Origin of the sequence: Streptomyces tibetensis, from assembly GCF_007655005.1 — a bacterium.
Taxonomy (GTDB): Bacteria; Actinomycetota; Actinomycetes; order Streptomycetales; family Streptomycetaceae; genus Streptomyces; species Streptomyces tibetensis.
This window is the reverse complement of record NZ_SZVW01000015.1, coordinates 170129-224211: the sequence shown is the minus strand read 5'-3', so window position 1 is coordinate 224211 and position 54083 is coordinate 170129. Positions and strand designations below refer to the sequence as shown.

Genomic DNA, 54083 nt, shown 5'->3' with positions numbered 1-54083 from the left:
GTTGTGCCGGATATCGTCAGCGACACCGGCGCTGAGCTGCGCAGAGTCGTCTGACTCCATCTCGCGCCACACCCTTGCCCCAGAGAACCCGCTGTGCCAGTGGTGCATGGCGCCGGCCATGGAGAAGTGGGGCCCGGGCGTGCGGTACATCAACACGCGCTCCTGACGCTCCCCGTGTGTCCACGGGTCGTGAAGCGCGTTGGCCGTGTGGCTCATCGCTGTCCTGGTCTCACCTATGGACTGGTCGGGGCCAGGCGGCTGCCAGGATGAGCCCATTCGGCAGGGGAGAGCCCGCCACGCGGATCAGGTCACAGTCCACTGGCCGATGTTGCGGGCGAAGCCGCCAGCCAGCGTGAACTGAATCCTGTTGATCTTTGAAGCGGTCGGCACCTCGAAGACGATGAATCCGAGTGCTGTGTCGCCGGGGGTGAGAATGACGCTGCCTCCGAAGTCCGGGCCGGCGGCTGTGCCGGTGATCGTGGTGTTGAACTACACCGGCTGTGTGCTGGGCTGCGCCTACTGCTTCGCCAGCTTCGCCGGGCGCCAGTTCGGCCGGTCCGTCAAGGAGTGGGGCGACTACCTGTACGTGAAGAAGAACGCGGTCGAACTCGCCCGCAAGGAGCTGGCGAAGATGCCGCAGGACAAACGGCGGGGCACGATGCTGCTCAGCTCGGTCACCGAGCCCTACCAGGGGCACGAGACGAAGTACCGGCTCACCCGCGGCATCCTGCGCGAACTGCGAACGGTCGAGTACCCGGGCCTGGTGCGCATCCTGACCAAGTCACCCGTCGTGAACCGCGACATCGACCTGCTCACCAGTCTGCCGCGCGCCGAGGTCGGCATGACCGTGACCACCACCGACGACAACGTCAGCCGCCGGCTGGAGGTCCGCGCCCCGCTCGCCTCCCGCCGCCTGCGCACCCTGGCCGAGCTGAAAGAGGCCGGCATCCCCACCTACGCCTTCGTCGGCCCGCTCCTGCCCCACTTCTCCACCCGGCCCGAGCTTCTGGACGACCTTTTCGGGCAGCTCGTCGAGGCAGGAATCGGGGAGGTGTTCATGGAGCACATCAACCTCGAGCGGTACATCCGCGAGCGCATGGACCAGGTGCTCGCCGACGAGCCCGAAGACGTCCGCGAGGCGTACCTCCAGGCGCGGACGAAGGAGCACCGCGAACAACTCGACACGATCGTGGCGGAGTTGCTGGACAAGCACGGGCTGCGGCTGCGCTTCGAGGAGGTCGTCCACCACGACGACAACGACGCCCTGCGGGAGAGGCTCGCATCCTCGGCATGACTGTGACCGTGTCCGGGGCGCCGGACCAGGCATAGTCAGGCGGTGATGCCGGACTCGGGATCCGGCACCCCCGTGGCCCACGTCCCCATGGCCTCCAGGACCTCGCGCAGCCCCTCGCCCAAAGGGGTCAGCGCGTATTCGACGCGCGGCGGGATCTCCGCATACGTCGTGCGGGTGACGATGCCGTGCTCCTGTCAGCGTCGCACCCTCGGCATCCCCAGCCCGATCCACGAGATGATCTCGCGCTGGATCTCGTTGTTGCCGCCGCCGAAGGTGAAGATGACCGCCGAGCGGTACCCGCGTTCGAGTTCGCCGTGCAGGACCGCGCCGGCCGAGCCCTCCTTCAGGGCACCGGGGGCCGCGACGATCTCCATGAGCCAGGCGTAGGCGTCGCGCCGCGCCTCCGAGCCGTAGACCTTGACCGCGGAGGCGTCCTGCGGGGTGAGGGTGCCGTCCTGGACGGCGCCGACCATCTGCCGGTTGAGCAGCCTGAGGGCCTCCAGCCGGACGTGGGTGCGGGCCAGGAGGCGGCGTACCCAGGGCAGGTCGGCGACGCGGCGGCCGTCGGCGAGCTTGGTCTCCGTCGCCCAGCGCCGCACGTCGCGCAGGGCGCGGATCGCCATGGTGCCGTGGGCGGCCAGGGTCACGCGTTCGTGGTTGAGCTGGTTGGTGATCAGCCGCCAGCCCTGGTTCTCGGCGCCGACCCGGCGCGAGACGGGGACGCGGACGTTCTCGTAGTAGCTGGCGGTGGTGTCGTGCGAGGCGAGGGTGTTGATCAGGGTGCAGGAGTAGCCGGGGTCGGAGGTCGGTACCAGGAGCATGGTGATGCCCTTGTGCGGCGGTGCGTCCGGGTCGGTGCGCACGGCCAGCCACACCCAGTCGGCCGTGTCGCCGTTGGTCGTCCAGATCTTCTGGCCGTCGACGACGTACTCGTCGCCTTCCCGTACGGCCCTGGTGCGCAGGGACGCGAGGTCGGTGCCGGCGCCGGGCTCGCTGTAGCCGATGGCGAAGTCGATCTCGCCGGAGAGGATCTTCGGCAGGAAGTACGCCTTCTGTTCGGCGGTGCCGTACTGCATGATCGTCGGGCCGACGGTGTTCAGTGCCATGAGCGGCAGCGGGACCCCGGCCTGGGCGGCCTCGTCGAAGAAGATGAACTGCTCCATGGCCGTCAGGCCGCGCCCGCCGTATTCCTCCGGCCAGCCCACGCCGAGCCAGCCGTCCGTACCGAGCCGCCGGATGGTCTCGCGGTAGAACCGCTTCTGGGCGGCCGGGTCACCGTGCCGCGCGTACGCCTGGTCCGGGACCAGTTCGGCGAAGTAGGACCGCAGTTCGGTGCGCAGCCGCTGCTGCTCGGGCGTGTATTCGAGGTCCACGGCGCCTCCAGGCTCCCAAGGCCGGTCCTGTCGGCGCACACCGTAGAACGTGTTTCAGAAATTGGGAATGGCGTTGTCAGTTCAAGGTGGCGAGGAAGTCCGTGCACGCCCGCGCGCAGGCGCGGCAGGCCGCCGCCGACTCCTCCGCTCCCGGTTGCCGGTCGAAGACGTGGGCGGCCTCCAGGCACACGGTCCGGCACCACTCCACCTGGACTCGGATGGCGCTCTCGTCCACCTGGTTCTGCTCGGACAGCACACGGCAGGTCGCGTCGCAGACCTCCGCGCACATGATGCCCTTGCGTCGTACGAGTTCCTGGTTCTCGGTGCCGTCGGGATCCACGAGGCTCGCGCGCAGCGCGCACGCCCGTGCGCATTCGGTACACGCCTGCGCACAGGCGAAACGGTCCTCCAGGAACCGGAACAGCTCCTGCTGGGATGTCGTCGAAGTCACACAGCGCGGGTAGCCCCGGTCGACGCCGGTCAAACCCGGTGTTCCCAAGGGCTCCGTCCGGTGCGGCCGTCATCCGTGCTCAGCAGGTTCACGCAGGGGACCACGGGTACCCGCGTGCCATGAATAGCGCATGGATGGAGATGGCCGCGGGCCGTGGCGCCGTCGGCATCGGGCTGATCGTGGCGGGTGTGGTGGTCGTGGCCCTGCTGCTGGGGGCCTTCGTCCTCGGCGTTCGCGTCAAGCGCAGGGAGCTGCCCACACCGCGGCCGGACGAGCAGCCGAAGCTGCCCGAGGGAGGCCCGGTCCGCGAGACGAGTGAGCGCCGGGAGCCCGAGGAGGTCCCCAGGAGCGAGGAGCGCCTGACCCCGCACCAGCTCAAGGGCCACGGCAATCAGAGCGACCGGACCAGCGCCTCACAGGAACGCCCGCGCTGGAACGAAGGCAGCAGCGGCGGCTTCGGCAGCGGCGGCCCGGGCGCCAGCTGACCCCACCGCCCGGCCACGCCTGACCGGAAAAGGGGCCCGTGCATGTGCACGGGCCCCTTTTCCGTGCCCGGATCCTGCACCCATCGAGGTGAGGTGGATCACAGGCCTCGAGTGCATCGTGGAGTGGGGGCCGGCGTCTTTTGAGAGGTGTAGGGGGCCACTGAGACGCAGGACGGTGAGGATGGAGCAGTTTCGGGCGGACGGCTTCGACGAGTTCGCGGCCGCCCGTTGGTCGGCGCTGCTCCATGTCGCGCGTCTGCTCACGGGGGGCGACCGGCAGCGGGCCGAGGATCTGGTGCAGGAGGCCTTGGTCAAGCTGTGGTTCGCCTGGCCGAAGGTGGCCGAGCAGGCTCCCGAGGCGTACGTCCGTACGGTGCTGGTGCGGCTGGCGGCCCGCTCGGCGCGGCGGCGCTGGTGGGGTGAGCGACCGGTGGAGCACCTGCCCGACCGGGCCGACCCGGGCGACGTGTCGTCCGCCGTCGCGGAACGTTCGCGGCTGGAGGCGGCACTGGCCCAGCTGTCACCGAAGCAGCGCGCCGCGGTCGTGCTGCGCTATTACGAGGACCTTCCCGAGGCCCAGGTCGCCCAGGCCCTTGGCTGCCCGGTGGGCACCGCCCGGTCCCATGCGTCACGCGGAGTCGCACGGCTCCGCCAGATTCTGTCCGACACCGTCAGGCCCGTGGGGTGAAAGGAGTACCGATGGACGACTTCGAGCGGGACCTGTCGCGGCTGATGCACGACACCCGGCAGCACACCCCCTACGAGCCCGCGCACCGGCAGCGGCTGCACGCGGGCATCCGGGCCCGCCGCCGGGCGCGGTTGCTGTGGAAGGCGGGCGGCTCCGCCGTGGCGGTGGCCGGGCTCAGCGTCGGACTGGCGCTGCTGCCCAGCATGTTCACCCGCGCCCAGCCCGCAGACCATCGGCCGCGGCCCGTGATGAGCCCGACGGCCTCACCGGACAGCACCCCGACGAGCCCGGCGCCGACGCCCAGCACGACCCCGACCGAGCAGCCCGAGACGACCCTGCCCGCGACCACCACGACCACCACCGGCGGCATCACCCCGTCCGGGACGACGAGCGAGCCGGCCGGCCCCGCACCGACCACCACGCCCCCCGAAGGCCGAGCCACCTCGGAACCGCCCGCGCCCCCTCCCTCCTCCGCACCGACGACCGCCCCGGCGTCGGCTCCGCACTCCGAACAGCCCTCCGCAACGGTCTACCCCGAGTAGCCGCCTGAGCGGCCCCTCCCGCCAGGGGCACCATCGCCCCGGATTTCTCGACGCCCCACCCGTCACGGGCGCCTTCGGCATGCCCGCAACCGGCGCCCGGGCATGCCCCCACGCCAGAAAGAGACCGTGAGACAGCCATGCGAACCGTATTGCGGTCGGTCCCGATCGACCGCCCGACAACCGAACCGTCCGCGTTGCCCCGCCGGGCGCCCCTGCCGGCACACCACCCGGAGCCCGTCCTGGACGTGGTCGTCCCGGTGTACAACGAGGAGAACGACCTCGAACCCTGCGTCCGGCGCCTGCACGCACACCTCCGCGAGACCTTCCCCTACGCCTTCCGCATCACCATCGCCGACAACGCGAGCACCGACGCGACCCCGCGGATCGCCGCCCGGCTGGCCGCGGAACTGCCCGGCACGGACTGGATCCGGCTGGCGGAACGAGGCCGGGGCCGTGCACTGCACACCGCGTGGTCGCGCTCCCGTGCCCCGGTGCTGGCCTATCTGGACGTGGACCTGTCCACCGACCTCGCCGCGCTGCTGCCGCTGGTCGCGCCGCTGATCTCGGGCCACTCCGACATCGCCATCGGCACCCGGCTGGCCCGCGGCTCCCGGGTGGTGCGCGGACCGAAACGGGAGATCATCTCCCGCTGCTACAACGGCTTGCTGCGCGGCACGCTCGCGGTGGGCTTCTCCGATGCGCAGTGCGGATTCAAGGCGGTGCGGCGGGACGTCGCCGAGCGGCTGCTGCCGCTGGTGGAGGACCGCGCGTGGTTCTTCGACACCGAGTTACTGGTGATCGCCGAGCGGGCGGGCCTGCGGATCCACGAGGTGCCGGTGGACTGGGTGGACGACCCCGACAGCCGGGTCCGCATCCTCTCCACTGCGCTGGCCGATCTGCGTGGCATGGCCAGGATCGGCAAAGCCCTGGCCTGCGGCGGGCTGCCGCTGTCCGCGCTGCGCCGCAGCGGCGGCGACCTGGCCGGGGAGCTGCCCGCGGGTCTGGCCCGGCAGGTGGCGCGCTTCGCCGCCGTCGGTGCCGCCAGCACCCTCTGCTATCTGCTGCTGTACACCGTGCTCAGACCGGGGACAGGGGCGCAGGCCGCCAACGCGCTGGCCCTGCTCGCCAGCGCGATCGCCAACACGGCGGCCAACCGGCGGGTCACCTTCGGTGTGCGGGGCCGTGGCGGCGCACTGCGCCAGCACCTCAAGGGCCTCGCCGCCTTCCTGATCGGACTGGCCCTGACGAGCGGTTCGCTCGCCCTGCTCCACCACACCGCGCCCGGGGCCGGCCACCCGGTCGAGCTCATGACTCTGGTCGTCGCCAACCTGGCCGCCACGCTGCTGCGTTTCCTCCTCTTGCGGGCCTGGGTGTTCCCGGCCCGCCGCACGACAGGACCCTCCGCCACATGAGCACCGTCCAGCTGCGCCGCCCGCCCGTCGGTACCGAAAGGCCCGAAGTCCCGCACGGCGCGCGGACGTCCCGGACGCGGCTGCGTGCCGTCGCCGAGCGCTACGGGCCCGTGCTGCTGATGTACGGCGTGCTGAAGCTGGCCGGCTTCGCCGTCTTCATGTTCCTGCTGGACTCCGCGGGCGACTTCCGGAAGAAGAACCCGCGCTTCGGCGGCGGCGAGCACGCCTGGGACGTCCTGGCCAGCTGGGACGGCTGGTGGTACCAGCAGATCGCCGCGCACGGCTACGACCCTGCCCTGAAGCCGGTCCCGGGCGCGACGGGCCGCCTGATCACGCTGGAGGGCAACTCGGCGGCGTTCTTCCCGCTGTACCCGACGCTGATGCGGCTGGTCTCGGAGTGCACCGGACTCGGCCTGTACGGCGCCGGCATGACGGTCTCCGTCATCGCCTCGTTCGCCGCCGCGCTCGGCATCTACACCGTGACGAAACACCTCGGCGGCCACCGGGCCGGTCTGGTCGCGGCCGGGGTGTGGGCGGTCTGGCCCGGATCGGGCACGGAATGGTCGGGCTACTCGGAGTCCCTCTACACGGCCCTCGCCGCATGGGCCTGCTACGCGGTCATGACCCGACGTTGGCTCACGGCCGGCCTGCTGACCTGCGCGGCCGGGCTGTGCCGGCCCACCGCCGTCGCGCTCGTCGCCGCCCTCGCCGTCGCAGCGGTGCTGTCCCTGCGCCGACGCGAGGACGGGGTCCGCCGCCCCCTGGCCGCTGTGGCGATCGCGCCCCTCGGCCTGTTCGGCTACCTCGGCTGGGTCAACTACCGCATGGGCGACATCAACGGCTACTCAAAGCTCCAGGACGGCGCCTGGGCCCACAAGTTCGACTGGGGGGTCCACACGTTCAACGTGCTGACGTCCATCCCGGTCGGCCACTTCGACTACCGCTTCGCGATGCCCTTCGAGGACCTGATCGGTGTCTGCGTGGTGCTGATGGTGCCGGTGCTGACCGTGCTGCTGACGCGCCTGCGACCGCCTGTCGTGCTCGTCGTCTACACGGTCCTGTCCTACCTCATGGTGATGACCACGCAGCAGTATTTCGGCAACGTCTCGCGCTATCTGCTCCCGCTCTTCCCGCTGTTCGTCCCCCTCGCTCTCGCGATGCGCCGGCTCCGGTGGCCGTCCCTGGCCGCGGTCCTCGGCACGGCCGCGCTGGCCTCCGGGTCGTACGCGGGATACGTGCTGTTCGTGCTGGGAGTGCCGTAGGAGCGGCCGGACCGTCGGCGCCCGGTGAGATGCTCCGAAACATTCCCTTCACCCAGGAAGTATTTAGGGGTAACGACCACTGCCTACCGTGCCTGCCTTGTCAGCACCCAACCCGCAGCAAGGAGGCGTGGCATGAGTACCGAGCCACGACTGGCCGAGGTCGCCGAGCCGGAACCCGCACAGCAGGCAGCGCCGGGCACGGATCAGGCCGTCAAGGAGACTCTCGAGGACTACACGCTCCGCTTCGCACCGCGCAGTTACCGGCGCTGGACCCCGATGGTGGTGGCGACGACAGCGCTGGGCGGCATCGCCTACATGGCCGACTTCTCCATCGGGGCCGGCATCGGACTGGCCCACGGCACCGGCAACGCGCTGCTCGCGATCGCCGTCGCCGCCGTCGTCATCTTCGTGACCGGATTCCCGCTGGCCTACTACGGGGCCCGTTACAACATCGACCTGGACCTGATCACCCGCGGCTCGGGCTTCGGCTACTTCGGCTCGGTCCTCACCAGCGTCATCTTCGCCAGCTTCACCTTCATCTTCTTCGCCCTGGAAGGCTCGATCATGGCCCAGGGCCTGAAGCTGGGCCTCGGACTGCCGCTCTGGCTGGGCTACCTGGTCTCCACGCTGATGGTGATCCCCCTGGTGATCTACGGCATGAAGGCGCTGAGCAAGCTCCAGGTGTGGACGACGCCGATCTGGCTTCTCCTGATGGTCGGCCCGCTGGTCTACCTCGTCGCCAACGACCCCGGCACCGTGGACCGCTTCCTCGCCTACGCGGGCACCGACGGGGACGGTGGCATCAACACCGCGTCCGTGCTGCTCGGTGCGGGCGTGTGCCTGTCGCTGATCGCGCAGATCGGCGAGCAGATCGACTACCTGCGCTTCATGCCGCCCAAGACCGAGGCGAACAAGCGCAGTTGGTGGACGGCCGTGGTGATGGCCGGTCCGGGATGGGTCGTGCTGGGCGCGCTGAAGCAGGCCATCGGCGTGTTCCTCGCGGTGTACATCATCGCCGAGGTCGGCGCCTCCGCCGCACCCGAGCCGATCCAGCAGTTCAAGGGCGCCTTCGACGCGATGATGCCGTCCTGGCTCGTCGTCCCCCTGGCCGTGGTGCTGGTCGTCATCAGCCAGATCAAGATCAACGTGACGAACGCGTACTCCGGCTCCCTGGCGTGGACCAACTCCTTCACCCGGGTCACCCGGCGCTACCCGGGCCGGATGGTCTTCGTCCTGGTCAACCTGGGCTTCGCACTCGCGCTGATGGAGGCCGACATGTTCAGCTTCCTCAACAGCATCCTGGGCTTCTACTCGAACTGCGCGATCGCCTGGGTGGTCACCGTGGCCACCGACATCGGCATCAACAAGTACGTGCTGAAGCTGTCCCCGCACGCCCCCGAGTTCCGCCGCGGCATGCTCTACGCCGTCAACCCCGTCGGGGTCGTGGCCTTCGTCGCCGCCTCGGGGCTGTCCATCGCCATGTACTTCCACGCCCTCGGCGACACGCTCCAGCCGTACTCCCCCGTCGCCGCGGCCGTCATCGCCTTCGTCCTCACTCCGCTGATGGCCGTGGTCACCAAGGGCCGGTACTACCTGCGCCGTACCGACGACGGCATCGCCGAGCCGCTGCTGGACGAGGACGGCAACCCCAGCGCCGTCGCCTACGAGTGCCATGTGTGCCGGCAGCAGTTCGAGCGGCCGGACGTGGCCGCCTGCCGGACGCACGACGCGGTCGTCTGTTCGCTGTGCCTGAGCACCGACACGGTCGGCGACCACGTCCTGCCGGCCACGGTCTAAGGGGCCCTTGCACTATGAGCGTCCGATGAGGTCGCGTGGTCTGGTGCCGTGCATCGCACTGCCTCGATGCCGCCGCTGTGGAAGCGGCGGTGACTCCGCGGACCGCGGCCGTGGCGCCGGAGAGCCCTCGTAGCGGAGCTGCCAGGGCTTTTCGGCAGCGCGGCGAGGTGCGGTGCCAGGCCGCGCGACCCGGGCGCTCATAGTGCAAGGACCCCTAAACGGTGCGGCGGGAGTGCGGCCGGGCCCTCCCGCCCAAGGCACGTTCCAAGTCGGTCTCGGACGCGCTGTCCGCGACCGAAAGGGGGGCTGCTCCGATGCCCGGGCGGCATACTGATCTTGCGCTGCGCAGTGATCGGGCGATGGCCGGAGAGGGGATGACGGGACGTGACCACCGAAGAGCCGGACAGGCGGAGAACTCCCCATGAGCCCCCCGGCGTTCGTCCGGTCCCGGACGACGTGTGGCTGAGGTTCCTGACCGACAGTGAGTCCGCCATACGCGTCTCGGCTCCCAGGGAACCCTCGGCCACGGAGCGGGCGGCGGGGCGGCAGCTCCAGCCCCCGCACACCGTCGGCGATCTGTGGCAGCCGGAGGACCTCTGGGTCCGCGTGGCGTGGCGGGACCTGGACCGCCGTGCCAAGGTCCGGCGCGCGGGCCGGGTGGCCGCCACCGCTGCCGCCGTCGCACTGGCCCTCGGGGCCTGGTCCCAGCTGTCCACCGGCGCGGGCACGGGCCACCGGCCCGCCGAGAGCACGGTGCGGCAGGTCGAGGGTGCGACCGCGCGACTGCCCACGGCCACACCCGCCCCGTCTGCGGCCTCCCTCCGGCAGCCGTCGCGATAGCTCGCGCAGGACCGGGGGACGGCCCCACCGCCAGGTCCTCGGGTGCCGCAGGCAAGCCGAAGCCAAGTACCGGGAGCCGCGGGCACGCCGGAGCCGGGTCGGTGGCCGCAGGTGCGCCGGCGAGGCGCACGGCGCGGTTTCTCCGGGACCGTGCGGGCCCGCCCGCCGGGGTCAGCCCGTCTTCCAGCCCCTCCGTGTGTCGATCCGCTCCCACTCCGCGTCCCACTGGGACATGCGGCGGCGGTCGAGACCCAGGCGGGTCAGCCACGTGGCTCCCAGCACCGTGGCGCCGGTGAAGATCCCTGCGAGCGCGCCGCCCATGGCGGTGTGCAGCCAGGCCTCGCCGCCGGACACGGGCGGGGTCGTGAGGTCACCGCTCCGGTTGACCCACACGGAGAGGGTGCTTCCGGCGGGTGCCCTCGCCGGTACCCGGGCCTCCTCCCGGTGGGTCGAGCCGTCGGGCGCGGTCCACCGCACCTTGCCCCACACCCGGTGGTCGCTCGCCTCGCGGGCCGGCGACGGGCCGGGCGCGTCCTCGACCACCGTCGCCTGAACCTGGCGGCTCTGGGCCCGCTGCTGCTCGACGGCCCGCTCGACCGTGCCCGCCGCGAGCAGTCCCGCGACCAGCCCGCCCAGCAGGGCGAGCACCCAGCCGGCGAGCAGGATCCAGGCTTCGACGACGTCGACGCGCCGTTTGAGCGCGTTACGCCGCCACCGCCACCACCGCACGGTCACACGTTCTGACGCATTCATCGGCCGACACCCCCTCGTGAGCACCGGCAGCACCCTTCCAGTGTGCGCCTGTCCGCCGGGAACGCCCGCCGATCAAAGCCACAAAAGCGCATTCCGAGCGGCGCGAGTCCCGGTTCAGCCGGCCGCGATCCGTACCCGGTCGCTCTCGTCGCCGGAGAGGAAGGAGGCCATCGCACGCCCTTCCTCGGCGACGCCCGTGCGGTCGCTCCGTGAGAAGGGGCGCAGCGGGGTGACGAGCACCGTGCCCGCCTCGACGGTCCAGGTGGCGGCGACCCTTCCGTCGACCAGGACGACTCGGGCGCCGGCGACGGACAGGTGACGGTGCGCGTCGTCGATGATCCGGCTGCGGTCGTGATAACCGAGAATCGCGTTGTCGAACGCCGGCAGGAACCTCACCGGCGCCGGGGTGCCGGGATCGGGGCGGGGCGCGTCGGGGAGGTCGAGCAGTTCGCGGCCGCGTTCGTCGCGAAAGGCGACGAGTTCCTCGCGGAGGGCGGAGACCGCGGCGGGCAGTCCGGCGAGACCGCACCAGGCGCGCAGGTCGGCTGAGGCGGCGGGGCCGAACGCGGCCAGGTAGCGCCGTACCAGCGTCTGGCCCACGGGGTCGGAGGCGTCCGGGGAGGGCGGGTCGATGTCGCGGCCGAGCCAGGAGGAGACGAGCGCGTAGCGCGCTCCCCCTGTGGTGCGCCACAGGCCGCGCGGCGGCACCTGGACCGTCGCCAGGAGGGCCGCGACCAGCATCTCGCCCAGGGGCCGCGGCTGCGTCCCGGGCCGGCGGTCGGCGACGGCTCGCGCGAGGTCGGGCATGGAGCGGGGTTCGCCGTCGGCCATGATCTCGCGGCCCGCCGCCTCCAGTTCGCCGGGATCGATCCCGGCGAGTTCGCGCCGGTACACGCCGAGGACCCGTTGGCGGAGCATGGCGTCGTGGCGGGACCGCCAGGCCACGACGTCGTCGGCGGTGACGAGATGGACGGTGCGGCGCATGAGGTGGGTGCGCACGACACGGCGCCCGGTCAGCAGGTTCGACAGCTCCGCCGGGTCGAAGGCCCGCAGCCGCGACCAGAGCCCGGGGAACGGCTCCTGCGGTTCCTGCGCCTGGAGACCGCACAGGTGCGCGACCGCGTCGAGGACCGGCGAATCGGCGCGGTCGAGGAGCAACTGCCGGGCCAGGGTGGCCCGGTTGAGCGCCCGGGCGTCGAGAACGGTCATCGGAGCACCTCGGCCATCGCGTCGTGTGCCGGCCCGCGGTCCAGGTGTCCGGGCGGCTTGCGCGCTCACGGTCGCACGGGATGCGGTCAGGTCGTGACCGCATCCGGCGTCGGGGTGGCTGGCCGGTCTCGCGCGGGGGGCCGACGTCGAACTCGCCGCTCGAGCGCGCGACGCGCAGTCCGCGGCACGACACCCCTGCGGGTCGGCCCGGCGGTGGCCGGGAGCACGCACGGCGCCACCACCCCGCACAGCGGGCGTGCGTCACCTGCGTTGCCACTCCTCCGCGAGGAGCCGGTACGAGCGCACCCGGTCGGCGTGGCCGTGGGTGATGGTCGTGATGATGAGCTCGTCGGCGCCGGTGGCCTCCTGCAGTTGTTCGAGCTGGTCCGCGACGCGTCCGGGTGACCCGACGAACTGGGTGTCGACGCGGTCGGCGACCAGCGCCCGGTCCTGCTCGCTCCAGGGGTGGGCGCGGGCCTCTTCGGGGGTGGGGAAGGGGATCACGCCCTCGGCGGTGCGGATGCTGCGGACCCACGGGCCGTATCCGGTGGCCAGTTCGCGGGCGGTCGCGTCGTCCTCGGCGACGACGACGTCGGCGGAGACACTGACGTAGGGCTTGTCGAGGTGCTCGGACGGCAGGAACGCGGCCCGGTAGCCCTCGGCCGCCTCCAGGACGGTGGCCGGGCTGACATGGTAGTTGGCGGCGAAGCGCAGGCCGTTGCGGCCGGCGACGTCGGCGCTCTCCCCACCGCTGCTGCCGAGGATCCACACCTGCACGTCGGCGCCCTCACCTGGGACCGCGTGCGCTTCGAGGCCGTCCGCCGAGCGGTAGTCACCGCGCAGCAGCGCGAGGACGTCGTCGATCTGCTCGCCGTAGTCCTGGTGCCGGGCGCCCGGCTGCTGCAACAGCTGCTGCTGGAGCCGGAGGCGTGGTGAGCCCCGCAGGTGCTCGTAGGAGAACCGGGGCGGGATCCGCAGGCCGCCCGGAGTACGGCCGTCGACGACGGGGGTCGTGGTCGGCCGGGGCTTCGCCGTCTGCCCGGGGGGACGTCCGCCCGAGCGGCCGAGGCCCAGGTCGAGGCGCCCGGGGTGCAGGGCGTCGATCAGGCCGAACTCCTCGACGGTGGACAGGGCGGTGCGATGGCCGAGTTGTACGGCGCCCGAGCCGATCCTGATCGTGGAGGTCGCGGAGGCGGTCAGGGCCAGTACGACAGCGGGAGAGGCCCCGGCGACGCCCGGGTTGAGGTGGTGTTCGGCGAACCAGTAGCGGCTGTAGCCGAACTCTTCGGTCTGCCGCGCGAGGTCCAGGGTGTTGCGCAGGGCGTCGGCGGCGGTGGCGCCGGACGGGACCGGGACGAGGTCGAGGACTCCGAGGGGGATGCCGGACATGGTCGGTGCTCCTCAGCGTGGGGCGGCGGAAGGGGACTGGGGGGCGGCCGGCTGGCTGCCGGTCTTCGGCAAGCCGGGCGGGTTGATCTGCGACTTCCGTACGGCCTCGCCGGACAGGCCCCAGCGCTTGAGGACCTTCGCGTACGTCCCGTTCTCGATGACGTGGTCGAGGGCGTCGGCGAGCGGCTTCGCCAGGCCGTTGTCCTTCTTGGTGGTGGCCGCGATCAGGCCCTGAAGACCGGCGCCCGCGCCGGAGTAGGTGCCGACGACCTCGGTCTTCCCGGTGGTGGCCGCGTGGTAGGCGGCGGTCGGGTTGGGGCCGAGGTAGAGGTCGATGCGGCCGGACTGGAGGGCGAGGTAGGTGTCGCTGTCGTTCTGGTAGTACTTGATGTCCACCGGCTTGCGGCCGGCCTTCTCGTTCTCCTTGGACCACTCGATCAGCAGCTTCTCCTGGTTGGTGCCGCTGCCGACGGCCACGGTCCTGCCCGCCACGTCCTCGGGCCCGTCGATCTTCAGGCCGCTGCCCTTCTTCGCCTCGAAGGCCAGGTTGTCCTCGCGGTAGGTGGCGAAGTCGTACTTCTCCTTGCGTTCCTCGGTGACGGTGATGTTGCTGAGTCCGACGTCGTACTTGCCGCTGTCCAGGCCGACGAAGATGTTCTCCCAGGACACCGTGTTGAGGTGCGGCTTCAGGCCGAGGACGTCTGCGACCAGGTAGGCGATGTCGGGCTCCACGCCGATGACGGTCCTGTTGTCCGTGGCGTGGAAGGTCAGGGGTGCCGCGGAGCCGGAGGAGTCGACGATCTCCAGCGTGCCTCTCCTGCGGATCTTCTCGGGGACCTCGGCGGCTATGGAGTCGACCTTGCCGGTGGTGACGCGGTTCTGGTCGGGGCTGATGTTGATCCTCGTCTTGTCGCCGGAGGTGGCCGCGACCTCGGTGGTGCCGCCGTCGGTGGGGTTGGCGCAGCCGGCGAGGGCGAGAGCGCCGGCGAGTTGGAACGCCGCTGCGGCGGTGGAACGGCGGGTGACGAAGGTGGTGGCCACGGTGGTGCTCCTTGCGTGAGGGACGGGAGGGTGGTCAGAGGACCTTGGAGAGGAAGGCGCGGGTGCGCTCGTGCCGCGGTGCGTCGAGCACGGCCGAGGGCGGGCCCTGCTCCACGACGACTCCGGCGTCCATGAACACCACGGTGTCGGCGACCTCGCGGGCGAAGCCGATCTCGTGCGTCACGACGATCATGGTGGTGCCGGTGCGGGCCAGGTCCTTGATGACGTCGAGGACCTCGCCGACCAGCTCCGGGTCGAGTGCCGAGGTGGGCTCGTCGAACAGCAGCACCTTGGGTTCGAGGGCGAGTGCCCGGGCGATGGCGACGCGCTGCTGCTGACCGCCGGACAGCTGCCGCGGATAGGCGTCGGCCTTGTCGGCGAGACCGACCCGGTCGAGAAGCCGGCGGGCGGTCTCCTCGGCCTCCTTGCGCGGGCGGCGCCGAGCGGAGACCGGGGCCTCGACGAGGTTGTGCAGGACGGTCAGGTGCGGGAAGAGGTTGAAGTTCTGGAAGACGAACCCGATGTTCGTCCGCTGCTTCAGGATTTCCCGCTCCCGCAGCTCGTGCAGCTTGTTCCCCGACCGGCGGTAGCCGATGAGTTCACCGTCGATGCTGACCCAGCCGCGGCTGACCTTCTCCAGGTGGTTGATGGTGCGAAGCAGCGTGGACTTCCCGGCGCCCGACGGGCCGAGGACCACGGTGACCTCGCCGGCCCGCACCTGCAGGTCGACGCCGCGCAGCACCTCCAGGGGACCGAAGCTCTTGTGGACGCCGTGGACGTCGACCATGACGGCACTCATGCGCTCTCCTTCGTGAGGGACGTGACGAACCGGCGCGCGCGCTGGAGCGGGGTGGGTGGCGGGGTGCGGTCGGCGCCGCGGGCGTAGCGGCGCTCCACGTAGTACTGGGCGACCGACAGCAGCGAGGTGAGGACGACGTACCAGGCGGTGGCGACCAGCAGCAGCGGGATCACCCGGCCGTTGCGGCCGTAGATCACCTGCGCCTGGTAGAACAGCTCGCCGATGGACATGACGTAGACCACCGAGGTGCCCTTGAGCAGGCCGATGATCTCGTTGCCGGCGGTGGGCAGGATGGCGCGCATGGCCTGCGGGAGGACGATCCGGCGGATCTGCCGGAGCCGGGGGATGCCGAGGGCCGCCGCCGCCTCCAGCTGTCCCTGGTCGACGGCGATGACACCGCCGCGGACGATCTCGGCGGCGTAGGCGGCCTGGTGCAGGGTCAGCCCGATGACGGCGGCGCCGATGGTGCCGATGAGGGTGTTGCTGTCGACGGACCAGAACACCGGCCCGAAGGGGATGCCGACGCCCAACTCCTTGTACAGGGCGCTGAGATTGAACCAGAACACCAGCTGGACGATCATCGGGATGGACCGGAACACCCAGATGTAGGTCCAGGCGACGGTCGAGAGCACCGGGCTGCGCGACAGGCGCATGAAGGCGAGCACCGTGCCCAGCAGGAAGCCGAGGACGGTGGCGTACGCGGTGAGCTGGAGGGTCACCCACACCGCCTGGACGATCGTCTCGGAGAGGACGTAGTCGCTGAAGACACCCCACTCCCAGACGGGGTTGGTGACCAGGCCGTGGGCGAACTGCGCGACCAGGACGACCACGGCGGCGCCGGCGGCCCAGCGGGCGTAGTGGCGGGTGGGTACGACCTTCAGTTCTTCGGCATGCCCGGCCGTTCGGGTGGCCGGTTCTGTGATCGTGTCGCTGCTCATGGGGTCACCTGTGCTCGGGCGGATTGATCCGCGACGCGTCGATCGCGGAGGCGGAGGTGCCCCACTTCTTGAGAATGCGGGCGTACGTACCGTCCTTGATCAGCTCGTCGACGGCGGCCCGGAACGCCTTGGTGAGCGGGGAGCCCTTCTTGAAGGCGAAGCCGACGTCGAGGCGGTGGTACTCGCCGAGGAACGTGGTCTGCGCCGCGGGCTGGGCGGCCTGGTAGCGCAGGCCGTTGATGGTCGACATGATCACGTCGATGCGGCCCTGCTGGAGCGCGGTGAGCGTCGCTCCGTTCTCGGAGTAGACCTTCACCTCGTAGGGCTTCTTGCCTGCCTTGGCGCAGATGTCCTTCTGCGCGGCGAGGGTCGACTCGAAGGTGGTTCCGGCGCCGGTGCCGATGGTCAGGCCGCACAACTGGGTCAGGTCGGTGACCTTCTTCCTGACGGCGGTGCTGCCCTTCTTCACGGCGAAGCCCTGGCCGTCGTCGATGTAGGTGACGAAGTCGACGGTCTTCAGGCGCTGGGTGGTGACGCCGAAGTTGCCGGTGCCCACGTCGTACTTGCCGCTGCCGAGGGCGGGCAGGATCGTCTCGAAGGAGGCGTCCTGCCGGTCGAGCTTCACGCCGAGGACCTTGGCGACGGCGTCGGCGATGTCGATGTCCTGGCCCGCGGGCGCTTTGCCGGGCCCGTTCGGGTAGTAGGCGCCGGGCGGGAAGCCGACGGAGCTGCCGATGCGCAGCTTTCCCGAGGTGCGGACGTCGGCGGGCAGCAGGGCGGCGACGGAGTCCACCGTGCGGACGGCGGCGACCGGGTCGTCGGTGGGCGCCGGGGAGGCCTGGGCGCCCGCCGGTGCGGCGCCGGGGGTGGCGCCGGAGCCGCAGGCGGTGAGGGCCAGGGTGGGCAGCAGCACCAGGGCGGCGGTGCTGCGCAGACGGGTTCTGTTCACTGCTCGGTGACCTCTCGCAGGTGTTTCTCGAACGGCAGCGGGCCGATGGTCTCCGGGTCGGCCTCGGTGTCGAACAGGGCTGTGTAGCCGGTGGCCAGGTACAGGCCGCGGGCTTCGGGCTGGCGTGGGCCGGTGGTGAGGTAGACGCGCCGGTATCCACGGCCCGCCGCCTCGCGTTCCAGCTCGGCGACGACGCGCCGGGCGAGACCGCGGCGGCGGTGGGCGGAGTGGGTCCAGATCCGTTTCAGCTCGGCCGTGGCTGCGTCGTACCGGCGGAAGGCGCCGCCCGCGACGGGTTCGCCGCGTTCCAGCAGCAGCAGGAGCAGACCGCCGTGCGGTGCGGTGAACTCCTCGTCGGGGTAGCGGGAGATCTCGGCGTGCGCATCCTTGCCGTAGCGTCTGGAGTACTCGTCGCCGAGTTCCCGCAGCAACGGCGCGACCCGGGGGTCGGAGACCAGGACCTGAATGACCGTCAGTTCCGGGGCGGAGGTCATCCGTTCACCGTCGCGAGGGGCCGCGGCTCGTGGGCCGTTCGCTCGGCGTCGCGCCCGGCGTCGCGCTTGGCGTCGCGTTCGGCGTCGCGCTTGGCGACCTCCTCGCGGACGATCGGGATCACGTGCCGGCCGAAGTCGATGGCGTCGCCGAGCAGGTCGTAGCCGCGGGCCGAGAGGATGTCCACGCCGAGGTCGTAGTAGTCCAGGAGGGCCTGGGCGACCGTCTCCGGGGTGCCGACCAGGGCGTTGGAGTTGCCCGCGCCGCCGGTCGCGGCGGCGGTGGGCGTCCACAGGGCACGGTCGTAGCGCTCCCCCGCCTCGGCGATGGCGAGCAGTCGCTGGGAGCCGGTGTTCTGCGGCTGCGCGGAGCCGTTGTGGCGCTTGGTGATCGCCTCGCCGCGCTCCCTGCGGGCCTTGATCACACCGACCGTGCGGTGGGCCTTCTCCCAGGCCAGTTCCTCGGTCGGGGCGATGATCGGCCGGAACGCCGCCTGGATGCGCGGCACATCGGTGCGGCCCGCTGCCCGCGCGGCGGCCTTCACCTTCTCGATCTGCTCGGCGGTCTTCTCCAGGGGCTCTCCCCACAGGCAGTAGATGTCGGCCTCGGCGCCGCCGGCGGCGTACGCGGCGGGTGAGGAGCCGCCGAACGACACGTTCGGGCGGGGCTGCTGGACCGGGAAGACGTCGCTGACGAAGTCGTGGAAGCGGTAGTGCTCGCCCTCGTGGTCGAACGGCTCGTGCGTGGTCCAGATCTTCTTGACGATCCGGATGTACTCGCGGGTGCGGGCGTAGCGCTCGTCCTTGGTGAGGGTGTCCCCCTCGCGACCCTGTTCCCGGTCGTTGCCGCCGGTGATGAAGTGCACGGTCAGGCGTCCCTCGCTGATTTGGTCGAGGGTGGCGAAGGTCTTCGCGGCGAAGGTCGGGTACGACACGTTGGGCCGGTGGGCGAGGAGGATCTGGAGCCGGTCCAGCCTGCTCGCGATGTACGCGGCGGCCGGTGCCGGGTCCGGCGATCCGGAGCCGTAGGCGAACAGGACCCGGTCCCAGCCGTGTTCCTCGTGGGCCCGGGCGAGCCGGAGCGTGTAGTCCTTGTCGAAGGCGGCGCCGGAGCGCGGCGTGGTTTCGGATCCGTCGTGGGTGGCGGCGATGCCGAGGAACTCCACGGGCATGGGTTCTGGCCTTTCCTCAAGTCGTCCGGCGCCGTGCCGGAAAAAGCATCTGGGCAGGGCGGGGCGGGCCCGCGGCACGGTCGGGGTGCGACGGCGCTTCAGGGCGTGGCGAAGGGGGCTGTGAAGGGGGTGGAGAAGAGGGTGGAGAAGGGGGGTGATGGCGCCGGGGCCTGGGCCCTGGGCAGGGTGGAGCGGCGGCAGCGCGTGTCAGGAGAGAGACTCGGCCCGCGACGGGGGCACCGAGGGAGGGAAGGGCCGGTCAGACGGCCCGCTGCCGCGTCAGGCGCAACACGCCGCGGACCACACCCGACCGAAGTCGATGTGGCCCCGGGTGACCAGGCGCTGCTCGGCATTCATGCGACTACTTGAGCAGGGCGACTCGCGTCTCGTCAACCGCAGCCCGGATGGCGGACGGGAGTTGGGGCGAGCAGGAACGCGATGTCCGGTGTGGTTGACACCTGTGTGTGTCGGCCCCATACGATCGGCGCACCGCGTTGAGGGACGCGGCGAGCGTGATGACGCCGAAGCCTGGCTCCGGTCCCGTACCCGTGCCCTGCCTCCCTCCCCTGGAGAGCCTTCTGATGGCCTCGCCTTCCGACCTCACCGAATCCGCTCCCGCCCTGTCCGTGGCAGGTCCGAAAACCCCCGGCCGGGCCCCTGGCCCTGAGGCCGGCGACGACGTGCCACGGATCGTGCCGCGCCGCAACATCGGCCGCCTGCTGGCGGCTGCCCTCGCTCTGTCGCTCTTCGCGCTGCTGGCCGACTCCGTCGTCCGCAACCAGGCCTTCCAATGGGACGTGGTCGGCGGGTATTTGACCAGTGCCGCCGTGCTCGACGGGCTGCTGCTCACCCTGTGGCTGACCGGCGTGGTGATGGTGCTCGGCTTTCTGCTCGGCATCCCGCTGGCCGTGATGCGACTGTCCGCCAACCCTGTGCTGAGCACTCTGAGTTGGGGCTATGTGTGGGTCTTCCGGTCCACTCCGCTGCTGGTGCAGCTGCTGCTCTGGTTCAACATCGGAGCCCTCTATCCGACGCTCGGTCTCGGCATCCCGTACGGCCCGCAGTTCGTCACCGTCAAGACGGTGAACCTGCTCGGCCCCGCCCTGACGGCCGTCATCGGCCTGACCCTGCACGAGGCCGCCTACGCCGCCGAGGTGGTGCGCGGCGGCATCCTCTCCGTGGACCCCGTGCAGACGGAGGCCGCGCAGGCGCTCGGGATCGGCAGGGCTCGCGCCCTGCGCAGGATCGTCGTGCCGCAGGCGATGCGCTCCATCGTGCCGACGGCCGGCAACATGCTGATCGGCACGCTGAAGGGCACGAGCATCGTCAGCGTGCTGGCCGTGCACGACCTGCTGTACTCGGTACAACTGGTCTACAACCAGACGTACCAGGTCATTCCGCTGCTGCTGGTCGCCACGCTCTGGTACATCGCCGTCACGACCGTGCTCAGCGTGGGGCAGTTCTACGTGGAGCGGCACTATGCGCGGGGCGCCGCCCGTGCGTTGCCGCCGACGCCCGTACAGCGACTGAGGGCCCGGCTGGCCGCACATCGCCATTCCCTACGTTCCCTATCGAATTACTAGGAAAGTATTGACGGGGCCTTGCGCTCCTGCGCAGGATGATGCGGATGGCCCACACATCTTTCCCGCCCGTGAAGCTCAACACCCCGTTCTGCATACGAACTTGAGGAGATTCCTGCGATGGGCGTTGCCCTGGCGCCGTCCGGCCCCGCCGCGGAGTTCGACCAGTCCGGGACCGGCAGCGCGCACTGGTCCCGCGTGGCACGCGAGACGGCGGAGGACCTGGCCACGGACGCCGTCGCCCGGGACCAGGCGGGCAAGCCTCCCTTCGACGAGGTGTCCCGGCTGCGCGAATCGGGGCTGCTGACCCTCCTCGTGCCCGCCGAGCTCGGGGGCGGCGACGCGGACTGGACCCGGGCGTACGCCGTGGTCCGGGAGATAGCGGCGGCCGACGGCGCCATCGGGCAGCTCCTCGGCTGTCACTACTTCACGTCCTGGAGCGCACGGTTCTTCGCCGATCCCGCCCTCGCCGCGCGGCTGGAGCGGCGGTCCGCGGCGGAGCGGTGGTGCTGGGGCGGCGGCCTGGCCCGCCAGGAACCGGCGCTGACACTCACCCGGGACACGCGCGGGTACGTACTGAACGGGCGGCAGAGCTACGCCGCCGGCGTTCTGGTCGCCGACCGCCTCGCCGTACGTGCGGTGCGGGCCGGAACCGGTGAACCCGTCGCGCTCGTGGTCGATCCCGCCCTCGCGGGTGTGGTCGTCGACGGTGACGCCGACCCCTTCGGCCAGCGGCTGGCGGCGGGCGGCAGCGTGGAGTTCGACGCCGTGCCCATCGCCGCCGACGACGTGCTGGGCTCCCTGTCGGCGGACGAGGACGTCCTGTCGCCGCTGACGGCCCTGGTGTCACCGGTCGGTCGTCTGCTGTCGGCGCAGCTCCGGCTCGGCATGGCGGAGGGCGTACTGGCCGAGGCACGTGAGTACAGCAGGTCCGGCCACTCGCACTGGCACCCGGACTGGCCGGTCGGCTCCCCTCAGGACCCACAGGTGCTGACGGCGTACGGGGAGCTCACCGTGCTCACCCGCTCGGCGTCCGCACTCGCCGATGAGGCACGCCGGGCCGTGCAGGGCGGGCTGGACCATGGCGAGGACCTCACCTACGAGGACTACGCGGAGATCTCCGTCCTGGTGGCCATGGCCGAGGCCGCCGCGTCCAAGGCCGCCCAGGAGTCCACCGCTCGCGCCCTGGACATCATCGGCGCCCGCTCCGCTTCCGCCCGGCTCGGCTTCGACCGGTTCTGGCGCAACGCCCGGACGCACACCCTGTACGAGCCCGTCGCCCACCGGCTCCAGGACGTCGGGGACTACTTCCTCAACGGGGCGCACCCTCCGTTCGTCCTTCCCGTCTGACCGGACGACCCGCCCGAGCACAGGACCCGTCCGGCCCAGGACCCGCCCGAGCACAGGACCCGTCCGGCCCAGGACCCGCCCGAGCACACGACGACGACCGGTGCGCCGGTGATGCCGCCGGCCCCCGGGCGGCCACCTGACTCGGGTCGGCTCCTCGCGGAGTTCAGTCCTTGTCCATCGCCTTGCGGACGGCGTCCTTCGTGCGGTCCACGAGGGCCGCGACGGGGCCGAGGGCGACATTGGCCTTGGCGGACTCGACGCCCGGGTGGGGGCGGGTGGGGGCCATGGCCTCGGCGGCCTTCACAGCTTTGGCCAGGGTGGCGAGGCCGTCGGCGTCGGTGCTGCGGCGGATGTGCGTGAACTCGTAGCGTTCCTCCGCCCGGGCGTGCTCCTGCACGTCCTTGCGCAGCTTCATCAGCTGGAGCATGAACTTCGGGTCGTCGGTGTCCAGTTCGTCCAGGGCGGCCAGGGTCTCCTTGGCCGCCCGCTCCTCGGCGAGCCGGTCCTCCACGACCTGCTCGCCACCGGGCAGAGCGCGCCGTGCGAAGGGGTGGACGACCTCCTCCTCAGCGGTCTCGTGCACGGCCAGCAGCCGCACCAGGCGGCGGAAGGCGTCACGGCGTTCCTCGCCCCGGCTCTGCTCGACCTCGTCGAAGAGGTTGCGGATGTCGCCGTGCTGGCGCATGAGGAGCGCGACCACGTCGTTGTCCGCGGCGCGGTCGTCGCCGGCCTGGGGAGTGTGTGTCTCGGGCATGGTCGGCCGCCTCACTTCTCGCGCATCGCGGGGTCGGGGTGCTCTCCCTCGGTCTGGACGCGGTACTCGCGGCCGAACATCTCATCGTGCTGGACCATCACGCGCTCGCTGGGCGGCTGTTCACCGCCGTGGATCTGCTCCTGCATCTTCTCGAACCGCTCGTGTGCCTCGCGCACGTATCCGGCGCCCAGCGTGGTCAGGTCCATCTGGGTGTCCAGCAGCTCGCGCAGGTACTGCTTGTTCGGCTCGAAGGTGAGCACGTTCGGCAGCTCCGGGGCGAGGACCTCCTGCGGCTCCCGGCCGTCGTGGCGGCGCATCATGTCGCAGGCGGTGTGCAGGTGCTCCAGCTCCATGTTCAGGTGCAGCTCCCAGATCGCCTTCACCTTGGGGTCGCTCTCCTGCTCCATGAAGGAGTAGTACAGGTAGCACTCGTTGTATTCGTGGTTGACGAGCTGCTCCCACCACGTCTCCCCCGGGTCGACGAGCGACTCGTAGTGGGTGACGTGCTCCTCCTCGATCAGCCCGATCTCCTGGTAGAGCTGCCGGGCGATCGGCTCCATGTAGGTGGGGCCGGTGTTCATGTAGAAGTTCATGGTCTGCTGCTCCGCCGCCATGATCGTCAGGGCGTGCAGCTTGGACAGCGGGTTCGTGCCGCTCTTGTCGTAGGGGTCACGGACGTTGTCGTACGGGTCACGGTGGTGGTATTTCGTCGGGCGGCCCGGCATCACCTCGGTGAGGTCGTCGACGATCGACTCCGCCTTGCGGTGCTCGATCATCTCGTAGAGGTTGGCGTACCGGTACAGGTGGTCGAAGTCCTCCAGCACCCCGAACTGATACGCCTGCTTCAGATAGGGGTCCGGCTCCATGCGCGCCACCCAGGCCGTCAGGTCCACCGCGACCTGCTCGTAGGCGATGGTCGTCTCCAGGACGGAGGACACCCCGGGCAGCAGCCAGTTGACCACCTTCTGCTGCTGCGCCTCGATGTAGCGGGTCCGGGCGAGCTGCCGCTTCACCTCCGGGTCGACGGTGTTGCGGGCGAGCTGGTGACTGAAGAGGATGGCCTCCACCTCGATGCCGTTCATCGCGATGATGCGGCAGCGGGTGTACGGGTCGCAGCGGTCGGGGTCGATGGGCTGCACGTTCAGCTCGCGCCAGCTGCGGAGCTGACGGTCGAGCGGGATGCCCCGCTGTTCCAATGGGTTGAAGCTCATGGGACGGTCTCCTGGGGGTGTAGGGACTCGCGCGCCGACGGAGTGCCCCGCCAGGTCCGAAGGGAACGGATTCGTCTCCCCCACTGTTTCGGCCGGGCCGGTTTCCGGCCACCACACGCCCCCCGAACGGGTGCCCACCGCACGGGCCCTCGGCCGGACCGTGGGGACAGAGCGGGAGCGGCGCCGACCCGGTGTGGCTTCGAACGGCCACCCCCGGGTACTCCACGGCGGAACGACCCGCCGGCGAAGGAAACGGAGGAACGGAGGCCGTGGTGCTGTCCCATTCGCTCGATCACGGAGTCCTCGTCGTCACGGTCCACCAGGACCCCGGCATCGGCGGGCACGCCACGCTCCTCACGAGGATCAGCGACCTCGTCCAGGCCTGCCGGCCAGCACCCGTGGTCATCGTCCTCGACGAGCCGGCCGCTCGGAGCGCGGTGGTCAGCGTGGTCCTCCGGGTCCATCACGTGTGCAGCCGGTGGGGCACGCTGATGTCGGTGGCCACGCACAGTGCGCCCGTCCGCCGCGCGCTCGAGGCGGACGCCGACACCGGCGGCACGCGACTGGTCGTCCACGCCCGCGCGGACACCGCTGTCGCCGCCGCCTACGCCGCGGTGGCCTGAGGAGCCGTTCCGGGCGTCACGGCATCGTGCTCTGGGCGCTGATCAGCTCGGTGACCGCGCGAAGACCGCCGTGCGCGAGGGCGGCGCGCTGCCGGTCCGCTCCGGTGCCGTCCTGCAGCAGCCGGTGGATCAAAGACGTGACCTGCCGGGAGTCGCCGGATGCGTCGAGGGCGGGAGTGACGTGCCGCAGGAACTCGTAGAGGACGTCGCCGGCCCGGTGCGGGACGCCGCCGGGGTCGAGAAGGGTGTCCCCGAGCCCGTGCCGGGCGGCGTGCCACATGGCGGCCTGCAGCAGCTCCGGCGCGGCGTCGGGCAGGGGCGCGTCGGCGGCCGCTTCCGCCAGCGCGGTCTCCGCGAGGGCCCGGATGAGCGCGGCGAGCATGACCGCCTCGTCCGCGCGCAGCTGAACGTCCAGGCACCGCACCTCGATGGTGGGGTACGTGGCCGAGAGGCGGGCTTGCCAGTAGAGCTGACCGACGTCCGAGATCAGTCCCGACTCCAGCAGCCGTTCCACGCGCCGGTCGTAGTCGTCGGCGTCCCGGAAGTGCGGGGGCATGCCGCTGACCGGCCACCGGCTGAAGATCACGGTGCGCCAGCTCGCGAAGCCCGTGTCGTGGCCGTCCCAGAGCGGCGAGTTCGCCGCCATGGCCGTCAGCGTCGGCAGCCGGGAGCGGAGCCGGTTCAGCACCTGCACGCCCGCTTCCCGGTTCGGCACTGCGACGTGCACGTGCGTGCCGTTGACCAGCTGCTCCGCCACCAGCTGGGGGGCCTGGGTGACCATGGCACGGTAGCGGGCCTGGTCGGTGACGGCGATGGGGCGGCCGTGCCGCAGTGGCGGGGTGCCGCAGACCCCGATCCGGCAGCCGTGCTGTTCGGCGGCCACGCCGACGGCGTGCCGCAGCCGCAGAAGGTGACCTCCGACCTCCTCCAGGGTGCTGCAGACCGGGGTGGCCACCTCGACCTGCGCCTGGAGCAGCTCGTACTGCACCTCCTGGTCGGTCACGAGGTGCCCCACGCCCGCCGTGGCGCGCACTTTGTCCGCCTGAGGCACCGGCAGGCCCGTGACCGGGTCGAGCAGCAGGTACTCCTCTTCCACGCCGATCGTCGTCATCGACCACCCTCTGTTCCGCCCGGGGGCCGGGCCGATTTTCCGGCGCGCGTCACGCGCACCTCACGCAGCGAAGTCACCTCTCAGGGGGCACGCTCGTGGATGACCGAGTGCCGCGCTCAGGCCGGAACAAAACATGACACAGATACTGAAACCGCTCGCACAGGAAAGGGGGGCGCCGTCAGGTGCGCCCCGGCGTGCCGGGGTACTCGCGCCACCGGCGGTCGCGCCTGCCGCCACCGGCGCCGGCACCTTCACCGGCCCGCGGAAGGGAGCGGTCCATGGCCAGGACGATGGAAGACCAGACGGTGGAGCAACTGGGCGGTCCGAGCAGCGTCCTCGCGCGGCAGCGGCGTGATCACGCGGAGATGGACCGTCTGATGGACCGGTACGGCACTCTCGCGGACGGCGAGGAACGAGAGCGGGTCCTCGTGGAGGTCGTCCAGCTCGTCTTCAGCCACGCTTTCGCGGAGGAGACCGTGTTGTGGCCGGTCGTGCGGCGCTCGGTGGCGGACGGCGAGGACCTGACCTCGCGTGTCGAGGAGGAACACCAGCAGATCAATGATCTCGTCGCCGACATCGAGCGTCTGAGTCCCGGCAGCCCTGAACGCGAGGAGAAGGTGGAGCGGGTCTTCGCCCTGATCCGCCAGGACATCCGCGACGAGGAGGACCTGCTCCTGCCTCGGCTGCAAGGAGCCCTGGACGCCGTTCGGTTGCGCCGGCTCGGCACCGCTTGGGAGGCGGTACGCAGGAGCGCACCCACGCACCCCCACCCGATCGTCCCGCGACGCCCGCCCGGCAACGCGCTGCTGGCCGTGCCGCTCAGTCTCTACGACCGGATTCGCGACGGGCTGGGTCTCAGTTTCCCCTCGGCGGCGGCGAAGAGGGTTCTGGCCGGACTCGTCGGCCTCCTCGTGTCCGGCGCGGTCGCCGCGATCGTGCGTCAACGGCGTTGAGCCCACCGCCCGGTCGAATGGATCGTTGCGCCATTCGGCTCAGGGACACCCGACGGCAGACAAGGGTGATGAACCGCACCGAATAGGTTCCTCCCGGGCGGATGACCGTCCGCCCCGTTGCTGCCGATCGAGGAACTGATGGCGACACACACCGAACCGGTTTCACCCGTACCCGCGGTCGAGCCCCGCGGCAGAGGGAAGGTGGTGGTCTCCTGGCTGACGACCACCGATCACAAGAAGATCGGGCACCTGTACCTGATCACGTCGTTCGGGTTCTTCCTGGTCGCAGGGGCACTGGCGATGCTCATCCGGGCGGAGCTGGCCCGGCCGGGGCTGCAGATCGTCTCCAGTGAGCAGTACAACCAGGCGTTCACCATGCACGGCACGATCATGCTGCTGCTGTTCGCGACGCCCACGTTCGCCGGTTTCGCCAACGCCGTCATGCCCTTGCAGATCGGCTCACCCGATGTGGCGTTCCCGCGGCTGAACATGTTCTCGTACTGGCTGTTCCTCTTCGGTGGCCTGATCGTGCTCGGCAGCTTCCTCACCCCGCAGGGCTCCGCCGACTTCGGCTGGACCGCGTACACCCCGCTCAGCGGTGGCGAGCGCACCCCTCAGGTCGGCGGAGACCTGTGGATCATGGGGCTGGCGCTTTCGGGGTTCGGCACCATCCTCGGCTCGGTCAACTTCATCACCACCATCATCTGCATGCGCGCCCCTGGCATGACGATGTTCCGGATGCCGATCTTCACCTGGAACGTGCTGCTCACCTCGGTGCTGGTACTGCTGGCCTTCCCGGTCCTGGCAGCCGCGCTGCTGGTACTGGAGGCGGACCGGCGCTTCGGCGCGCAGGTGTTCAACGCGGAGAACGGGGGCGCGGTGCTGTGGCAGCACCTGTTCTGGTTCTTCGGCCATCCCGAGGTGTACATCCTGGCGCTGCCGTTCTTCGGCGTGATCACGGAGATCATCCCCGTCTTCGCCCGCAAGCCGATCTTCGGATACACCGGTCTGATCGGCGCGACCGTCTCCATCGCCGGGCTGTCGGTGACGGTGTGGGCGCACCACATGTTCGCCACCGGCGCGGTGCTGTTGCCGTTCTTCTCCTTCATGACGTATCTGATCGCCGTGCCGACGGGGGTGAAGTTCTTCAACTGGATCGGCACGATGTGGCGGGGCTCGCTGTCGTTCGAGCCCCCCATGCTCTGGGCGCTCGGCTTCCTGGTCACCTTCCTCTTCGGCGGCCTGACCGGCGTCATCCTGGGCTCCCCGCCGCTCGACTGGCACGTCACCGACAGCTACTTCGTGGTCGCCCACTTCCACTACGTGCTGTTCGGAACGATCGTGTTCGCGATGTTCGGCGGATTCAGCTTCTGGTGGCCGAAGATGACCGGCACGATGCTCGACACGCGCCTGGAGAAGATCCACTTCTGGACGCTGTTCGTCGGCTTCCACACCACCTTCCTGGTCCAGCACTGGCTCGGCGCCGAGGGCATGCCCCGCCGCTACGCCGACTACCTGGCCGCCGACGGTTTCACCGCGCTCAACACCGTCTCCTCGATCGGCGCGTTCCTGCTCGGCCTGTCCACCCTGCCCTTCCTGTACAACGTGTACAGGACTGCCCAGAGGGGAGAGAGGGTCGAGGTCGACGACCCCTGGGGCTACGGCCGCTCGCTGGAATGGGCCACCTCCTGCCCGCCGCCCCGCCACAACTTCCTCACCCTGCCCAAGATCCGCTCGGAGTCGCCGGCCTTCGACCTGCGCCACCCGGACGTGGCGAGCCTGGACGAGGCGGAGAACACCGGGCAGCGCGATGTGGTCGACGCCGAGGGGCACAAGGGCGAGCGGCAGTGAGACGGGGCAGGCAGCAGGCGCCCGTGGGCGAACCGCGCAGTGCCCTGGCGGACGAGACCGAGGGCTTCCTGCTCGCCCATGCTCATCGCGACCGGGCACAGCGCGAGGCCGAGGAGCTCTGCGCACGGATGCCGTGGCTGACCACCGCCCAGGCCGAGGAACTCACCGGCCACTACGTCCGCCGGCGTCTCGACGACACCCGGCAGCTGATGCTCGGCACCGTGCGACGCGCCGGTGAGCTGCGGCAGGAGTACGAGAGCCGCTACGCCCACCTCCGACGCGCCCTGCTTCGACGCCATGCGGCCGGTGCCTGTGCGGTTCTGGCCTGTGCCGCGGGGGCGGGGGCGCTGGCGGATGTGCTGGCCCGCTGAGCCGAGGGCGGGGTCAGCGGCCGTAGCCGTCCTCGCGGGGCAGCGGCCCGGCACCGGCACGACGGCCCGGGCGGCGGGCGGCGTGGCGCTCGCCCGGGCCGGGGCCGCCCCGGGCGGCCAGCGCATCGGCCACGGCGCCGGTGACGAAGCCGTAGACCGTCTTGTGCAGGACGTCCACGGCGAGTTCCGTGCGGGGCCAGGTGGCGGGCGGGGCACCGACTCCGGTGGCGTTCTCCAGGATCTGATCATTGGTGAGGCGGACGACCGTGAACTTGGCGGACGCGACCGGCCCGCGCAGCCCGGAATGGGCCATGACCGAGCGGAGCACTCCGAGGAGGGCGGCCTGGCCGAAGTGCATGGCCCAGTTGACCGGCAGCGGCTGGGTGCCGGGGTGTTCGGGCAGGCCGGTGAGACGCTGGAGAACCCGGGCGGGCACATGGGAGTCGGGGCGGCCGGTGACGGACTGCTCGATCTTCTCGCCGAGGGTCATCACCACGCCCCCTGCGGTACCGGCGACCAGCCCCTGCCACAGTGCGCGCCCGATCATGCGGAGCCGGGTACCCCGTCACGCCTGTGTCACCCCCGTCCGGACCGGTGGCCTCAGTGGCCGTAGGGCGGTTCGAAGCAGCCGGTCTCCGGGTACGGGCCGTTGGCCCGCACCTCGAAGTTCGACTTCTGCACGAACCCCGACACGCAGGCGTCGTCGTGCACACGCAGGGCGACCCGGGTCCCCTCGGGCGTGACGTAGCCGTCGTCCTTCCAGCGCGGGGACATCCCCGTGACGGTGAGCGTGCCGCCGAGGCGTCTGCCGTCCTTCGTGACGCGCTCCTCCTCGTAGCCGAGCCGGAGCAGGGCCGTGCGCACGGTCGCGGGGTCCCACTTCCGCCGCTCCCACAGCCGTTCGATCACCGGCCGGATGCGGTCGGCCTCCCGCTGGGCGTCCTTCTCGTGGGCCGGGGCCATGTCGCCCTCACGGCGGTAGGCGTTGTTCTCGTTGTAGTGCGGGGCACCGTCGCCGGCGCCCGGTTCCACGTACGGCGACGCTCCCGGGGCACTGGGCGAGGGTGCGGCCGACGGAGTGGAGGCCGCCCCGGCCCGCGAGTCCGGGGCGTGCAGGTCACCGCAGGCGCCGAGCGTCGCGACGAGGGCGAGGGCCAGGGCGACCGACGCGGCCGGACGGGCGGGCATCGAGGTGGACATGCAGTCGACCCTCTCATCGGCGCGGGGTCTTCGGGGCCGGTTTCCCACGCGAGACGGTCCCTCCGCGTCGGGTCGAGCCGTGGCCGGAGACGGGCATGGCCCTGCGGAGCTGCCAGCCTGCGAGCCGGGCCTTCCAGATCTCCTCGCCGGGCCATGGCCGGGCCCAGTCGGCGGCGACTTCCGGGTGGTCCAGGTGCTGCCGCCAACGCCGAGATCACCTGGGCGGGGAGGGGTTCCTCGCCTGCCGATGCCGGCGCAGTGCACCAACGGGCTGACCGCCGAGGTCGAGTCATGGCCGGGGTTCTCCGCGACCGGGGTCAGGGAGCTCGGGCGGGACTTGCGCCGCTGCGGAGCGAGGCGGCTGTCCGGTCCGGACAGCCGCCTTGCTCTGCGCCAATGCCGTCCGCTCAGCCGCGGACGATGTTCTGCGCCTGCGGCCCCTTCTGCCCCTGGCCGATGTCGAAGGTCACGTGCTCGCCCTCGGTCAGCTCGCGGTACCCGTTGCCCTGGATCTCGGAGTAGTGGGCGAAAACGTCCGGGCCCCCACCGTCCTGCTCGATGAACCCGAAGCCCTTCTCGGAGTTGAACCACTTCACGGTGCCGCTGGCCATACCGTCATTCCTTCGCTCATACCTGGGAACAGCCCTGCGAACGGGACATGCTCCGGCTCCTGCAACCGCACGAGCCTGAAGCCGTTCTACCCACGATCAACCTGCTTATCCGACCGACGACGCACCCAGGCAAGCCCACGCGCACGGATCAGAGCCTTCGCCGGCGCATGCCGGCCTCCGATGCCCTGTCTGTGCCACGTTGGAGCGTGCTGCGCCTGACCGAGACCGGCACGTTGCTGCCCCCCCTCCCCCCAACACCGCACAAGCCGCCTCAATCATGGCCAGGCCGAAGTGGATCCCGGCCTCATACGCCGACAGCTCCGTCGATGCGCTCGCGGAGCAGGTCGGCATGGCCGTTGTGACGGGCGTACTCCTCGATCATGTGAATGAGTACCCAGCGCAGCGACACCGTTCCGCGCCAGGAGTCTTCTCCTGCAACGTCCAGGTCGGGGGCGTCGGTGACGAACCGCTCGGCGAAGGCCACCTCCGTCCGCCACGTCTCCCACGCCTCGGCGACCACCCCGGGGTCGTCCGTAGCGCCGTCGAAGTCCCCGTCGGGGTCCGCAGTCGAGGAGAAGAGGGCCGGCGCGTCCTGCGCGGCCAGGACCCGCCTGAACCAGCGGCGTTCCACATCGGCAAGGTGCCGGACCAGGCCGAGGAGTGAAAGCGTGGATGGTTCCACCGACCGCAGGACCAACTCCGATCCCAGGCCGGAGCACTTCAACTGCAGCGTGGCGCGCTGGACGCGCAGCACGTCGATGAGCATCCGCCGTTCGTCACCGGTCGTCGGACCGGTGAACCGGCGATCACTGTCGGCGCCGTCGAACAGTTCGGCTCTTCTGGTGGGATCGCTCATGTTCGTCCTTTCGTGACTGTCACGTCGCGTACCGCATGGTCAGGCCGCCGCCCATCTCCTCCGGTCGGCGCCGGGCAATGAGTTGTCGGTCGTCGCTGTTGCCGACCGGGGTGAAACGGTCCATGCCGTGCGGCTCGGCCGTGTGATCGCGGTACGTGACGACGAGATGGCCCGTTCTCGGCGTCACCGCACCGCGGCGCCGTGGTTTGTGCCGGTGGGCCCGGAGGTGCCGTTCAGGCGGCGCCGGGCCAGCTCGCTCGCCGCCTGCGCCGGGGTCTGGCCGCAGCGCTGCGCGGTGTCCAGCAGGTCGTCGACGGTGTCCTCGATGGCGCGGACTCGTGCGCGGGCCTCGTCGGCACTGACGCGGTGCAGCTCGGTGCTGATGGCGTTGATGACTCCTCCGGCGCTCGCGACATAGTCCGGTACCCAGATGATGTCGCGCTGGTGCAGCAGGTCTGCGACATCCGGGTTGGCGAGCTGGTTGTTCGCCGGTCCCACCACGGCACGGCAGCGCAGATCCGCCGCGGTCCGGCTGGTCAGCATGGAGCCGAGAGCCGCGGGGACCACGATGTCCACGTCCGCGGCGAGGGTCTCGTCGGGTGATCGCCAGACAGCGCCGAGCTCATCGCTGATCTTCTGTTTGTCCGGGTCGATGTCGGTCACCGTCAGAATGGCTCCCTCGGCGGCGAGCAGGCGGGCGAGGTCGGCGCCGACACGGCCCAGACCGATCACGGCGAAACTGCGGCCGCCCAGACTCGAGGTGCCGTACAACCGTCGGCTGACGGCCCGCAGGGCGGCGAGGGCCCCCTGCGCGGTATGCGGAGAGGAGTCGCCGCTTCCCCCCAGATCTGCCGGCTTGCAGAACACGTGGGGGGTGGTTTCCCCGATGACGGCCATGTCGGCGGGGCTGGTCCCGACATCCGGACCGGTGGCGTAAGCACCGCTCAGTGATGCGATGACGTCGGCCACGTCGCGCAGTACGTCGCGGCGCCGGCCGGTATCGAGTTCCCTCCCCTCCGGCAGGGCTACGACAGCCTTCCCGCCGCCGCTGGGCAGTCCGGCAACGGCGAACTTCGACGTCATCGCAGCCGACAGACGAAGGGCGTCGGTGAGGCCGTCCCGCCAGTCGGGGTAGTGCCAGAGCCGGAGGCCGCCGGCAGCCGGACCGAGAGCAGTCGAGTGAACCGCCACGATCACCGGCAGTCGGGAGCGCCGACCGGCGTGGATCGCGACCTGCTCATGATCGAGCATGAGTGCACAGTCCCCTTCTGTTGTCCGTTTCGATGACGTCATACTGGACGAATGAATCATCGTTCGAGAGATCGACCGAACGTTTGACTGAAAGTGGGGTAGGTAGCCGGCCATGGATGAACTTGATTCGGAGATCGTCCGGCTTCTCCAGACAGATGCGCGGCAGTCCAACCGCGAGCTCGCCCGGCAACTCGGGATTGCCCCCTCGACCTGCCTGGAGCGGGTTCGGGCACTCCACCGCCGAGGCGTCATCCGCGGCTACCACGCCGACATCGATCCCATGGCCCTCAACCGCAGCGTTCAGGCGCTCGTGTCGGTTCAGGTACGCCCTCTCAGCCGCGTCGTCATCGACGCCTTCAAGGTCTTCGCCAGTGGCCTGCCGGAAGTCCTCCACGTCTTCGTGCTCTCCGGAGGCGACGACTTCCTCCTTCACGTCGCCGTTCAGGATCTGGACCACCTCCACGCCTTCCTCACCGACCGGCTCAGCAAGCGCGGCGAAATCACCGGTTTCCGCACCTCGGTCATTTTTCAGCAGGTGAGCAACACGGCCCCCGTGCGCCTTCCCACGCGCAACTGAGCACTTTCCGGGGGCGATCCAGGTCGACGGAGATCATGCGAGTGGCAGGCTTGCGTCATGACCGCATCAGATCCCAAGGCTGATCTTCACTTCTACCTGCAGTCCGCCCGTGATGCCCTGCTGTGGAAGCTCGAAGGGCTCTCGGAGTACGACATCCGCCGCCCGTCGACGCCGACCGGTACCAACCTCCTGGGCTTGGTGAAGCACGCGACCGGCGTGGAGCTGGGCTATCTCGGCGACACCTTCGGACGGCCGTCCGGCGAACCGCTGCCCTGGCTCGAAGACGGCGCTGAGCCCAACGCGGACATGTGGGCCACCGCCGACGAGTCACGCGAGTACATCGTGGAGCGTTACCACCGAGCGTGGGCCCACGCGGACGGGACGATCGACGCGCTGGCGCTGGACACGGTCGGCAAGGTGCCGTGGTGGCCCAGCGGCGGGGACGAGGTGACATTGCATCATGCCGTGGTGCGCGTGATCGCGGATACGCACCGGCACGCCGGCCATGCCGACATCATCCGTGAACTCAAGGACGGTGCCGTGGGGATGAACAAGAGCAACGCCAGCTCGGCGCCGGGCGACTCGGCATGGTGGGAGAACCATCGGAGCCGGCTGGAGCAGGCAGCTCAGGAAGCCGACCGACGCGCAACCTCGGATGAGATCAACTGAGACAGCTCGAGACGGGGCAGCCGGCCGCCCGTCAGGGCGGCTGGCGTCACGTCAGGGCGGCTGGCGTCACGTCAGGTGTTGCGCACCACCGACCTTCCCTCGATCTCCGAACTCGTCGATTCGGCTCAACCCCTGGCGGACCGTCAAGCGCGCCCACCTCACCCCTCTCGTTCGCGCCACAGCCCGCTTCGAAGGCGGCCAGCTCGTAGCCTCGAGCCGACAGCCGCATGACGCTGTGTGCCCATGCATCGTCCGGAGAAGATCGGCATGCGGAGAAGTACGCGCCCATCGAACGGCAGCGGCGGTTCCTTCGGGGCCTCACCGCCATCAGGTCTCGGCCGTCGTCGCGGCCTCACCGACGTAGTGGTGCGTGCTCTGGCACCATCGGATTCATGCCTTCACCGAAGACGCACCTGGATCGAGTGTCGGACGTCGATCCGGCCCCGCCGGTGATCACCGTGGTCGCGGCCGCGATCGTCACCGACCGCCGACTGCTGATCGTCAGCAAAAAGGCCGCTCCAGCCGTGTTCTACCTGCCCGGCGGCAAACCCGAGGAGGGCGAGAGCGATATGCAGGCCCTGGCCCGGGAGTTGGGAGAGGAACTCGGCATCGCACCTGTTCGGACAGAACCGCTCGGCCTGGTAGAGGACGTGGCGGCACTGGAGGGCTTGCCGATGCGGATGACGGTGTTCAGCGCTGACATCGACGGGATTCCCGAGCCCGCCGCCGAACTGGCCGCGTTGGGCTGGACCGATGGGTGCGACGACTACGCGCCGCTGCTGGCCCCCGCGGTCCGCAACCACGTCATCCCCATGTTGCAGCGAACCGGCAGGCTACCTGCATGATCACATGCCATCTGCGATACGAGATCGATCCTGCTCAGGTCGCCGTGTTCGAGGAGTATGTCTGCGGCTGGATTCCGATTGTCGGTCGCTTGGGCGGCACGCATCACGGTTGCTTCCTGCCACACGAAGGCGCGAACGACATCGCGTACGCCATGTTCTCCTTCCCGAGCCTGGCGGCCTACGAACGGTACCGGAGCGAGATTCGCGAAGATCCCGAGGCGCAGCAGCTGTGGGAGCTCGCCCGGACCACAGCGTGCGTCCGCCGATTCCAGCGGACCTTCCTGCGCCCTGTCCTCCCCTGAGGCCGGCAGCTGCCGAGACGACCAGAGACATCGATCTTCGGCAGACAGCGCAGTCGTCACCTCACGAGTGATCACAAGCCGTGACAATGCCTCGTGGAGCAGAGCTGGCGGCGCAAGGTGCGTTGGTCCGCCGACGGCACAACGCGCCATGTGTGTGCCGCAAGCGCAGAAGACCTCCCCGCCCGGCCGTAGTTTCAGGCACTGACCATTGAGGCGCCTGCCAGGCGGGACTGCCTGTCAGTGCGGTGGTACAAGGAGCCCGTCGACAGCGCGGCGAACCTTGGAGGCCGCGTCACTTTCACCCAGGCGCAGTGCGGTGTTCGCGGCGTTGAGCACAGCGTCGATCTGAAAAAGCGTCAGGTCCATGTCCAGCTGGGCGATCTCCCCGGTGTCCACGGCTCGGTGCAGTTCGCCGGCGAGGAGAGCGAGCCATGTGCGGCGGTGGAACAGCAGGGCGTCACGGACTTTCCCGGGCCGGCTGTCGAAGTCGGGGAGGCTGGCCGCCCAGAAACAGCCTCCGGCGAACAGCGGTGCCTCGATGTAGGAGATCCAGCGTTCCGTCAGTGCGCGGAGCCGGGCGATGCCCGGCTGAGCGTTCTGTGCGGGGCGGACGACCGCTTTAATGAACTCTTCGCGCGCCGACTCCGCGACCGCGAGCTGCAGGTTCTCCTTGGTCTTGAAGAGCGTCTGGATGCCGCTCTTGCTCAGTTCCAGGTCGGCGGCCAGACGGCCGATGCTGAGCCCGTTGAGCCCTTCCAGCGAGGCGACGTCGACGCCGTGGCGCGCGATCTTGTGCCGGGTCCGGGCACCGCGGACGAGGCGCTGGTCCGCCATGACCACACTTGCTGTTCCCGTCGAGGAAAGGTGACGGAACGGTCGGTGGCGCAGAGGCGCCAGGGCGGCAGACATGCGCCTGATCGTCGGTACTGGGCGGCTCGCCCGTCAACGGGTTGTAGGACCGGAACCGGGCCCAGGCGGTGCGGCATACCCGTGCCCGTCGCCCCAGGCCGCTCTGGTCAGCCCAGTGTGTCCATCAAGGCGGTGCCATAGGCATTCAGACACCCCTGCACGGCCCGCGTCGTCAGCTCGGTTCTTCCTGCCTCCCACCATGGCTGCGCCACCTGCTGCACTTCTTCTGAGCACGCCAGTGTGTCCCGCCCCCGCCAGTACTGCCGCTCGCTCACGGGCGCGGCCAGCACCCCGCCAGCTTCCTCATGCGCCTGGGGGGGACCGTAGACCCATGCCGGGCCATGCAGCAGGGGCAGTGGCACCTGGCCGTCCGCCATCCGTATCGACTCCTTCGACAGCGTGGCCCGCTTCGAGCTGGCTTGCCAGCAGCTCCGCGGACGCTGCTGCTCGGCCGGTACGACGGCGAAGGCCGCTTGCAGTACGTCGGCCGCACAACCCTCGCCCGCGCGGCAGGCGCTGCGGTCGGCGGCAACCTCACTGCGGGGCGGCGCGGGCACCGCGTGGACGGGCTGGTCTTTCTCCGCCGGACGGGGCAGCCAGGAGCACCTGACCGTCACGCTGGTGGAGCCCGAGCTGGTGGTGGAGATCGGCGTCGACGTCGCCCGCGATGCCTCCGGCCGCCGGCGCCATCCCGTCCGCCGGCACCGCGCGCGCCCCGACCTCTCCCCTGCCGACGCTCCCCGCTGGGCGCCGGCGGGCTGAAGGCGGCACTGGCGCGGAGCGCGGCGACAGGCATGCGCCGCTTGCCGGAAGGAGTGTTGCGGTCCGGCGCTCAGGAGGTCGATGACCACCCCACGTTCCCTTTGAAGCCCCCGTGTGGTGTGTACGTCCCCTCCCCTTACCGGTTGACGGACCGCATGCCTGCCTCGTCGTACCGCTCACCGGCCGCCTCGGGCAGCTCCGCGTCGATGCGGGCCAAGTCGTCCTTCGTCAGGTCGATGTCGACCGCGGCGGCGTTCTGCTCCAGGTAGGTGCGGCGCTTGGTGCCCGGGATCGGCACCAGGTCCTCGCCCTGGGCCAGCACCCACGCGATGGCCAGCTGAGCCGGCGTCACGTCCTTCTCGGCGGCGATCTCCTTCACCTTCGCCGCCAGCCGCACGTTCGCCTCCAGATTGGCGTCCTGGAAGCGCGGATTCTGGCGGCGCCAGTCGTTGGCGTCCAGGTCGTCCGGCGAGGTGAACCGCCCGGCGAGGAAGCCGCGGCCGAGGGGCGAGTACGGTACGAAGCCGATGCCCAGCTCCCTGCAGGCGGGCAGCACCTCGGCCTCCACGTCCCGTGACCACAGCGAGTACTCGCTCTGCACGGCCGTGACCGGGTGCACGGCGTGCGCACGCCGGATGGTCTGGGCGCTCGCCTCGCTCAGCCCGATGTAGCGCACCTTGCCCTCGGCGACCAGTTCGCCCAGCGCGCCCACCGTCTCCTCGATGGGCACGTTCGGGTCGACCCGGTGCTGGTAGTACAGGTCGATGTGGTCGGTTCCCAGACGCTTCAGGGAGCCGTGGACGGAGCTGCGGACGTGTTCGGCCGAGCCGTCCTGCGGGCCGACCGTGCTGATGTCGCCCGGTACAGCGTCGTCCATCCGGTAGTTGAACTTCGTCGCGATCACATACTCGTCGCGGCGCCCCCGGACCGCCTCGCCGACGAGCGACTCGTTGGTGAGCGGGCCGTACATCTGCGCGGTGTCGAGGAAGTTCACCCCGAGGTCGAGGGCGTGCCGGATCGTCGCGACGCCCTCCTCCTCGTCGGCGGTTCCGTAGAAGGCGGACATGCCCATGCACCCCAGGCCGATGGCCGATACCTGCAATTCCCGCAGACTGCGCTTCTGCATGTCGTGTTCCAGCCTTCCCTGCACGCTTGATCGTCCTTCGGGCGGCACGAAGTCTCCCGTCCATCCATGCACAGATGCCACCACCCGGCATCCCAGGAGGAGCGGGCGTTGCGACAGCCTCGTGCGCCGTTGCGTCCTCGACGCTATGACTTCGAGCGCACTCCATGGCAAGTGAGATGTGAGGAAGGCCTGGCTCCTGGTCGGGTACCACACCCGTGTGATGCTCCAAGGCCTGGAGGAGACGAGCCTGGAACCGTTCGTCCTCGCGTGTGGGATGCGGCGCCCGGGGATGCCGGTCGTACCAGCAGCCGCCCGTGCGCGGGACGACGCCGCCGGCGACCGCCGGCCACGTCTTGGGTCCGGTGCCAGGCCGCAGATCGTCCGGTGTGCCCGCCCGTCCCATACGGGTGGGCACCCGGGGTCGAGGCTGGTGGATCCCTTCCAGGCGATGTTGAGCGTGGCCACTTCCAGGTGGTGCATGCCTCCGGCGTGGAGGGTTACCGCTGGGGACGGAGTGTCCGGTGGCCTGCATCTCTGCGGCTGCCGCTCCCATGCGGCACGCAGGACCGCCGTGGTCTTCCCAGATGCCCCGCCGTCGGCGGTTACCGGAACAGATGGTCAAGGTAATAGTCGATGGCAGCGGTGGCTTGCTCGGGGGTACGCAGGCCCAGGACGACGGGTGGGCCCTGCGAGTCGGCGAGGCCGAAGAGCAGTTCCGCTTCCACCTCGGGGTCGCGGTCCGGTGCGATGTCGCCGGCTTCCTGGGCCATGCGGACGAGGTCGGCGAGGAGCCGGTAGAGGCGGGGCAGCCCGTCGACGTAGAGGGCTCGCAGCTTGGGGTTCGCAAGCATGCGGATGAGGTACGCGACGCCCACGAGCCACTCGCGGCGGCGCCGGTCGTCCCTGGGAATCGTCTCCAGCAGCACCCAGCGCAGTGCCTCCCGGGGGGTGGGCTCGCCCTCGGGCCATGCCTGCTCGTTCCACCGTTGCTGAACCAGCCAGTCCTGGTACTCGATCGCATAGGCGAGCAGTTCGTCCTTGTTGGCGAAGTAGTGCTGGATGCGCCCTGTTGAGACGCCCGCCTGCGCCGCCACGGCCCGCACGGAGATCGCTTCCAGTCCATGGTCGGCGACGATGTCCAGCAGCGCCTCGGCGATCTGGTCCCGGCGGGCCTTGTGGTCTACCTGTCGCGGCACGTCGACGGGCACCTCCCTTTCATCGCGTTCGCCTTCCCGGGCAGATCAGCCTATTGCCGCTTTGGCAATACGAACGTATTGTAAAAAGTGATGGGCCGCCTGCACACTGCAGCGGCAAGGGGGAGAGGACTGGACCATGCCGAAGCGACGCTCCACCACCTGCGCCGCACTGGGCGCGGCCCTCCTCGTGGCGGTGATGAGTACCGCGGATGCGGTGCAGACCTCGTCGGCGACGGCCGGGCAGCACCCGCACCGGCAGCGTGCCCACGGTCAGCGCCCCGAGGCCCGGCCGGACACCGCCCGTACTCGCCAGGGCCTCCTTGAAGGGGTGACCGCCGACGGCGTCACCACCTATCAGGGCATCCCCTACGCGGCGCCTCCGGTCGGCCCGCTGCGCTGGCAACCCCCGGCCGTGCCACCCACCTGGACCGGCACGCGGACTGCGGCCCAGCCCGGACCGGCCTGCGCGCAGCCCGAGGTGGCGGACTCCGCGGAGGATTGCTTATATCTCAACGTCACGACGCCCGCTGATGGAGCGGACCGTGCGGCCCCGCGGCCGCGGCCGGTCGTGGTCTGGTTGCACGGCGGGGCCTTCAGCTCGGGCTCCGGAGATCAGTACGACGCCACCACGATGGCCCGGCAGGGCGACGTCACGGTCGTGACCGTCAACTCGCGCCTGGGCGCCCTGGGCTTCTTCGCCCATCCGGACCTGCCCGACTCCGGGGCCTTCGGCCTGCAGGACCAGCAGGCGGCGCTGCGCTGGGTACGGGACAACGCTGCCGCGTTCGGCGGTGATCCCGGCAATGTCACGCTCATGGGCGAGTCCTCCGGAGGCGCGAGCGTGTGCGCCCAGCTCACCTCGCCCACGGCCGCCGGACTCTTCCACCGCGCAGTCATCCAAAGCGGCTCCTGCCTGCAGAACTGGCCCAAGAACACGCTCGCGCCCGGCGACCCCGCCGCCACTTATTTCGCCCACCAGGACAAGCTGGCCGCCAAGGGCCGGGGCGCTCTGGGCTGCCGCAGCCTGAAGTGCCTGCGTGCCAAGCCCGTCAAGGACGTGTTGTCCCTCAACGGGCGCTTCCACCAACCCGCCTACGGGACGAGCGTCCTGCCCCACTCGCCGGCCCGCGTGCTCGCCTCCGGCAACGTCCACCGCGTGCCCGTCCTGCAGGGCAACACCCGTGACGAACACCGACTTTTCGCCGCACTGTTCACGCTGGACGGGCCGATGACGGCAGCGGACTACCGCCGCCTGCTCACCGAGACCTACGGCCGGCGGCAAGCGGCCCGTATCGCCCGCGCCTACCCGCCCGGCGCCACGCCCGCACTGACCTGGGCCAAGATCGGTACCGACCGCAGCTGGGTGTGCCCCACCCTGGCCGCCGACCGGCTGCTGGCCAGGCATGTTCCGGTCTACAGCTACGAATTCGCCGACCGCCACCCACCCGCACCCGACCTCCGCCCCGACTTCCCGCTGGGCGCCTACCACAGCGCGGAGCTGCCCTACCTGTTCGGCATGGGCGACCTCCGCCTCGACGACGGGCAGTCCTCCCTCTCCCGACGCATGATCGCCGCGTGGACGACGTTCGCCAGAACCGGCACGCCCGGCGACGGCTGGCCGCCCTTCCCGCACACCCAGCAGCTGGCTCGGAACACGCTCTCCGGCGTGAACGCAGTAGCCGAACACCGCTGCGCATTCTGGTCGCGCACCTCCTGACGCCTGTGATCCGCACACCTCCCGCGGACCGTACGAACGAACCTTTCCGGAGGATCCCCATGAGCGAAATCGGCACACCGCTCGCCGAGGCCGACTACATCGGCGCCACGGCCCACGAGTTGGGCGAGAAGCGAGCAGCCGCGAAGATCGCCGCCGGCATCAGCCAAAGGACTCTTTTCCAGCGCCGCGGCCGGATCATCCTGCACCCCGACCTGCTCGTCCTCACCGGCTGGTCCGACAACGGCGATCTCACCCTCACCCGCGCGGACATCACGGCGGCCCACACCCGCTTCACCCACCTCTACGGCCGCTTCCTCGGTGGCCTGCTGAACGCCGGCCAACCCCTCATCCTCAACACCACCAATGCATCGGCCGACGAGGTGTACCTGCTCATCAACCACCGCGGCTTCCTGGAGACGACGGACGATCGGGCCTGGGCGAAGCGCATCGAGCGGTGGCGCCGCGGCTGAAGCGTCGCACCAGCGGTAACAGCAAGCCCTACGGCACGCTCATCCCGGCCACCGCCGTCACCGCCGCGCTCCTCACCGCGATCACTGTCGGCATCGCGGTCGGCTCCTGGGCCGGCGGCCTCGCCCTCGAGTCCGCCCTCGACCTGAGGGCCCGGCGGGTGATCTACGGGTCCTGCGGCCAGCTCGGGATCAGGTTCTCGCCGTCGTCGGCGCGCTCGGCCAGAGCGATAACCGCTGTTGTTTTGCAGGGGTGTTGATGCATTCGGGTGGGCTTGCGGTTGACTCGCTACCATGGCCCGATGGCTGGGATGAGCAAGCCGACTGACGCGCCGGCGCCCCGTGTGCTGGCCTGCGCCGCCCGCAACAACCTTGGCGACTTCGAGCAGCGGGTGCGCCGCCGCCCCGGCCTTGGCGGGGCGGCGGCGTGTCTGGTGATTGGCATCGTCGTCATGAACTTCGTGGCCAACGGGCCGGCGAACCTCTGGGGCCGCGGTGTTGTGGTGGTCGGTCTACTGATCATCATCACATGGGTTTATGTCTGGTTTCAGCGGATGCGTGGTGGCCTCTACCTGTTCTCGGAGGGTTTCGTCGACGCCGCCGGCCGGCGCGTGATCGGCGTGGCGTGGTCGGAAATCCGCTCGATCGAGGGCCAGAGGACGCAGTTCGCCATTGGCTCGCTTCCGGCCGGTAGCGCCTTCGCCTACGAGGTGGCGTTCACGTCGCGGGTCACCGGCCACGAACCTGTGTGGAGGTTCAACACCACCTACAGCGGCGTGCGCGAGCTCGCCGGACTTATCTCCCGGCGTTCCGGTGTCCCGGTGACCGGCCTCACCGACCCGTACCAACTGTGAAATGGCGTCGGGCAGGCGTCATCCACGTCACTCACCTTCCCACCCACCCGTACTGAAAGCAGCGCGTGGCCTCAGCCGATCGGGAACCAGTGGGAAAGCGGATCAAGGCTCCCGTGGTGCTGGCCGACGGCCCGGGCGTTGACGTGGCCGGCCGCCAGGTCTGCCAGACATCCGCGCATGTCTGACGGAGGCGTCATCGGCTTCTTCGGCGCGTGGTGATCCCCTGGCCGACGAAGAGGACATGCCGAGGGTGCCGAGGCCCACTCCGGCGTAACCGACGAGTTCGCCCCAGGCTTCGTTCTTCCTCTCCTCGTCATGGCTGAGGCTTCCGCAGCCACTGAAACCCGTGCACCACTGACCGGGTCGTGACGACGGTCATCCATCCGGTGCATCGGAAACAAGCTCCCGGGCGCTCACGGGGATGAACCCCATCCCGCGTTCGGCGCACCCCAGCAGGTCTGGGAGGATGGCCGGCAGCCGTCCGTATCGGGTCCGGGGACCCGCGGGAAGCGAGAGGCGGGCGGGTACGGGCAGCGGCCGGGCGGGAGAGCGGAGCGGTGCGGCACATGCCGGAGCACCCGGAGTACCTTGTCGCGGTCGTGTTCGCCGCGGGCGGCGTCGTCAACGCCCTGCTGGCACCGCACCGGTTCTCCACCGCCGTCCTGTTCTGCCTCGCGGTGACCTCCGCCGGACTCGGCGTAGCCGGTCGCAGTGCGGCAGCCCACCCGACCATCGCCACCGTCCTCGCCGTCGCCGCCCTGCTCCTGGCGCTCGCGCTGGGCCTGCTGCTGCTGGCCGACGGCGTCCTCCTGGTCCGGCGCTACGGACCGCAGGCAGCCCTGCTCGCGACCGGGGCCGCCGGCTGCGCGGTGCTGGCGGTGCTCGGCCTCGACGCGGTCTTCTACGCGGTCGGCGGCGAGGCGTTCGGTGCCCTCGTGGTCGCGGTGAACGCGGCCGCGGGATACCTCACCCTGCTTTTCCTCGTCTTCGCCGGCTACGTGTTCGTCCGGGGCCGTAGCACCCCCCTGCCGGACACCACCCATGTCGTCGTCCTGGGCGCCGGGCTCAACGACGACCGGCCCGGCCCGCTGCTGACCCGCAGGCTGGAGCGCGCTCTCGCGATCGACGCCGCCCGCGTACCGGACGCGCCTCGTGTGGTGTTCGTCGTCTCGGGCGGCCAGGGCGACGACGAGGTCCGCTCCGAGGCGGACGCGATGGCCGACTATCTGCGCGGACGCGGAGTGCCCGACGACCGGATCGTGCGGGAGGACCGCTCCGTCAACACCGGGCAGAACCTTCGCTTCAGCGCGGCCCTCGTGGAGGGCGTTACTCCGGGCTACCGTGCCACGGTGGTCACCAGCGGCTTCCACGTCTACCGCACGGCCCTGCTGGCCCGCCGCGTCGGCGTGTCCGTGCACGTCGTGGGCGCGCCGACCTCCCCCGCCTACTGGCTGGCCGCGACACTGCGCGAATTCGCCGCCATCCTGTGGCTGGACCGTTTCCCCCTGGTCGGACTCAGCTTGCTCCTGGCAGTGCCGGTGGCGACGGCGGTATTCGCGCACTGAAGCGCCGACCACAGACCTCGTAAGAGGCCCTAGGAGGGCGGTTCGTCGGTTCACGTCTGTTCCGTGGCTTTGTTCACGAATGCTGAGTCTCTTGCCGGGGCACCCCCCGAGCCCGAGCCGAGGAGCCCGCCAAGACCGGCCGACTTCTGCCACCACCCGCCTCAACGGCCAGCTGTTGGTGGCCAGGTGAAACACCGCATGGGCAGCCAGTTTGCGCTCCCGGCGCTTGCAAATGCGCCCGGGCCCCTGCCGTCACCCTCCGGTCGCACCGCTCCGTCGGCCGTCAGGCGGAGCCGAGTTCAGCCCCCAGAGCGATCCTCGGAGTCCCCCTGACTGGGATCTTCATCACGGATCAGGTCGAACAGCAGTCCACCGAAATCGAGGACCGCACATGCAGACACTCTTGCACGCCGAAGAACCCACTACCGCACGCCTCGGACGGTTCCGCGCCACATGGCGGACCGTCCACGAACCTGTTGCCGGAGTGTCGCGGCGGATGCAACTCGTGGCCTACGCCGTTCCGTTGACTGTCCTTCCTTCCAGCATCTGGCGACTCCCGGTCGCGTTCGACGGCGGTCTCGGACTCGGCGAACGGGCGTACGTCGTCTTCCTGTCGATCCTGTCCGAAGCCTTCGCGTTCACTGCGATCGGCCTGATCGCCCGCTGGGGCGAGGTGTTCCCACGCTGGATCCCGGTCCTGCGCGGCCGCCGGGTTCCGAGGAAGGTGGCGGTCCTCCCAGCTGCTTTCGGGGCCGTGATCCTCACCCTCCTGTTCACTCTCCTGTTCATCGTCTCCGAGATCAGGGGCACCACGATCCGAGGCGGCGACCTGTCGGCCGACTCCCCGAGCCAAGCCGGCGGCTGGGAAGCTACCTGGTTCTACTTCTGCTACGTGCCGCTGACCCTGTGGGGGCCGCTGCTGACCGTGCTGACCGTCGCGTACTGGAGGCGCCGTTCCGCGGCCGAGAAGGTACCTGGGGCGGCGTGAGAGTGCCGTCATCCCGAGACGCACCCCGGTGCTCAGACTCATAGGTGAGCCCGGCCGTGTTCGACGTCTCCCGCCTGCTGCCCGACTTTGCCCCAGCCGGGGTTCCGGCCTGCGGCCCTCTGAACGGCGCAGCCCGCCACCTGGCGGTCGGCCTTCTCACCCGCGTCCAGGCCGAGCACGGCCTGCCCGCAACGCAACTTCGAGGCCCTCCGGATCTACCGGCACACCGGCTCGGCCGTCACCCGGTCGAACGTCACGCGCTGAAGTCAGGTCTGCTGCGAAAGTGGATCTTTCGCGGAGTCGGCAGGAAGGCCGCCATCACGGTCCTGCCTCGCCCCGAAAGCCTGGTGACGGCCACCGCTGTTCACACGATGTTGAAGCCTCTGCCGGCGTCATACATGTCGACCTCGACAATGACCACGGAGGATGGGGTCACGAGGTAGTGCACCATGAGGCCCTCGGCCCAGGTCGAGCGGGTTGCGTCATCGTCGCTGTAGGCGAGGTGGGTGTCTGGGCCTCGTGGATCGTTGGCGATCTGGTCGACGACGCGCAGCAGTGTCTTCCGGTCGTCGGCTGGGATGTAGTCGCGGAATCGTCCCGCCTGCTCGGTGAAATGAACACATCGCTTCATCGTGGACGGAGTGTACGTCGGTCAACTCGGTAGAGGCGTGTCCCAGCCGCCGGCTGCGCGCGCTCGGCCAGGGTGACAGGCCCCATGGAAGCGGCCGGCGCCCGGACGTCTTCTTGGCCGCGGCCTTCACACCACGGACCCCGGGGATCAGTCATCACCTCCCCGGTGCCCGGCCTGGCCGGTCGACACGAGGAGCGCTGCCCTCCGGGTGCCCTCCCCGACACAGGCGCTGGGGCTCGAGGAATGCCTGGCCGCGCACAACTCCTATCGGGCCAGCACGGCGCCCCGCCCCTGGCCTCAGACGACGCGGCCATCGCTCAGGCCATGCAGTGTGCTCAGTCCGCCTGGACCCTGGATGGGCTGTCCACACCGCCCGGGCCGGGGCCGAAGGGATACGACGAGAACCGCTACTGGTTCGCCACCTGCGAGAACGGACCGGCCTCGTGCGCGGAGGCGGTGTGCTACGAGGCCGGTTGGACGGGCAGCTACGACTGGGACCGGCCCGGCTACTCGCCCGACACCGCGTCCTTCACCCAGGTCGTGTGGAAGGACACCGACGCGCTCGGCGGCGGCCGCGCCTCGGGCCACCGGGAAGGCGGGGAATCGCACCAGACGTTCATCGTGTGCAGCTACGCCCCCAGGGGGCAACATCATCGGCCCGTTCAGGGGCAACGTGGGGAAGCCGATCGGCGGCTGAACAGCAGGCCGATCCTGAGCAGCGGGGCACGCCCAAGAGCACGGCGCCCGTGACGTTCGCCGCCGCACGGTTGATACTTTCCGGCAGCAGCGCTCCGGCCGACCGCCACTGACCACAGCAGTGAACTGATGGACCGTCACCCGAAGTCAGCAGCACGTCAGCATCAGTACCGCCACAGCCCGCCCCGGACCGCCGTGAACCGCCAAGATCCAAAACTGGCCTGACTCATCCTGACCTGCAAAAATGGAGGTCAGGGGTACATCTACCAGTCTCACCAGGAGGTACCCATGAAGATGTTGATCAACGTCCCGGAAAGCGTGGTCGCGGATGCGCTGCGTGGTCTGGCGGCTGCCCACCCGGAGCTGGCCGTGGACGTGGAGAACCGGGTGATCGTGCGGCGGGACGCTCCCGTCGCGGGGCAGGTGGGGCTGGTCTCGGGCGGGGGCTCGGGGCACGAGCCACTGCACGGCGGCTTCGTGGGCCCCGGCATGCTGTCGGCGGCCTGTCCGGGCGAGGTCTTCACCTCCCCCGTGCCCGACCAGATGCTGCGCGCGGCCGCCGCCGTGGACAGCGGGGCCGGAGTGCTGTTCATCGTGAAGAACTACACCGGGGACGTGCTCAACTTCGACATGGCCGCCGAGATGGCCGAGGACGAGGGCATCCAGGTGGCGAAAGTGCTGGTCAACGATGACGTGGCGGTGACCGACAGTCTGTACACGGCGGGCCGTCGCGGTACGGGCGCGACCCTGTTCGTGGAGAAGATCGCGGGCGCCGCCGCAGCCGAGGGGATGCCCCTGGAGCGGGTCCAGGCCATCGCGCGGCAGGTGAACGAGAGCTCCCGCAGCTTCGGGATCGCACTGAGCGCCTGCAGCACCCCGGCGAAGGGCAGCCCCACCTTCGATCTGCCGCCCGGTGAGCTCGAGTTGGGCATCGGTATCCACGGCGAACCCGGCCGGGAGCGGCGCGCCATGATGACCTCCGGCGAGATCGCCGAGGCCGCCGTCGAGGCGGTGGTGGAGGACCTCCAGCCGCGCAACCCGGTGCTGGTCCTGGTCAACGGCATGGGCGCGACACCGCTGCTGGAGCTGTACGGCTTCAACGCCGAGGTGCACCGGGTGCTCGCCCAGCGTGGCGTCCCCGTGGCCCGCGTCCTCGTGGGCAACTACGTCACCTCCCTGGACATGGCGGGCGCCTCGCTCACCCTGTGCCAGGTCGACGAGGAGCTGCTGCGGCTGTACGACGCGCCGGTCAAGACCCCGGGCCTGCGCTGGGGCGTGTGACTCACAGAGGGTAGAGGATCACCACGTACCTACCAGGCAAGGAGATCCAGTGCTCGACGCCGATTTCTTCCGCCGTTGGATGACGGCGACCGCCGCGTCCGTCGACCGCGAGGCGGAACGGCTCACCGCCCTCGACTCCCCCATCGGGGACGCCGACCACGGCAGCAACCTCCAGCGCGGGTTCACAGCCGTCGTGACCGTGCTGGAGGAGGAGGCCCCCGGCACGCCCGGAGGGGTCCTGACCCTGGCCGGACGCCGGCTGATCTCGACGGTCGGCGGCGCGTCGGGGCCGCTGTACGGGACGCTGCTGCGCCGTACCGGCAAGGCGCTGGGCGATGCCGAGGAGGTCAGCGCGGAGCAGCTGGCCGAGGCGTTGCGGGCAGGGGTGGACGCGGTCATGACGCTCGGCGGCGCCGCCCCGGGCGACAAGACCATGATCGACGCCCTGGTGCCCGCGGTGGACGCGCTCGGCGACTCGTTCGCCGCGGCCCGGACCGCGGCGGAGGAGGGCGCGGTGGCGACGACGCCCCTGCAGGCGCGCAAGGGCCGGGCGAGCTATGTGGGCGAGCGCAGCATCGGCCACCAGGACCCGGGCGCCACGTCGTCGGCGTTGCTGATCGCCGGACTCGCGGAGGCCGCCGGTGAGTGACGAGCAGCTGGTGGGAATCGTGCTGGTGTCGCACAGCGCGGAGGTGGCCGCGTCGGTCGCCGAGCTGGCGAAGGGGCTCGCGGGCGGCGGCCCGGCGGTACCGGTCGCTCCGGCGGGCGGTACCGAGGGCGGCGGGCTCGGCACCAGCTCCGAACTGATCGCCGCGGCGGCCGCGTCCGTCGATCGCGGTGCCGGAGTGGCCGTCCTGACCGACCTGGGCAGCGCGGTGCTCACGGTGAAGGCGCTGCTGGCGGAGGGTGACGAACTCCCCGAGCGGACCCGCCTGGTGGACGCCCCCTTCGTGGAGGGAGCCGTGGCCGCGGTCGTCACGGCGTCCACCGGGGCGGACCTGGCGGCGGTGGAGGCGGCTGCCACGGAGGCGTACACCTACCGGAAGGTGTGAGCGCCGCCTGCGGCCGGGCATGCCGAAGCGGCGGTGTGCCCGGTCGCAGGCGTGCCGGTGAGGTGCCGTCAGCCGCTCAGCGCCCGTCCGCCCGGCTTCCGGTGGCGAATCGCTTCGCCGCCCGCTCTCCCTCCGTCACGGCGGCGGCGTGGTCCTCGATGGGCGACACCTTGGTGTTCTTGAAGACGATGTAGGTGACGCCGGAGGCTGCGCCGCCGCCGTGTGGATCGGCGCGGATACCGAGGGCCCTGGCGGTCGCGTAGGACGCCTCTCCGATGATGCCCTGCGGGCCCGCGTCGCCGACGACCGCGTACCGCACGCGGTCGCGGTACACGACGGCCACCACCGAACCGCCGCCGATGCCGTGGTCCCGGTAGTCCCAGCGGCGGCTCGGCGCGGGTACGACGATGAAGGGCAGACGTTCGGCGCTCAACGGGCGGCCGTCCGACTGGGGGTAGGCCGTGCTCGCGGCGAAGTACGGGTCGGTGCGGACGTTGCAGCGGGGGCCGGGCCGGCCGTCGCAGTCGATGTCCATGTCGGCCTTCCAGAACACGACGTCGCGGGTGCCACAGACGGGGATGTTCGCGGGCGAGCCGTAGTCCCTGCGGTAGCGGCCCCGGGAGACGGGAGTGCAGTCGCTCACCCCGGCGAGCAGGTCGGCGGCGCTCACGGTGCTCTCGCGCCATACCGTGGGCTGGGGGTGGGCGGCGGGGGGTGTCGTCGGGGCGAGCAGGGCGGCGCTGGCCGCGGCCAGGGTGAGCGACTGGACACGCACGATACGGGAGCCTCTCATCGGGAACCTGACGGGCACTCAGCCCAATCTGTTCCCGGGACGATCACCCGGCCACCGCTAAGGGGCCGGACGGCGCACGTCCCCAACCCCCGACAGGGACCGGGAGCCTGAGTCCGTGTAAGACTCCGGCTGCCCGGCCCGCCCGGGCCGGCACGGGTTCTGCGGCGACAGCGGTCCGCGCGACAGAGCCGAACTCCTCGTTGCTGAACCGGAGTTCGACCGTGAGGCCTTCAGCATACGTAAGGCTCCCGGGTGGTCACGCAGGGCCCGGCGTGCGCCCCTCCCGGCCGGACCGTCCCCGTTCGACCGGACGCCCTCTTGATGCGGTCCCGCAGGGGCGTCATATTGGTCCGGACCATTACGGTGCACCGGCCGGCCGACCACCCCACGGAGGCAGTGTCGTGCGAGGACCTTCCGCTCCCTCATTCCTCCTCCGCAGCCTGGCGCTCTGCGGAACCCTCGCGCTGGTCGCCTCCTGCGGCCCGGCCGGGGCGGAGGAGGGGGACGGCGGCGTGCCCGGTGCGCCGGCGGGTGTCACCGCCGCGTCGGGCAGCGCGACGAGCGTGCACGTCATGTGGAACACGACCGACCGGGCCGATGGCTACGAGGTGTATCGCGGCACCACGAAGGTCAAGGAAGTGCCGGGTTCGCAGCACATGGTGGATGTCACCAGGCTCCGGCCCTCCACGCTGTACGTCTTCTCCGTGCGGGCGCGGGGCGCAGACGGGCGGCTCGGGCCGCCCGGCCGCCGGGTGCGGGTGAAGACGCCCGCGGCCGTGGCGGACGACCGCTCCGCGCCGACCCGCCCGTCGGCGCCCCGCGGCCGGGCGGTGGGAAGCCGGGCGGTCCAGCTGTCCTGGTCCGCCTCGACGGACGACCGGGGTGTGGTGTCGTACGACATCCACCAGGGAGGCACGAAGATCCACAGTGTGGGCGCAGGCCGGACGGCCACCGTGCTCACGGGGCTGCGGCCGGGCACGCGCTACGCCTTCACCGTCCGGGCCCGGGACGCGGCCGGGAACGTCTCCGCCGCCACCCGCACCGTCCGCCTCACCACCCCGGGCACCGACGACGGCCGGGCCACCGCCCCCACCGGCTTCCGGGCGACGAGCCACCGGGCGGACGGGGCGTACCACCTGGACCTGAGCTGGGTGCCGCCCCGCGTGGACGGTGAGGTCACCGAGTACCGGATCCAGCTGGACGGCCGGCCCGCCACGTCCCTCGTGTTCGGCGGCAGGGCCCCGCGTGACCGGGCCACGTACAGCTTCTACGTGGGACGGAGAGCCGGTGCCACTCACCGGGTCCGCATCAGGGCGATGCTGCCGGACGGCACCTGGGGAGGTCTCTCGGCGGAACGGACGGTGACCACGGGGCCCTGACGTCTCCGCGGCATCGGCCGGGCGGAGGAACCCGTCACCTGCACGGGGGCGCTCGGAGTGCGGCCGTGGCCGGGGGCGCCTTGGCTGACCCCGAGGCAGCACGGGCGTTCCCCGACCCTCGGCGGCGCAAGGGATGTACCGCCGACCGTGCCGCCGGAGGGCAGTCCACATGCGCAACTCATCGTCAGTTCTCCGCTCCGGCCTGACCGTCGCAGTCGCCGCGCTGCCCCTCGCCCTGGCCGCGGTGCCCGCCGTCGCGGGCCCGGGTATCTCCGTGAGCACCACGGGGTCCACGGTGTCGGTCACGACCAGCTCGTGCACCCAGATCAACGGCAGCTGGGGCACCGCCTCGCTCCTCACCAGCAGTCAGGGCAGCTTCGCCCAGGGCCGCCAGGTGACGCTGTCGGGGACGTCCACAAGTCAGTCCGCGGCCTGGTCGAGCGTCTCGCCGGGCACGTACACGGTCATCGTCGTCTGCTCGGACGGCACCACCGCGGGCACGCAGTCCGTCGTGGTCTCCACCGTCCCCTCCCCCTCGCGGTCCGCGTCGCCCTCCGCCTCGCCGTCCCGCGGCGTCATGGGCGGGGCCGGCGGCAGCACGAAGGACTACGGGACCCTCACGCTCGTGGCGGGCGGCACGCTGGTCGGGGCGGGCCTGATCGGAACGGCCTGGTACCTGCGCCGGCGCAACAAGCCGTACCGGCTCTGACCCGGTACGGACGGCGGCCCGCTCCCCCGAAGCGCTCCGGGCGGGCGGGCCGCCGTCACCGCCGTCATGTCGTGTCCGGGGCGGCCGGGTCCGTCAGGTGGGTCCGCCGTCCGGGAGTTCGGCGACGTCCGCCACGGCACGACGGAGCCACTGGGTCCAGAAGGTCTCCAGGTCGATGCCGGCCCGCAGCACGAGATGCCGCAGCCGGACGTCGGTGCCGTCCCGGCCAGGTGGGAAGTCGCGCTTCTCGATCTCCTCGTACTCCGCCAGCTGCCGCTCGTGCAGCTCCAGATGGCGCCGCAGATCGGCCTCCAGGCCCGCCGTGCCGACCACGGCCGCCGCCCTGAGCCGCAGCAGCAGCGCGTCGCGGTGCGGCTTGGGGTCCTGGGAGGCGGAGGTCCAGCGGGCCAGCTCGGTGCGGCCCGCGGGCAGGACCTCGTAGCTCTTCTTCTGCCCACGGGCCGGCTGCTCGGACGGCAGTACCCGGATGAGGCCGTCGGCCTCCAGTTTCCCGAGCTCGCGATAGATCTGCTGGTGCGTCGCCGACCAGAAGTAGCCGATCGACCGGTCGAAGCGGCGGGTCAGCTCCAGGCCCGACGACGGCTTTTCGAGCAGGGCGGTCAGGATCGCGTGCGGGAGTGACATGGCCTCATCCTAGGGACGCGTATCCGCACTACAGGGCCGCTGCCAGCTCCGTGCCCTGCTTGATGGCACGCTTGGCGTCCAGCTCGGCGGCCACGTCGGCACCGCCGATGAGGTGCGTGCTGCGCCCGGCGGCGAGCAGCTCCTCGTACAGGCCGCGGCGCGGCTCCTGGCCCGTGCACAGCACGATCGTGTCGACCTCCAGGACCGTGCTCTGCTCACCGACGGTGATGTGGAGTCCGGCGTCGTCGATCCGGTCGTAGCGCACGCCCGGGACCATGGTGACGCCGCGGTGCTTGAGCTCGGTGCGGTGGATCCAGCCGGTGGTCTTGCCGAGGCCGGCGCCGACCTTGGAGGTCTTGCGCTGGAGCAGGTGGACGGTGCGCGAGGGGGCGGGCCGCTCGGGCGCCGCGAGGCCGCCGGGTGCGCGGTAGTCGAGGTCGACGCCCCACTGACGGAAGTACGTCGCCGGGTCCTCGTGGGCCTTGTCGCCGCCGTCGGTGAGGAACTCGGCGACGTCGAAGCCGATGCCGCCCGCGCCGAGGATCGCGACCCGGTCGCCGACCGGGGCGCCGTCGCGCAGGACGTCGAGGTAGCCGACCACGCTCGGGTGGTCGACGCCGGGGATCTCCGGGGTGCGCGGGGTGACGCCGGTGGCGACGACGACCTCGTCGAAGTCATCGAGGTCCGCGACCGTCACCAGAGCGTTCAAGCGGATGTCGACGCCGTGCCAGTCGAGCTGGGTGCGGAAGTAGCGGAGCGTCTCGTCGAACTCCTGCTTGCCGGGGACCTTGCGGGCGACGTTGAGCTGGCCGCCGATCTCGTTCGCCGCGTCGAACAGCGTCACGTCGTGCCCGCGCTCGGCCGCGGAGACCGCGCAGGCGAGACCGGCCGGGCCGGCACCGACGACCGCGACGCGCTTGCGCAGCCGGGTAGGGGAGAGCACCAGCTCGGTCTCGTGACAGGCGCGCGGGTTGACCAGGCAGGACGTGATCAGACCGCTGAAGGTGTGGTCCAGGCAGGCCTGGTTGCAGCCGATGCAGGTGTTGATCGCCTCGGGGCGGCCGGCGGCGGCCTTGGTGACGAAGTCGGGGTCGGCGAGCATCGGGCGGGCCATCGACACCATGTCGGCGGCGCCCTCGGCGAGCAGTTCCTCGGCGAGTTCGGGAGTGTTGATGCGGTTGGTGGTGACGAGCGGGACGGACACCTCGCCCATGAGCCGCTTGGTCACCCAGGTGTACGCGCCGCGCGGCACGGAGGTCGCGATGGTGGGGATGCGGGCCTCGTGCCAGCCGATGCCGGTGTTGATGATCGTCGCCCCGGCGGCCTCGACGGCCTTGGCGAGGGTGACGACCTCGTCGAGCGTCGAGCCGCCCGGGACGAGGTCGAGCATGGAGAGGCGGTAGATGACGATGAAGTCCTCGCCGACCGCCTCGCGCACCCGGCGCACGATCTCCAGCGGGAAGCGCGTGCGGTTCTCGTAGGAGCCGCCCCAGCCGTCGGTGCGGTGGTTGGTCTGCTGCGCGATGAACTCGTTGATGAGGTAGCCCTCGGAGCCCATGATCTCGACACCGTCGTAGCCGGCCTGCCGGGCGAGGCGGGCGGCGCGGGCGTAGTCGTCGATGGTCCGCTCGATGTCGGCGTCGGTGAGCTCGCGGGGCGGGAAGGGGCTGATCGGTGCCTGGACCGGGCTCGGGGCGACGAGGTCCTTGTGGTACGCGTACCGGCCGAAGTGCAGGATCTGCATCGCGATCCGCCCGCCCTCGCGGTGCACGGCGTCGGTGATGACCCGGTGCTGCTCGGCCTCTTCCTCGGTGGTGAGCTTGGCGCCGCCCTCGTAGGGCCGTCCCTCGTCGTTGGGGGCGATGCCGCCGGTGACGATCAGGCCCACTCCCCCGCGGGCGCGGGCGGCGTAGAAGGCGGCCATGCGCGCGAAGCCGCCCTCGGCCTCCTCCAGGCCGACGTGCATGGAGCCCATGAGGACCCGGTTGGGCAGGGTCGTGAAGCCCAGGTCGAGGGGGGTCAGCAGGTGCGGGTAACGGCTCATCGGGCCCTCCGTGCGCGGTGTCGTGCCTGTAGTTGTAGAGGACTGCCGACGGTTTATGCAATTAGTTGCATAATAACGTGATGGAGGGCACAGCAGGGCCATGACCAGGGACCTCGGACCACTGGCTGGTGACCGCTGACCGCATGCGTGGACACCGCGCCGCACTCCTGGCGCGTGGACACCGCGCCGCAACCCTGGCAGCCGCGAGCGTCCCGGCCACGGCCTGGCCGGCCTCGGTCCGCTCTGCGGGACGGGGGAAGGAGTCGGGA

59 protein-coding genes and 1 pseudogene are annotated in these 54083 nt (G+C 70.6%); 31 read left to right on the top strand and 29 right to left on the bottom strand.

What is annotated here, in order from left to right; all coding sequences use genetic code 11:
* The first annotated feature begins 433 nt into the window (after positions 1 to 433).
* Entirely contained in the window at positions 434 to 1294 is an 861-nt protein-coding gene (locus tag FDO69_RS26060) for an SPL family radical SAM protein (RefSeq protein WP_234388098.1), read from the top strand.
* A 35-nt stretch (positions 1295 to 1329) separates the two neighbouring features.
* Here FDO69_RS26060 and FDO69_RS26055 read toward each other — a convergent pair.
* The 3 genes and pseudogenes from FDO69_RS26055 to FDO69_RS26045 form a co-directional block, all read right to left on the bottom strand.
* A pseudogene (locus FDO69_RS26055) lies at positions 1330 to 1488 on the bottom strand (winged helix-turn-helix transcriptional regulator); the annotation flags it as partial.
* Positions 1489 to 2667 (bottom strand): acyl-CoA dehydrogenase family protein, encoded by a 1179-nt coding sequence (locus tag FDO69_RS26050; protein WP_104782277.1) that lies wholly within the window; start codon positions 2665 to 2667, stop codon positions 1489 to 1491. It lies immediately after the preceding pseudogene.
* Positions 2668 to 2743: 76 nt separating this feature from the next.
* Entirely contained in the window at positions 2744 to 3118 is a 375-nt protein-coding gene (locus FDO69_RS26045; protein ID WP_104782334.1) for a four-helix bundle copper-binding protein, read from the bottom strand.
* Between the two features lie 119 nt (positions 3119 to 3237).
* On the opposite strand from FDO69_RS26045, the gene FDO69_RS26040 reads away from it, so the two are divergent.
* The 7 genes from FDO69_RS26040 (at position 3238) to FDO69_RS26010 (ending at position 10144) form a co-directional block, all read left to right on the top strand.
* On the top strand, positions 3238 to 3603 hold the full coding sequence (locus FDO69_RS26040; RefSeq protein WP_104782276.1) for a DUF6479 family protein: 366 nt from the start codon (positions 3238 to 3240) through the stop codon (positions 3601 to 3603).
* Between the two features lie 181 nt (positions 3604 to 3784).
* Positions 3785 to 4291, top strand: a complete 507-nt coding sequence (locus FDO69_RS26035) for a SigE family RNA polymerase sigma factor (protein ID WP_104782275.1) — start codon at positions 3785 to 3787, stop codon at positions 4289 to 4291.
* An 11-nt stretch (positions 4292 to 4302) separates the two neighbouring features.
* The gene (locus FDO69_RS26030) at positions 4303 to 4833 is read left to right on the top strand and encodes a cellulase (protein ID WP_104782274.1); all 531 of its coding nucleotides are present in this window, start codon (positions 4303 to 4305) and stop codon (positions 4831 to 4833) included.
* A 137-nt stretch (positions 4834 to 4970) separates the two neighbouring features.
* Positions 4971 to 6245: a bifunctional glycosyltransferase family 2/GtrA family protein gene (locus FDO69_RS26025; RefSeq protein WP_104782273.1), complete on the top strand. Its 1275-nt coding sequence runs from the start codon at positions 4971 to 4973 to the stop codon at positions 6243 to 6245.
* On the top strand, positions 6242 to 7507 hold the full coding sequence (locus FDO69_RS26020) for a glycosyltransferase family 39 protein (protein ID WP_104782272.1): 1266 nt from the start codon (positions 6242 to 6244) through the stop codon (positions 7505 to 7507). The genes FDO69_RS26025 and FDO69_RS26020 overlap by 4 nt, the downstream gene beginning before the upstream one ends.
* Positions 7508 to 7639: 132 nt before the next feature.
* Positions 7640 to 9304, top strand: a complete 1665-nt coding sequence (locus FDO69_RS26015; RefSeq protein WP_104782271.1) for a purine-cytosine permease family protein — start codon at positions 7640 to 7642, stop codon at positions 9302 to 9304.
* Between the two features lie 384 nt (positions 9305 to 9688).
* Entirely contained in the window at positions 9689 to 10144 is a 456-nt protein-coding gene (locus tag FDO69_RS26010) for a hypothetical protein (RefSeq protein ID WP_104782270.1), read from the top strand.
* Between the two features lie 171 nt (positions 10145 to 10315).
* Here FDO69_RS26010 and FDO69_RS26005 read toward each other — a convergent pair whose 3' ends face one another.
* From FDO69_RS26005 to FDO69_RS25965, 9 genes are all read right to left on the bottom strand, one after another.
* Positions 10316 to 10897, bottom strand: coding sequence for an Rv1733c family protein (locus FDO69_RS26005; protein WP_167526680.1), 582 nt, complete (start codon positions 10895 to 10897; stop codon positions 10316 to 10318).
* 114 nt (positions 10898 to 11011) lie between these two features.
* On the bottom strand, positions 11012 to 12106 hold the full coding sequence (locus FDO69_RS26000; RefSeq protein ID WP_104782268.1) for a winged helix DNA-binding domain-containing protein: 1095 nt from the start codon (positions 12104 to 12106) through the stop codon (positions 11012 to 11014).
* Between the two features lie 261 nt (positions 12107 to 12367).
* Entirely contained in the window at positions 12368 to 13495 is a 1128-nt protein-coding gene (locus FDO69_RS25995) for an LLM class flavin-dependent oxidoreductase (RefSeq protein ID WP_104782267.1), read from the bottom strand.
* A 12-nt stretch (positions 13496 to 13507) separates the two neighbouring features.
* Positions 13508 to 14536, bottom strand: a complete 1029-nt coding sequence (locus FDO69_RS25990) for an ABC transporter substrate-binding protein (protein WP_104782266.1) — start codon at positions 14534 to 14536, stop codon at positions 13508 to 13510.
* A 34-nt stretch (positions 14537 to 14570) separates the two neighbouring features.
* Positions 14571 to 15335, bottom strand: a complete 765-nt coding sequence (locus FDO69_RS25985; protein ID WP_104782265.1) for an amino acid ABC transporter ATP-binding protein — start codon at positions 15333 to 15335, stop codon at positions 14571 to 14573.
* Positions 15332 to 16273, bottom strand: a complete 942-nt coding sequence (locus FDO69_RS25980; protein WP_104782264.1) for an amino acid ABC transporter permease — start codon at positions 16271 to 16273, stop codon at positions 15332 to 15334. The genes FDO69_RS25985 and FDO69_RS25980 overlap by 4 nt, the downstream gene beginning before the upstream one ends.
* A 4-nt stretch (positions 16274 to 16277) precedes the next feature.
* The gene (locus FDO69_RS25975; protein ID WP_104782263.1) at positions 16278 to 17222 is read right to left on the bottom strand and encodes an ABC transporter substrate-binding protein; all 945 of its coding nucleotides are present in this window, start codon (positions 17220 to 17222) and stop codon (positions 16278 to 16280) included.
* Entirely contained in the window at positions 17219 to 17716 is a 498-nt protein-coding gene (locus FDO69_RS25970; RefSeq protein ID WP_104782262.1) for a GNAT family N-acetyltransferase, read from the bottom strand. Before FDO69_RS25970 ends, FDO69_RS25975 begins: the two co-directional genes overlap by 4 nt.
* Positions 17713 to 18885, bottom strand: coding sequence for an LLM class flavin-dependent oxidoreductase (locus tag FDO69_RS25965; RefSeq protein ID WP_104782261.1), 1173 nt, complete (start codon positions 18883 to 18885; stop codon positions 17713 to 17715). The genes FDO69_RS25970 and FDO69_RS25965 overlap by 4 nt, the downstream gene beginning before the upstream one ends.
* Positions 18886 to 19466: 581 nt before the next feature.
* On the opposite strand from FDO69_RS25965, the gene FDO69_RS25960 reads away from it, so the two are divergent.
* Together FDO69_RS25960 and FDO69_RS25955 are read left to right on the top strand one after the other, a co-directional pair.
* Positions 19467 to 20468, top strand: a complete 1002-nt coding sequence (locus tag FDO69_RS25960; protein WP_104782260.1) for an amino acid ABC transporter permease — start codon at positions 19467 to 19469, stop codon at positions 20466 to 20468.
* A gap of 117 nt (positions 20469 to 20585) precedes the next feature.
* Positions 20586 to 21815 carry an acyl-CoA dehydrogenase family protein gene (locus tag FDO69_RS25955; RefSeq protein ID WP_104782259.1) on the top strand — a complete coding sequence of 410 codons (1230 nt, stop codon included), beginning with the start codon at positions 20586 to 20588 and terminating at the stop codon, positions 21813 to 21815.
* 163 nt (positions 21816 to 21978) lie between these two features.
* Here the strand turns inward: FDO69_RS25955 and FDO69_RS25950 are convergent, their stop codons facing one another.
* Positions 21979 to 22569 carry a hemerythrin domain-containing protein gene (locus FDO69_RS25950; RefSeq protein ID WP_104782258.1) on the bottom strand — a complete coding sequence of 197 codons (591 nt, stop codon included), beginning with the start codon at positions 22567 to 22569 and terminating at the stop codon, positions 21979 to 21981.
* Positions 22570 to 22580: 11 nt separating this feature from the next.
* Positions 22581 to 23780 carry a hypothetical protein gene (locus FDO69_RS25945; RefSeq protein ID WP_104782257.1) on the bottom strand — a complete coding sequence of 400 codons (1200 nt, stop codon included), beginning with the start codon at positions 23778 to 23780 and terminating at the stop codon, positions 22581 to 22583.
* A gap of 269 nt (positions 23781 to 24049) precedes the next feature.
* Between FDO69_RS25945 and FDO69_RS25940 the strand changes: the two genes are divergently transcribed.
* Entirely contained in the window at positions 24050 to 24403 is a 354-nt protein-coding gene (locus FDO69_RS25940) for a hypothetical protein (RefSeq protein ID WP_420878542.1), read from the top strand.
* A 16-nt stretch (positions 24404 to 24419) separates the two neighbouring features.
* On the opposite strand, the gene FDO69_RS25935 is transcribed toward FDO69_RS25940, so the two are convergent.
* Positions 24420 to 25514, bottom strand: coding sequence for a carboxylate-amine ligase (locus FDO69_RS25935; RefSeq protein ID WP_104782256.1), 1095 nt, complete (start codon positions 25512 to 25514; stop codon positions 24420 to 24422).
* Between the two features lie 278 nt (positions 25515 to 25792).
* On the opposite strand from FDO69_RS25935, the gene FDO69_RS25930 reads away from it, so the two are divergent.
* From FDO69_RS25930 to FDO69_RS25920, 3 genes are all read left to right on the top strand, one after another.
* The gene (locus FDO69_RS25930) at positions 25793 to 26467 is read left to right on the top strand and encodes a hemerythrin domain-containing protein (protein ID WP_104782255.1); all 675 of its coding nucleotides are present in this window, start codon (positions 25793 to 25795) and stop codon (positions 26465 to 26467) included.
* Between the two features lie 138 nt (positions 26468 to 26605).
* A complete protein-coding gene (gene ctaD / locus FDO69_RS25925) occupies positions 26606 to 28318 on the top strand; it encodes an aa3-type cytochrome oxidase subunit I (protein WP_104782332.1) in 1713 nt (570 codons plus the stop codon).
* 23 nt (positions 28319 to 28341) lie between these two features.
* Positions 28342 to 28689: a hypothetical protein gene (locus FDO69_RS25920; RefSeq protein ID WP_104782254.1), complete on the top strand. Its 348-nt coding sequence runs from the start codon at positions 28342 to 28344 to the stop codon at positions 28687 to 28689.
* 13 nt (positions 28690 to 28702) lie between these two features.
* On the opposite strand, the gene FDO69_RS25915 is transcribed toward FDO69_RS25920, so the two are convergent.
* The 6 genes from FDO69_RS25915 to FDO69_RS25895 all read right to left on the bottom strand — a co-directional run bounded on the left by FDO69_RS25915 (position 28703) and on the right by FDO69_RS25895 (position 32607).
* Positions 28703 to 29236, bottom strand: a complete 534-nt coding sequence (locus FDO69_RS25915; RefSeq protein ID WP_104782253.1) for a hypothetical protein — start codon at positions 29234 to 29236, stop codon at positions 28703 to 28705.
* Between the two features lie 53 nt (positions 29237 to 29289).
* A complete protein-coding gene (locus FDO69_RS25910; protein WP_104782252.1) occupies positions 29290 to 29889 on the bottom strand; it encodes a hypothetical protein in 600 nt (199 codons plus the stop codon).
* Positions 29890 to 30296: 407 nt separating this feature from the next.
* Complete coding sequence (locus FDO69_RS25905) at positions 30297 to 30500, bottom strand: cold-shock protein (RefSeq protein WP_104782251.1); 204 nt, start codon at positions 30498 to 30500, stop codon at positions 30297 to 30299.
* A 304-nt stretch (positions 30501 to 30804) separates the two neighbouring features.
* A complete protein-coding gene (locus FDO69_RS25900; RefSeq protein ID WP_170320940.1) occupies positions 30805 to 31356 on the bottom strand; it encodes a DinB family protein in 552 nt (183 codons plus the stop codon).
* A gap of 19 nt (positions 31357 to 31375) precedes the next feature.
* Positions 31376 to 31543 (bottom strand): hypothetical protein, encoded by a 168-nt coding sequence (locus FDO69_RS41330; protein ID WP_159030649.1) that lies wholly within the window; start codon positions 31541 to 31543, stop codon positions 31376 to 31378.
* A complete protein-coding gene (locus tag FDO69_RS25895) occupies positions 31540 to 32607 on the bottom strand; it encodes a Glu/Leu/Phe/Val family dehydrogenase (protein WP_104782250.1) in 1068 nt (355 codons plus the stop codon). The genes FDO69_RS41330 and FDO69_RS25895 overlap by 4 nt, the downstream gene beginning before the upstream one ends.
* Positions 32608 to 32719: 112 nt before the next feature.
* On the opposite strand from FDO69_RS25895, the gene FDO69_RS25890 reads away from it, so the two are divergent.
* The 4 genes from FDO69_RS25890 to FDO69_RS25875 all read left to right on the top strand — a co-directional run bounded on the left by FDO69_RS25890 (position 32720) and on the right by FDO69_RS25875 (position 35000).
* Entirely contained in the window at positions 32720 to 33184 is a 465-nt protein-coding gene (locus FDO69_RS25890; RefSeq protein ID WP_104782249.1) for an Lrp/AsnC family transcriptional regulator, read from the top strand.
* 57 nt (positions 33185 to 33241) lie between these two features.
* Entirely contained in the window at positions 33242 to 33853 is a 612-nt protein-coding gene (locus tag FDO69_RS25885) for a DinB family protein (protein ID WP_104782248.1), read from the top strand.
* Positions 33854 to 34245: 392 nt separating this feature from the next.
* The gene (locus FDO69_RS25880; RefSeq protein WP_104782247.1) at positions 34246 to 34698 is read left to right on the top strand and encodes an NUDIX hydrolase; all 453 of its coding nucleotides are present in this window, start codon (positions 34246 to 34248) and stop codon (positions 34696 to 34698) included.
* Complete coding sequence (locus tag FDO69_RS25875; RefSeq protein WP_104782246.1) at positions 34695 to 35000, top strand: NIPSNAP family protein; 306 nt, start codon at positions 34695 to 34697, stop codon at positions 34998 to 35000. The genes FDO69_RS25880 and FDO69_RS25875 overlap by 4 nt, the downstream gene beginning before the upstream one ends.
* 237 nt (positions 35001 to 35237) lie before the next feature.
* Here the strand turns inward: FDO69_RS25875 and FDO69_RS25870 are convergent, their stop codons facing one another.
* Both FDO69_RS25870 and FDO69_RS25865 read right to left on the bottom strand, forming a co-directional pair.
* Complete coding sequence (locus FDO69_RS25870; RefSeq protein ID WP_167526679.1) at positions 35238 to 35834, bottom strand: TetR/AcrR family transcriptional regulator; 597 nt, start codon at positions 35832 to 35834, stop codon at positions 35238 to 35240.
* Positions 35835 to 36016: 182 nt separating this feature from the next.
* Complete coding sequence (locus FDO69_RS25865) at positions 36017 to 36286, bottom strand: aminoglycoside phosphotransferase (protein WP_104782244.1); 270 nt, start codon at positions 36284 to 36286, stop codon at positions 36017 to 36019.
* Between the two features lie 22 nt (positions 36287 to 36308).
* Here FDO69_RS25865 and FDO69_RS42250 point away from each other — a divergent pair, with 22 nt between their 5' ends.
* On the top strand, positions 36309 to 36671 hold the full coding sequence (locus FDO69_RS42250; protein WP_234388097.1) for a hypothetical protein: 363 nt from the start codon (positions 36309 to 36311) through the stop codon (positions 36669 to 36671).
* Between the two features lie 136 nt (positions 36672 to 36807).
* Here FDO69_RS42250 and FDO69_RS25855 read toward each other — a convergent pair whose 3' ends face one another.
* Positions 36808 to 37797 (bottom strand): aldo/keto reductase, encoded by a 990-nt coding sequence (locus FDO69_RS25855; RefSeq protein ID WP_104782243.1) that lies wholly within the window; start codon positions 37795 to 37797, stop codon positions 36808 to 36810.
* Positions 37798 to 38399: 602 nt separating this feature from the next.
* Positions 38400 to 38993 (bottom strand): TetR/AcrR family transcriptional regulator, encoded by a 594-nt coding sequence (locus FDO69_RS25850; protein ID WP_104782329.1) that lies wholly within the window; start codon positions 38991 to 38993, stop codon positions 38400 to 38402.
* A 136-nt stretch (positions 38994 to 39129) separates the two neighbouring features.
* On the opposite strand from FDO69_RS25850, the gene FDO69_RS25845 reads away from it, so the two are divergent.
* The 6 genes from FDO69_RS25845 to FDO69_RS25815 all read left to right on the top strand — a co-directional run bounded on the left by FDO69_RS25845 (position 39130) and on the right by FDO69_RS25815 (position 44584).
* Positions 39130 to 40710, top strand: coding sequence for a carboxylesterase/lipase family protein (locus FDO69_RS25845; protein ID WP_104782242.1), 1581 nt, complete (start codon positions 39130 to 39132; stop codon positions 40708 to 40710).
* A gap of 59 nt (positions 40711 to 40769) precedes the next feature.
* The gene (locus FDO69_RS25840) at positions 40770 to 41180 is read left to right on the top strand and encodes a hypothetical protein (RefSeq protein ID WP_104782241.1); all 411 of its coding nucleotides are present in this window, start codon (positions 40770 to 40772) and stop codon (positions 41178 to 41180) included.
* Entirely contained in the window at positions 41165 to 41437 is a 273-nt protein-coding gene (locus FDO69_RS25835; RefSeq protein WP_104782240.1) for a hypothetical protein, read from the top strand. Before FDO69_RS25840 ends, FDO69_RS25835 begins: the two co-directional genes overlap by 16 nt.
* Positions 41438 to 41479: 42 nt before the next feature.
* Positions 41480 to 42031: a hypothetical protein gene (locus FDO69_RS25830; RefSeq protein WP_138430174.1), complete on the top strand. Its 552-nt coding sequence runs from the start codon at positions 41480 to 41482 to the stop codon at positions 42029 to 42031.
* Positions 42032 to 42597: 566 nt separating this feature from the next.
* Positions 42598 to 43596 (top strand): YdcF family protein, encoded by a 999-nt coding sequence (locus FDO69_RS25820; protein WP_104782238.1) that lies wholly within the window; start codon positions 42598 to 42600, stop codon positions 43594 to 43596.
* A gap of 523 nt (positions 43597 to 44119) precedes the next feature.
* A complete protein-coding gene (locus tag FDO69_RS25815) occupies positions 44120 to 44584 on the top strand; it encodes a hypothetical protein (RefSeq protein ID WP_420878541.1) in 465 nt (154 codons plus the stop codon).
* A gap of 364 nt (positions 44585 to 44948) precedes the next feature.
* On the opposite strand, the gene FDO69_RS25810 is transcribed toward FDO69_RS25815, so the two are convergent.
* On the bottom strand, positions 44949 to 45215 hold the full coding sequence (locus FDO69_RS25810) for a hypothetical protein (protein WP_104782236.1): 267 nt from the start codon (positions 45213 to 45215) through the stop codon (positions 44949 to 44951).
* Between the two features lie 84 nt (positions 45216 to 45299).
* Here FDO69_RS25810 and FDO69_RS42915 point away from each other — a divergent pair, with 84 nt between their 5' ends.
* The 4 genes from FDO69_RS42915 to FDO69_RS25790 all read left to right on the top strand — a co-directional run bounded on the left by FDO69_RS42915 (position 45300) and on the right by FDO69_RS25790 (position 48244).
* On the top strand, positions 45300 to 45965 hold the full coding sequence (locus FDO69_RS42915) for a CAP domain-containing protein (RefSeq protein ID WP_324827340.1): 666 nt from the start codon (positions 45300 to 45302) through the stop codon (positions 45963 to 45965).
* 234 nt (positions 45966 to 46199) lie between these two features.
* On the top strand, positions 46200 to 47192 hold the full coding sequence (gene dhaK / locus FDO69_RS25800) for a dihydroxyacetone kinase subunit DhaK (RefSeq protein WP_104782234.1): 993 nt from the start codon (positions 46200 to 46202) through the stop codon (positions 47190 to 47192).
* 49 nt (positions 47193 to 47241) lie between these two features.
* Positions 47242 to 47841: a dihydroxyacetone kinase subunit DhaL gene (gene dhaL / locus FDO69_RS25795; protein WP_104782233.1), complete on the top strand. Its 600-nt coding sequence runs from the start codon at positions 47242 to 47244 to the stop codon at positions 47839 to 47841.
* Positions 47834 to 48244, top strand: coding sequence for a PTS-dependent dihydroxyacetone kinase phosphotransferase subunit DhaM (locus FDO69_RS25790; protein ID WP_053668167.1), 411 nt, complete (start codon positions 47834 to 47836; stop codon positions 48242 to 48244). Before dhaL ends, FDO69_RS25790 begins: the two co-directional genes overlap by 8 nt.
* 76 nt (positions 48245 to 48320) lie before the next feature.
* Here FDO69_RS25790 and FDO69_RS25785 read toward each other — a convergent pair whose 3' ends face one another.
* Positions 48321 to 49019 (bottom strand): glycoside hydrolase family 75 protein, encoded by a 699-nt coding sequence (locus tag FDO69_RS25785; protein ID WP_104782328.1) that lies wholly within the window; start codon positions 49017 to 49019, stop codon positions 48321 to 48323.
* A 419-nt stretch (positions 49020 to 49438) separates the two neighbouring features.
* On the opposite strand from FDO69_RS25785, the gene FDO69_RS25780 reads away from it, so the two are divergent.
* Entirely contained in the window at positions 49439 to 50416 is a 978-nt protein-coding gene (locus FDO69_RS25780; RefSeq protein WP_104782232.1) for a fibronectin type III domain-containing protein, read from the top strand.
* Positions 50417 to 50585: 169 nt separating this feature from the next.
* Entirely contained in the window at positions 50586 to 51125 is a 540-nt protein-coding gene (locus FDO69_RS25775; RefSeq protein WP_104782231.1) for a hypothetical protein, read from the top strand.
* A 93-nt stretch (positions 51126 to 51218) separates the two neighbouring features.
* Here FDO69_RS25775 and FDO69_RS25770 read toward each other — a convergent pair whose 3' ends face one another.
* Both FDO69_RS25770 and FDO69_RS25765 read right to left on the bottom strand, forming a co-directional pair.
* Entirely contained in the window at positions 51219 to 51770 is a 552-nt protein-coding gene (locus FDO69_RS25770) for a PadR family transcriptional regulator (RefSeq protein ID WP_104782230.1), read from the bottom strand.
* A gap of 28 nt (positions 51771 to 51798) precedes the next feature.
* Positions 51799 to 53814, bottom strand: coding sequence for an NADPH-dependent 2,4-dienoyl-CoA reductase (locus tag FDO69_RS25765; protein ID WP_104782229.1), 2016 nt, complete (start codon positions 53812 to 53814; stop codon positions 51799 to 51801).
* Positions 53815 to 54083 lie beyond the last annotated feature (269 nt).

Bases quoted from the DNA above. Each gene is read 5' to 3' on its own strand.
- FDO69_RS26025 (WP_104782273.1), top strand. From the start codon at position 4,971: ATGCGAACCGTATTGCGGTCGGTCCCGATCGACCGCCCGACAACCGAA.
- FDO69_RS25930 (WP_104782255.1), top strand. From the start codon at position 25,793: ATGGCCAGGACGATGGAAGACCAGACGGTGGAGCAACTGGGCGGTCCG.
- FDO69_RS42915 (WP_324827340.1), top strand. From the start codon at position 45,300: ATGGAAGCGGCCGGCGCCCGGACGTCTTCTTGGCCGCGGCCTTCACAC.
- FDO69_RS26000 (WP_104782268.1), bottom strand. From the start codon at position 12,106: ATGACCGTTCTCGACGCCCGGGCGCTCAACCGGGCCACCCTGGCCCGG.
- FDO69_RS25915 (WP_104782253.1), bottom strand. From the start codon at position 29,236: ATGATCGGGCGCGCACTGTGGCAGGGGCTGGTCGCCGGTACCGCAGGG.
- FDO69_RS26005 (WP_167526680.1), bottom strand. From the start codon at position 10,897: ATGAATGCGTCAGAACGTGTGACCGTGCGGTGGTGGCGGTGGCGGCGT.
- FDO69_RS25905 (WP_104782251.1), bottom strand. From the start codon at position 30,500: ATGGCCAGCGGCACCGTGAAGTGGTTCAACTCCGAGAAGGGCTTCGGG.
- FDO69_RS25820 (WP_104782238.1), top strand. From the start codon at position 42,598: ATGCCGGAGCACCCGGAGTACCTTGTCGCGGTCGTGTTCGCCGCGGGC.
- FDO69_RS25885 (WP_104782248.1), top strand. From the start codon at position 33,242: ATGACCGCATCAGATCCCAAGGCTGATCTTCACTTCTACCTGCAGTCC.
- FDO69_RS25955 (WP_104782259.1), top strand. From the start codon at position 20,586: ATGGGCGTTGCCCTGGCGCCGTCCGGCCCCGCCGCGGAGTTCGACCAG.
- FDO69_RS25855 (WP_104782243.1), bottom strand. From the start codon at position 37,797: ATGCAGAAGCGCAGTCTGCGGGAATTGCAGGTATCGGCCATCGGCCTG.
- FDO69_RS25965 (WP_104782261.1), bottom strand. From the start codon at position 18,885: ATGCCCGTGGAGTTCCTCGGCATCGCCGCCACCCACGACGGATCCGAA.
- FDO69_RS25870 (WP_167526679.1), bottom strand. From the start codon at position 35,834: ATGGCGGACCAGCGCCTCGTCCGCGGTGCCCGGACCCGGCACAAGATC.
- FDO69_RS25960 (WP_104782260.1), top strand. From the start codon at position 19,467: ATGGCCTCGCCTTCCGACCTCACCGAATCCGCTCCCGCCCTGTCCGTG.
- FDO69_RS26020 (WP_104782272.1), top strand. From the start codon at position 6,242: ATGAGCACCGTCCAGCTGCGCCGCCCGCCCGTCGGTACCGAAAGGCCC.
- FDO69_RS25830 (WP_138430174.1), top strand. From the start codon at position 41,480: ATGGCTGGGATGAGCAAGCCGACTGACGCGCCGGCGCCCCGTGTGCTG.
- FDO69_RS25910 (WP_104782252.1), bottom strand. From the start codon at position 29,889: ATGTCCACCTCGATGCCCGCCCGTCCGGCCGCGTCGGTCGCCCTGGCC.
- FDO69_RS26040 (WP_104782276.1), top strand. From the start codon at position 3,238: ATGAATAGCGCATGGATGGAGATGGCCGCGGGCCGTGGCGCCGTCGGC.
- FDO69_RS25945 (WP_104782257.1), bottom strand. From the start codon at position 23,780: ATGAGCTTCAACCCATTGGAACAGCGGGGCATCCCGCTCGACCGTCAG.
- FDO69_RS26035 (WP_104782275.1), top strand. From the start codon at position 3,785: ATGGAGCAGTTTCGGGCGGACGGCTTCGACGAGTTCGCGGCCGCCCGT.
- dhaK (WP_104782234.1), top strand. From the start codon at position 46,200: ATGAAGATGTTGATCAACGTCCCGGAAAGCGTGGTCGCGGATGCGCTG.
- ctaD (WP_104782332.1), top strand. From the start codon at position 26,606: ATGGCGACACACACCGAACCGGTTTCACCCGTACCCGCGGTCGAGCCC.
- FDO69_RS25775 (WP_104782231.1), top strand. From the start codon at position 50,586: ATGCGCAACTCATCGTCAGTTCTCCGCTCCGGCCTGACCGTCGCAGTC.
- FDO69_RS25970 (WP_104782262.1), bottom strand. From the start codon at position 17,716: ATGACCTCCGCCCCGGAACTGACGGTCATTCAGGTCCTGGTCTCCGAC.
- FDO69_RS25895 (WP_104782250.1), bottom strand. From the start codon at position 32,607: ATGCTCGATCATGAGCAGGTCGCGATCCACGCCGGTCGGCGCTCCCGA.
- FDO69_RS26060 (WP_234388098.1), top strand. From the start codon at position 434: ATGACGCTGCCTCCGAAGTCCGGGCCGGCGGCTGTGCCGGTGATCGTG.
- FDO69_RS25810 (WP_104782236.1), bottom strand. From the start codon at position 45,215: ATGAAGCGATGTGTTCATTTCACCGAGCAGGCGGGACGATTCCGCGAC.
- FDO69_RS25900 (WP_170320940.1), bottom strand. From the start codon at position 31,356: ATGAGCGATCCCACCAGAAGAGCCGAACTGTTCGACGGCGCCGACAGT.
- FDO69_RS25985 (WP_104782265.1), bottom strand. From the start codon at position 15,335: ATGAGTGCCGTCATGGTCGACGTCCACGGCGTCCACAAGAGCTTCGGT.
- FDO69_RS25845 (WP_104782242.1), top strand. From the start codon at position 39,130: ATGCCGAAGCGACGCTCCACCACCTGCGCCGCACTGGGCGCGGCCCTC.
- FDO69_RS25890 (WP_104782249.1), top strand. From the start codon at position 32,720: ATGGATGAACTTGATTCGGAGATCGTCCGGCTTCTCCAGACAGATGCG.
- FDO69_RS25875 (WP_104782246.1), top strand. From the start codon at position 34,695: ATGATCACATGCCATCTGCGATACGAGATCGATCCTGCTCAGGTCGCC.
- FDO69_RS25950 (WP_104782258.1), bottom strand. From the start codon at position 22,569: ATGCCCGAGACACACACTCCCCAGGCCGGCGACGACCGCGCCGCGGAC.
- FDO69_RS25770 (WP_104782230.1), bottom strand. From the start codon at position 51,770: ATGTCACTCCCGCACGCGATCCTGACCGCCCTGCTCGAAAAGCCGTCG.
- FDO69_RS25840 (WP_104782241.1), top strand. From the start codon at position 40,770: ATGAGCGAAATCGGCACACCGCTCGCCGAGGCCGACTACATCGGCGCC.
- FDO69_RS26030 (WP_104782274.1), top strand. From the start codon at position 4,303: ATGGACGACTTCGAGCGGGACCTGTCGCGGCTGATGCACGACACCCGG.
- FDO69_RS25880 (WP_104782247.1), top strand. From the start codon at position 34,246: ATGCCTTCACCGAAGACGCACCTGGATCGAGTGTCGGACGTCGATCCG.
- FDO69_RS25865 (WP_104782244.1), bottom strand. From the start codon at position 36,286: ATGGCGGACGGCCAGGTGCCACTGCCCCTGCTGCATGGCCCGGCATGG.
- FDO69_RS25995 (WP_104782267.1), bottom strand. From the start codon at position 13,495: ATGTCCGGCATCCCCCTCGGAGTCCTCGACCTCGTCCCGGTCCCGTCC.
- FDO69_RS25765 (WP_104782229.1), bottom strand. From the start codon at position 53,814: ATGAGCCGTTACCCGCACCTGCTGACCCCCCTCGACCTGGGCTTCACG.
- FDO69_RS25935 (WP_104782256.1), bottom strand. From the start codon at position 25,514: ATGACGACGATCGGCGTGGAAGAGGAGTACCTGCTGCTCGACCCGGTC.
- FDO69_RS26015 (WP_104782271.1), top strand. From the start codon at position 7,640: ATGAGTACCGAGCCACGACTGGCCGAGGTCGCCGAGCCGGAACCCGCA.
- FDO69_RS25980 (WP_104782264.1), bottom strand. From the start codon at position 16,273: ATGAGCAGCGACACGATCACAGAACCGGCCACCCGAACGGCCGGGCAT.